The organism is Brevundimonas sp. (genome assembly GCF_050729455.1).
Classification (GTDB): domain Bacteria; phylum Pseudomonadota; class Alphaproteobacteria; order Caulobacterales; family Caulobacteraceae; genus Brevundimonas.
Window position 1 is genome coordinate 1 of sequence record NZ_JBOHLI010000025.1, and the last position, 41660, is coordinate 41660.

The following is a 41660-nucleotide window of genomic DNA, read 5'->3' on the forward strand; positions in this document are numbered from 1 at the left end:
GGCCTGGCCGAACCTGACTTCGTGCTGATCGCGGAGGCCGCCGGCTATGTCGCCCTGCCCGAGGGCCTGGCCGAGCACGCCGGCGTCGCCGTGCCGCTGCTCGCGTCGGCCGCGCCGGCGCACCCGCTGCTGGAAGCCGCGGCCAGCGGGGAAATCATCCTGGCCGTCGGCCATGCGGTCAATCCGTTCGTGGCCCATGCGGACGCCGCCGGAGCGCTGCTTCTGAACCACGAGGGCGAAATCCATCTCGTCGAACGGGAGGCGGCGACCCTGACGCGCGAAGCCAGCATCGACCCCTTCCGGCGCCTGTTCCGCATCGACTGGACCCCCAGCGATGCGACCCGGCTCGCCACGGCGGAGACCGGCGCCCCCCTGTGGGACGCCGCGCTGGATCGCGGCGCCCTGTTCAGCGCCGCCCAGTGCCTGGGCCTGGCCCAGCGCTCGATCCACCTCGCAGTCGACTACGCCAGGGAGCGCCAGCAGTTCGGCAAGCCGATCGGCGGCTACCAGGCGGTCAAGCACCTGATCGCCACCGCCCAGGTCGCCGTCGAGTTCGCCCGCCCCGTCGTCCACGCCGCCGCCGCCGACCTGCATCGCGGCTCGCTCCAGTCGCAGGCGCGCGTCTCACACGCCAAGATCGTGGCGGCCGAGGCCGCCGACCTGGCGGCCCGGACCTCCATCCAGGTGCATGGCGCCATGGGCTACAGCTGGGAGGTCGACGTCCACCTCTTCCTCAAGCGCGCCCTCGCCCTGACCTACGCCTGGGGGGCGCCCGCCCTGCACCGCGCTCGCGTCGAGGCGCGCGTCTTCGGCCGGCCCGTCGGGGCCGACCAGACCTTTTCCCACGAGGCCGCGTGATGCCCCAAGCCTATCTCGTCGACGCCGTCCGCTCGCCCACGGGACGCAAGAAGGGCGCCCTGGCCGCCCTGCACCCGGCCGATCTCGGCGCCCATCCGATCAAGGCGCTCATGGCGCGGACCGGCATCGACCCCCGCGCCGTCGACGACGTCGTCTGGGGGTGCACCGACACCATCGGCGGCCAGGCCGGCGACATCGCCCGCACGGCCTGGCTCGTGGCGGGCCTGCCCGAGGAAGTGCCGGGCGTGACCGTCGATCGCCAGTGCGGGAGCTCCCAGCAGGCGGTCCATTTCGCGGCCCAGGGCGTGATGAGCGGCACCCAGGACCTCGTGGTGGCCGGCGGCAGTCAGGCCATGAACCGGATCCCGATCTCAGCGGCCATGTTCGCCGGCGCGCAGTACGGCTTCGACAGCCCCTTCCTGGGCTCGCCTGGCTGGGACGCGCGCTACGGCGCCGAGGAGGTCAACCAGATCCGTTCGGCCGAGATGATCGCCGAGAAATGGAGCCTCGGCCGGCGCGACATGGAGGCCTTCGCCCTGGCGTCGCACCAGAAGGCCCAGCAGGCGACCGAACAGGGCTGGTTCGCCAATGAGATCGCGCCCCTGGAGGGGCTTTCCCACGACGAGACCATCCGGCCGACGACTTCGATGGAAGGCCTGGCCGCCCTCAATCCCGTGCGGGAGGGCGGACGGATCACCGCGGGCGTCGCCAGCCAGAACTGCGACGCCGCCGCCGCCCTCCTCGTCGCCTCCGAAGCGGCCCTGAAGACCCACGGCCTGACCCCGCGCGCCCGCATCCACCACCTGTCGGTGCGCGCCGCCAATCCGGTCTGGATGCTCACTGGCCCGATCCCCGCCACCCGCTACGCGCTCGAGAAGTCCGGGATGTCGATCGACGACATCGACCTGTTCGAGTGCAACGAAGCCTTCGCCAGCGTGCCCCTCGCCTGGATGCAGGAGCTCGGCGTGCCCGCCGAGAAGGTCAATGTTCACGGCGGCGGCATCGCCCTGGGCCATCCGATCGGGGCGACGGGCGCGCGCCTGATGACGACCCTGCTGAACGCCCTCGAGCGCACCGGCGGGCGCTACGGCCTGCAGACCATGTGCGAGGGCGGCGGCCAGGCCAACGTCACCATCATCGAGCGCCTCTGACCATGCCGACCTACGCCTTCGAGGGTCTGGTCCCGGTCGTCGATCCGACCAGCTACGTCCACCCGCTCGCCTCCCTGATCGGCGACGTGATCCTGGGACCGGGCTGCTACATCGGACCCGGCGCCTCGCTGCGCGGCGACTTCGGACGCATCGTCGTCGAGGGCGACAGCAGCATCCAGGACAGTTGCACCGTCCATGCCTCGGCGGACCGCGACACCGTGATCCGCCGCGGCGCGACCATCGGCCATGGCGCGATCGTCCACGGCTGCGTCATCGGCCGCAACACCCTGCTCGGCATGAACGCCGTGGCGCTGGACAACGCCGTGATCGGCGACGAGTGCCTGATCGCCGCCCTGTCCCTGGTCAAGTCGGATATGCAGGTTCCCGACCGCAGTCTGGTCGCTGGCAATCCGGCCCGGGTGATCCGGACGTTCGCATCTCACGAGGTGACCTGGAAGAACGACGGAGCCGGCGAATACCAGAGGCTGGCACGCGAAAGCCTGGCCGGCCTCGTCGAATGCACGGCCCTGACCGAAGCCGAACCGGACCGCCCGCGCGTGACGTCCAGAGCGATCGGCGTCCGCCTGGTCGGACCGGCGGCGGCCGAACGTCAGAGGCGGATCGCGGAGCGCGAGACCGCCCATCCCCATGGAGATACGAAATGACCGGATTGTGTGAAGGACGGGTCGTCATCGTCACCGGCGCGGGGGGCGGCCTCGGCCGCGCCTATGCGCTCGAGCTGGCGGCCCAGGGCGCTCGGGTGGTCGTCAATGACCTGGGTGTGGGGACCCACGGCGAATCCGGCCTGAGCCAGGGCGCCGCCGACAAGGTCGTGGAGGAGATCCGCGCGGCCGGCGGCCAGGCGGTGGCCAATACCGACGATGTCGCGGACTGGGAGGCCGGAGCGCGGATCGTTCAGACCGCGATCGACGCCTTCGGCGACCTGCACGCGGTGGTCAACAACGCCGGTTTCGTGCGCGACCGGATGTTCGTCTCCTGCACCCCGGAAGAATGGGACGCGGTTCTCCGGGTCCACCTGCGCGGCCACTTCTGCACCAGCCGGCACGCGACGGACTACTGGCGTGCGCAGCAGAAGGCAGGGAAGACGATCAACGCCCGCATCATCAACACCACGTCCGGGGCCGGCCTGCAGGGCAGCATCGGCCAGAGCGCCTATTCGGCGGCGAAGGGCGGCATCGCCAGCCTGACCCTGGTCCAGGCCGCCGAACTCGGACGCTACGGGATCACGGCCAACGCCCTGGCCCCCAACGCCCGAACCCGCATGACCGCGACCGCCTTCGACATGACCGCCGACGACGGCGCCTTCGACGTCTACGCCCCCGAGAACATGGCCCCCCTGGTCGCCTGGCTGTGCAGCGCCGATTCCGCCGACGTCACCGGCCAGGTGTTCGAATTGAAGGGCGGCAAGGTCTTCCTGTCCGAAGGCTGGAGCGACAGCCCGGCCCAGGACAAGGGCGCCCGCTGGGAGGCGGACGAGCTGGGCGCCGTCGTGCGCGGCCTGGTGGCCATGCGCGCGCCGGCCAAACCCGTCTATGGCGCAAGCTGAGGCGAGGCCCGTGCATTTCGCCCTCACCGAAGACCAGCGCGCCATCCGCGACGCGGCCCAGGACTTCCTGTCCGGCGCGACGGGCGCCGAAGCCCGGACCGCAGCGCTCGAAAGCGCAGCCGGCTGGGACTCGTCCCTGTGGCGGGCGCTCGGGGCCGAACTCGGCTTCGCCGGCCTGATGACGCCCGAAGCCTACGGCGGCTCGGGCCTCGGCGCGGTCGAGATGTCGCTCGTCCTCGAAGAGGTCGGCAAGGCGCTGCCGGTCGTCCCCCTGTTCGAATCCGCCGTGGTCTCCGTCACGACGATCCTGGCCGCCGGCGACGAGGATCAGAAGGCGGCCCTGCTGCCCGGCCTGGCCTCCGGCGAGACGATCGCCACGCCCGTCTGGGCGCGCGAGGGCGAAACCGCTCCGGTTCTGACGCTCACGCCGGCGCCGACGCTTTCCGGTCTGGTCCGTTATGCGCCCTTCGCCCAGGCCGCGGATCTTCTGCTTGTGGCGTGCGAAGGCGCCGAGGGCGTCAGCCTGATCGCCCTGCCCGCCGACGCGCCGGGCGTGCGCGTCGAACGTCACGCCAGCCTTGACCCCACCCGCCCCCTGGCGACCGTGCATCTCGAGACCGTCGCGATCCGCCCGGAGTGGATTCTGGGCGTCCCGGGCGGGGCGGCGGCCGCCTTGCAGAAGAGCTGGACCGTGGCCGCCGGCCTCCTGGCCGCAGAACTGACCGGGGTCGCCGCCCACAGCCTCGCCTCCACGGTCGAGTATGTGCAGCAAAGGGTGCAGTTCGGGCGTCCGATCGGCTCCTTCCAGGCGGTCAAGCACACCCTGGCCGACATGATGGTCCAGGTGGAGGCCGCGCGTTCGGCCAGCCTCTACGCGGCGGCGGCCCTCGACCTGGGCGGAGACGAGGCGGTCGAGGCGGCTTCGGTCGCCAAGGCCTGGTGCGGCGACGCCGCCAACCACTGCGCCGGCGAGGCGATCCAGCTTCACGGCGGCATAGGCTTCACCTGGGAGCACCCCGCCCACCTGTATTTCAAACGCGCGCGCTCCAGCTCGGCCTGGCTCGGAAACGCCGCCCTCCATCGCGAGCTCGTCGCGGTCCGCATGGGCCTCGACGCGACAACCCCGGACCCCGCATGACCCTCTCCGCTCCCGCCTGTCCGCCCGCGCGCGGCCTCCTGAAAGACAAGACCGTCGTGGTGACCGCCGCCGCCGGCACGGGGATCGGCTATTCGGCCGCCCTTCGCGCCGCCGAAGAAGGGGCGCGCCTGCTGATCAGCGACTTCCACGAACGTCGCCTGGAAGAAGCGGCGGACCGCATCGCCGAGGCGACGGGATCGCGGCCGCAGACCGTGATCTGCGACGTGACGCGCCAGGCCGATGTCGACGCCCTGCGCGACGCCGCCCTGGCCGGCCTCGGAGCCGTCGACGTCCTGATCAACAACGCCGGTCTGGGTGGCGAAGTCCCCGTCGTGGACATGACGGACGACCAGTGGTCGCGCGTGCTCGACGTGACCCTGACCAGCGTCATGCGGATGACCCGCGCCTTCCTGCCCGGGATGTACGCCCGGGGCGGCGGGGCGATCGTCAACAACGCCTCCGTCCTCGGCTGGCGCGCCCAGAAGGGCCAGGCCCACTACGCCGCCGCCAAGGCCGGGGTGATGGCCTTCACCCGCTGCTCCGCCCTGGAGGCCGCCGAGCACGGCGTGCGGATCAACGCCGTGGCCCCCTCGATCGCCATGCACCCCTTCCTGGCCAAGGTGACGACGCAGGAACAGCTCGACCGGCTGGCCGCCCAGGAGGCGTTCGGCCGCCCCGCCGAGGTGTGGGAAGTGGCCAATGTGATGATCTTCCTGGCTTCGGACCTCGCTTCCTACATGACCGGCGAAGTGCTGTCGGTCTCCAGCCAGAGGGCCTGACCATGCCCGTCGTCTTCGAAACTCCCCGCGAGATGCTCGGCCAGGAGGGGCGCGCCCTCGGCGTCAGCGACTGGCTTCTCATCGACCAGTCCATGATCGACGCCTTCGCCGCCCTGACGGGGGACGACCAGTGGATCCACGTCGATCCGGAGCGCGCCGCCCGGGGGCCGTTCGGCAAGACGATCGCCCACGGTTATTTCACCCTGTCGCTGGTCAACGGCTTCCTGCCGCAACTGGTCGAGGTTCGCGGCTTCTCCGCCGGGGTCAACGTCGGCTCCGACTACCTGCGGTTCGTCGCGCCGGCGCCGGTCGATTCACGGGTCCGCGCCACGGGAGAGATCCGCAAGGTCGAGGTGGTTAAGGGCGACGCCGTCCAGGCGACCTACCGGATCACCGTCGAGATCGAAGGCGGCGAACGACCCGCCGTCGTCGTCGACGCCGTCGCCCGGTACTTCCCGTGACCAGCGCCCCTTCGCACGCCGTCATGACGGCCGCCGTGGAGGCCTATGTCTCGGCCTTCGACGCCGGCGACGCGGCGGCGGCGGCGGCCCTCTACGCGCCCGGCGCCGTGATCGAGGATCCGGTGGGTTCGCCGGTCGTCACGGGCGAGGGCGTTCTGGCGCTCTACGCCAACGCCATGACGCGCGGACTGAAGCTCGAGCTGACCGGGCCGATCCGCACCGCCGGCGACAGCGCCGCCTTTCCCTTCCGCATCCACTACCCGCCGACGGCCGAGCGCCGGTGCATCGACGTGATCGACACCTTCCGGTTCGACGCCCAGGGCCGCGTCATCGAGATGCGGGCCTTCTGGGGACCGGACAACATCCAATTTTCCAGAGAAAACCAGACTCATGCGTGAAGCCGTCATCGTCTCCACCGCCCGCACGGGCATCGGCAGGGCCTATCGCGGGGCGTTCAACGACACGGAAGCGCCCGTGCTGTCGGCCCATGTCGTCGACGCCGCCCTGGAGCGCGCCGGCATTGATCCCGCCCGGGTGGACGACCTCTACCTGGGTTGCGGCAACCACTGGGGCACGCAGAGCTACAACCTCGGCCGTCTGACGGTCCATGCGTCACGCCTGCCGGACAGCACCGCGGGGTTCACGCTGGATCGTAAATGCAGCTCGGGGCTCAACGCCATCGCCCTGGCCGCGCGCGCCGTCATCTGCAACGAGATCGACGTGGCCGTGGCTGGCGGGGTGGAGAGCATCTCCCTGACCCTCAACAAGCACGCGCCGACCTATCGCAACCGGTCGCAGGCGGTTCGGGCGGCCGACCCGACGGCCTATATGCAGATGATCGAGACCGCCGAGATCGTCGCCGAACGCTACGGCGTGACCCGGGAGGCCCAGGACGCCTTCGCCCTGCTCAGCCAGCAACGGGCCGCGGCGGCCCAGGCCGCCGGACGGTTCGCCGACGAAATCGCCCCCATCACCGTCGACAAGGCGCTGTTCGAGAAGGACGGCAGCGAGGCCGGACGTGAAACCGTGACCCTTGATCGCGACGAGGGCGTCCGGGCCGACACCACGCTTGAGGGCCTGGGCAAGCTCAAGCCGGTGTGGAAGGACGGCCTGGAGATCAAGGAAGGGCGCCACGTGACAGCCGGCAACGCCAGTCAGTTGTCGGACGGCGCCTCGGCCTGCGTTGTCATGGACCGCGCCGCCGCCGAACGCGAAGGCCTGCCGATCCTCGGTCTCTACCGCGGCTTCCAGGTCGCCGGGTGCCGCGCCGACGAAATGGGCGTCGGTCCGATCTACGCCATTCCCAAGCTGCTGGAGCGCCAGGGCCTGTCGGTGGACGACATCGACCTGTGGGAGCTGAACGAGGCCTTCGCATCGCAAGCCCTCTACTGCCGCGACGTGATCGGCATCGATCCCGAGAAGCTGAACGTGAACGGCGGCGGCATCGCCCTGGGACATCCGTTCGGCATGACCGGCGCACGCCAGGTCGGCCACGCCCTGATCGAAGGAAAACGTCGCGGCGCCAGGCGGGTGGTGGTGTCGATGTGCGTGGCGGGCGGCATGGGCGCCGCCGGCCTGTTCGAGATCGCCTGAGGCCGCCATGGACCTGAGTTTCGCGCCTGAACTCGAAACCTTCCGCGCCGAGGCGGCGGACTGGCTGGAGACGCAGCTCTCCGGTCCTTTCCGCCACCTGAGAGGGCTCAACAACCACGTCGACCTCATCGAGGAACGGCGCGCCTGGGAGGCCGCCCTCGGCGAGGCGGGCTGGAGCGCGATCGGCTGGCCGAGCGCCCATGGCGGACGCAGCGCCAGCGTGGCGGAACAGGTGGTGTTCGCCGAGGAGTACGCCCGCGCCCATGCACCCTCGCGGATCGGCCATCTGGGCGTCGAACTGCTCGGCCCCACCCTGCTGGCCCTGGGATCCGAAGATCAGAAGGCCCGCTTCCTTCCCGACATCCTGGCCGGACGCACCCTCTGGTGCCAGGGCTATTCCGAGCCGGGCGCCGGGTCCGACCTGGCCAACATCCGGACCCGCGCGACGCGGGACGGCGACGTCTATCGCATCGACGGACAGAAGATCTGGACGTCGATGGGCGCCATCGCCGACTGGTGTTTCGTGGTCGCCCGCAGCGAGGAAGGATCGCGCGGTCCGAAAGGCCTGGTCTTCCTCATGGTTCCGATGCGCCAGCCCGGCGTCACGGTGCGGCCCATCCGCCAGATGACCGGCGAGAGCGAGTTCAGCGAGGTCTTCTTCGACGGCGCGATCGCCCGGGTCGAAGACCGGATCGGCGCCGACGGCGAGGGCTGGTCGGTCGCCATGGCCCTGCTGGGCTACGAGCGCGGCGTCTCCACCCTGGCCCAGCAGATGCATTTCCGCACCGAGCTGGACGAGATCGTCGCCGTCGCCCGCCGGAACGGCAAGGCGACCGATCCCCTGATCCGCCAACGGCTGGCTCAGGCGCACATCGGGCTGAAGATCATGCGCTACAACGCCCTGCGCATGCTGGCCAACGCCGACAGCGGCGCCCTGTCGCCCGAGGCCTATACCTACAAGCTGTACTGGTCGATGTGGCACCGGGACCTGGGCGAACTGGCCATGGACGTGATCGGGCCGGAGGCAGAGATCGCGGACGCGGAAGGGCGGTTCGCGCCCCTGCCCAATATGTTCCTGATGTCGCGCGCCGACACGATCTACGCCGGCGCCAACCAGATCCAGCGCAACATCATCGCGGAGCGGGCCCTGGGCCTGCCGCGCGAACCTCGAGGCCAGTGATGTCGAGTCTGCCCGCCGATCCCTATCCCCTGCCCGCCACCGTGCCGCACGCGGCCCAGGCCGCCGCCGCTCGCTGGGGCGACGTCCCGGGCCTGATCGAGAACGGCCGGACCTGGACGTTCGCCGAACTCTGGGCCGACGCCCGCGCGGCGGCGTCCGCCTTCCTGGCGCGCGGCGTCAAAACCGGCGACGTCGTGGCGATCTGGGCGCCCAACCAGAGGGAGTGGATCCTGGCGGCCCTCGGCCTCCAGATCGCCGGCGCCGCCCTCGTCCCCCTCAACACGCGCCTCAAGGGCAAGGAGGCGGGCGACATCCTGCGCCGGTCTCACGCGCGGCTGGTCTTCACCGTGTCCGATTTTCTAGGGGTCGACTACCGCGCGCTCCTGGCCGGGGAGGCCCTGCCGGACCTGGAGGCCGTGCTCCTGCTTGATCCCGTTTCGTGGGACGCCTTCGTGGCCTCGGGCGCGGGGAGCGAAGACCCAGCGGTCGATCGCGCCCTGGCGGCGATAGGGCCCGACACCCGCAGCGACATCCTCTTCACCTCGGGCACGACGGGGTCGCCGAAAGGGGTGATCAGCACCCACTATCAGGTCGTCCGCCTGTTCCGCGACTGGGGCCGGGTCGTCGATTGTCGGGAAGGCGACCGGTTCATCATCGCCAACCCCTTCTTCCATGTGTTCGGCTACAAGGCCGGCTGGGTCGCGACCCTCACCTGCGGCGCGACCATCGTCCCCATGCCGGTGTTCGACGTCGTGCGCCTGGCGGAGATCATCGAGCGCGACCGCATCAGCTTCATTCCCGGTCCGCCGACCATCTACCAGATGCTGCTCGCCGAGCAGGCGCGCTCGCCGCGGGACCTGTCGTCCTTGCGGGTGGCGGTCACGGGGTCGGCGCCGGTGCCGCCGGCCCTGATCCTGAGAATGCGCGACGAGCTCGGCATCGAACGGGTCGTCAACGGCTACGGCATGACCGAGTTCGGAGCGATCAGCATGACGCCGGCCGATGCGACGATCGAACAGATATCGCACACCATCGGCAAGCCCCTGCCGGGCGTCGAGGTCCAGTGCGTCGACGCCGACGGCAAGGTCGTCGGGGCTGGCGAGACCGGCGAGTTCTGGTCTCGTGGCTATGGCGCCATGAAGGGGTATCTCGACGATCCCGCCGCGACCGCGGAAACCATCGACGCGGCGGGCTGGCTGCATACCGGCGACATCGGGTCGATCGACGCCGACGGCTATCTGCGGATCACCGACCGCAAGAAGGATATGTATATTTCGGGCGGCTTTAACTGCTACCCGGCCGAAATCGAGAAACTGCTCAACGACCACCCCCAGATCGAGGCCGCGGCCGTCATCGGCGTGCCCGATGAGCGCATGGGCGAGGTCGGCCGGGCGTTCGTCATCCTGCGTCCCGGCGAGAGCGCGGCGTCGGCTGACATCGTCGCCTGGGCCCGCACGCACATGGCGAACTACAAGGCCCCGCGCTCCGTCGTCATCGTCGACGCCTTCCCCCGGAACGCCGCCGGCAAGGTGCTTCGCGCCGAGCTGAAGGCGCTATGACCGCGCTGCGGATCACGGACCTGGCGGCCCTGGCCGGGACGACCGTACGCGCCTTGCGCTATTATGAAGACCTGGGCCTGCTTGAGCCGCAGCGCAGCGCGACCCGGGCCCGATACTATCCGCCGGACACGGCGGCGATCGCGCGCCAGATCGTCGATATGCGGCGCCTCGGCATTCCGGTCGCGGCGATCGCCGAAGCCCTGGACGGACTGAAAACGGATCGCCCGAGCCTTCTGGAGAATCTCCTTCTGAGGCGGCGAGAGGAGATGGAAGCCGAAAAGGCCATAATGACTGGCCTGCTGGAACAGGCTCGTCAGGCCACGGCGACGCGGCGGTCAAGCACGGTCGCTCCGGGCGGGGCGCGATGACGCCGCAGGGGCGCGGACCCGCCGCTGAGAGAGGATTCGCCATGGAAAGCGTCTGGACCCGTCGATCCCCCGACCTTTCGCGGAACATCGAGGGCGCCACGGCCGTCATCACCGGCGCGGGCAGCGGCCTGGGCCGGGCGCTCGCCGTCGAGGCGGCTTCCAGGGGTATGCGGCTGGTGCTGATCGACGCCTCGACCGAGGGCCTGCGTCAGACCGTGGACCAACTGCCGCAAGAGGCCGTCCTCGGATCGGAGGTCGTCGACGTTCGCTCGCCCGAGGGCCTGAGGAGCATCGCGGCCGGCCTCGCCTCCCCTCCCCTTCTGGTCTTCGCCAACGCCGGCGTCCTGTCGCGCGCCTCGCTGATGGATCAGGAGGCCGACGACATCCGACGCATCCTCGAGATCAACGTCATGGGCGCGGTGCACACCATCCAGGCCTTCGCCCCGGCCATGCTCGCAGCGGACAGACCGTCCCGGATCATCATCACCGGGTCCCAGGGCTCGTTCGTTTCCTTCCCGGGGCTCGGCGCCTATGGCGCCAGCAAGCACGCGGTGCTCGCCATCGCCGAGACCCTCGCCGAGGAGTGGGCGGGCGCCCCGGTCTCGGTGGCGGTGCTGGCCCCCGGCGGCGTCGCCACCGCCATCCTCGGCGCCGAGCCGTCCATGATCGCCGACCGCCTCATGCCGCCGACGACCGCCGCCCGCCTGGCCTTCGAGGGCGCCCTGGACGGGCGCTTCCTGATTTCAACCCACGCCGACCTCGCCGCCCTGGCGGCGCAAAGGGCGTCTAACGTCGCTCGGGCGCTGGCCTGACCGCCAGGCCTGGCGCCCAGCCCGGGTCTCACGGCCGCACGCGCCGGCCCAGGAAAATCACGCCTCAAACACCGCCGCTATCTTCTTCTCCGACGAGCGCTGCGGCACACTCGTCGTCTCAGGACAGGAGAGGCTGATGTTCAGATTGTTTGGCGCGGCGGTCCTTTTCGTCGCGGCGCTGACCAGCGGCGACGTCTTCGCGCAAGGACGGCCCGAGAGCAGCTCGGTCGAACTGGCGCGCGCGGCGGACAGCCTGGCGCCGGGGCAATGGGTGTGGGCCCCTGAAATCGCTCCGGCCGGTCCCCTGCTGGTCTATGTGAACCTGTCCGACCAGATCGCCACCGTCTATCGCAACGGCGTTCGCATCGGCGTCTCGACGGTGTCTTCAGGCAAACCGGGCCATGAGACGCCGACCGGCGTCTTCACCACTCTTCAGAAGGACGCCGATCACCGGTCCAGCCTCTATAACAACGCACCCATGTTCTACATGGAGCGGCTGACCGGGGACGGGGTGGCGTTGCACGCCGGCGGTCTGCCGGGCTATCCCGAGAGCCACGGCTGCGTGCACCTGCCGCTGGCGTTCGCCCGCCTCCTCTATGGCGAGACCTCGCTCGGCGCCACCGTGGTGGTCGCCGGCGACGCCGCCACCCATGTGGGCGCGCCCCCGGGCGGCGTGGCGACGCCGTTCAGCGCCGACAGGTCTCCGCAGGCGGCCGCTCAACTCGATGCTCAGCCATGGCGCTGGACGCCTGAACTGTCGCCTGTCGGGCCCATGACCATCGTCCTGTCGACGACCGATCAGGTCGCGGTCGTCCTGCGCAACGGCGTGGAGATCGGGCGCAGCCCCATCAGGCTGGCCGATGATGCCCCGGCCGTCCGGGTGCTCACCCTGGTCCAGGACGCCGCCAACGGCGACCGCTGGATTTACGCCGCCCTTCCCGGGAATGACCGACGAGCCGGACAGGCGCTGGAGCCGGCGGCCCTGGACCGTCTGCACGCCCCCCTGCCGTTCTACACGGCCGTTCGTTCAGCCCTGCGTTCGGGCGACACCATCCTGATCACGCCCTCGCCGGTCGGCGAACACACGACCGGGCGTCGCATGACCATCCTGAACACGGAGCCCGGACAGTGAACGGGTCATGCGGAACGCCTCGTCGCTCTAGAAGACCACGGGCACCCGCAGCACGAACCTCATGTCCGGCGCGTCCTCGGTGACGCCGAACTCGAAATTGCCGTTCAGAGAGAAGCGGTCCGTGATGCGATAGGACATACCGAAGGTGAGGGCGCCGACCTGAAGGTCGTCGGACTTCTCGGTGATGTCGTTCAGTTCGGTCGTCGTCGGCCGGATATAGTTGTGCTTGTAGCCCAGCGAATAGGAGAAGCGCTGGTTGAGCGCGAAGGCGAAACCGATGCCCAGGCCGATGGAGTCGCCGGGATCGACGCGTCCGATCTGGATGTCGCCTTCCGTCTTGTCGATGTCCTTGGGCAGATGGGCGAAATAGCTCAGGTTCGCGAAGATGACCGCCGGGTCGCTGGGATACAGCATGCTGAGGCTGGGCTCGATCCCCCAGAAGCCGGACCCCGTCGCCAGCCGGGTGGCCACGCCGAACTCGTCGCGCGGAATCTCGAACGGCCCCTCGCCGGTGTCGCTCTTGACGCGCAGGCCGGCCACGAAGACGGGGCGGCCCTTCTCGCCGCCGTTGATCTGATAGCGGACGCCCGCCTCGACATCGCCAAGACCGTCGCCCTTGAGGTTGATGGTGCGGGTCACGGCCTCGTCGCGTTGCTGCACCGTGGTGATGGTGTCGTTGCGCTTGAGATAGGGAATGCGCGCGTCCACCTCGATCCGGTCGGTGACGCCGTAGCGACCGGCGATCGTTGCGCCGAAGGTGTCGCGGTCCGCCTCGCTGGCCTCGATGACGCCGATCTGGAGACCTGGCACGATCTCGACGCCACGGAACACCAGTCGGTTGGCGGACGAGCGCGTATATTCCGTGGAGAGGTCGATCGTCGCCCGACCCGCCGGGCTGAGCACGGCCACTTCCTCGGGAACCGCCGCCAACTGCAGACGCCGCTCGTTCAGGGTCGGCGGCGGCGGAGCCTGGATGGGCGAGCGCACGTCGGGGTTCTGCCCCGCGCGCCAGGCCTCCAGGCCGGCGTCCCCCAGAACCGTCGTCCCGGACAGGGCGACCGGTCCCGCCGGACCTTGCGCCAGAGCCGCCGATTCAGTGAAGTGAGGGTCGACACGCCAACGCTCGTCAATCCGGCGCGACTGCGCCTCGAGCAGTTCCGCCTGGCGCGCCAGCAGGGCCTCCTGCTCGTTCAGGCGGCGGCTCTGTTCCATCACCAGCGCCTCAAGCCGCGCCAGTCGCGCCGCCGGGTCCTCGTCCTGGGCCCGCGCCATCCCCTCGGAGGCGCAGACGAAGACGATCGCCAGCGAAGACGCACTCAACAAATGAATGGCTTTTCGAAAATACACGCCAGCCTCCCTTGCCAACATTCGGCAACCAAACACGCATCCCTCCCATGCGCATTGCTTATTGATAATGAATCAGACCTAGAATCGCATAGAAATCGTCATTCCATCATTTCACGGACAGGATAACGAGGCTGGTAATCACATATGAATCTCAGGCGAGCGACGTCCAGCAGATCGACCCAGCCGCGCTTCATCTCGATCAAGCGTTCGCGCTTCATATGCTGAAGGGTGCGGTTGAGATGGACGATGCTCAGCCCCAGGGCGTCGGACAGAACCTCCTGCGTCAGCGGCATGGGGAAGCGCTCGCCGTCGCACAGGCCGGCGATCCGGCATCGCTGTCGCCACTCCAACAGAAAATGAGCCGTGCGCTCGTGCGCGGACTGACGCCCCAGCCGCACCACATGGTCGAGCAGGCAGGCTTCCTCATAGCGGCGCACGGCGGCCAGCGCGTTCTGAAGCCCCGCGTGACGCCCGTCCTGAATCGCCAGGATTTCACGCAACATCAGGGCGTCCACGCACTCTATCCGCGTCACGGCAACCGTCGACACCTCGTCCAGAGGTCGAGCCTTGAGGCCGATACCGATCGTGTCCCCGGCCATCAGGAAGCCGAAGATCTGACGCCTCCCGTCCGGCAGAGATTGCTGGCGGCAGGCCCAGCCGCTGACGATAAGGCGCGCGGGCGCCGGCTCGCCTTCACGCGCGAACTCGGCCCCGGCCGGTATGGACTCGCGATAGAGGCAGAGCTTGCGGATCAGAGACCGTTCGTCCTCCGTCAGGGTCGTGATGGCGCTCAACACCTTCAGGGCCGCGACATCGGCCGGGGGGCGGAGCGGTCGGCGCAGCGTGGCGCGCGCCGAAGGCGCCGCACGCGGAACGTGACGCGCGGCTTCAGGATAACCCGCGTGGGGAACGCCCATATGCATTATCACCCCTCCCCGGGCCCAAACGCATTTGTTTAACGAAAGGTGAAACGACCCGAAGTCTATCCAGTTCCAGATCGGCCCGCCTCAAGGGAACATGGTTCGAAGATCAGCGCCCGACGCCCTGGACGCTGCCCCAGTCAAGATCTCCAGAGATCTGGGAGCCCAGCCGACTGAGCGAGAAGTCCCGCTGCATGGCGTCGAAATTCGGCAAGGTGAGCATCACCTGCATATCCTGGTGGATGTCGCGGTTATTGGCGGCGTTCAGCACCATATTCTGCAGCTGACCGTTCATGACGTTATGGATCAGAGCCGTCGATCCGTTCGCATCCGTCAGGACCAGACCGCTGGAGCCCGGCGGCAAGCCTGTCAAATCCAGCCCGCCCGCCTGAGCGGCGGCGGCGCCGTCCGCGAGGGAGGCCCATCCGGGCAGGGCGCCTGTGACCTGGGTGGTCACGGGACCGGAAGGCGTCCAGGTCAGGCGCGTCTCCAGGGCCAAGGCGCCGCCGACATAGGTGCGCACGATCGCGCCGAAGTCGAAAACCACCCCGCCGGCGGTGAGAAACCCGCCGCGCATATCCGCCAACTCCTCGTCGGTGAGGGGAATGGGCGCATCGAACGTCGATGCGGACTGGCTGAGCGCCGGCTGCGCCAACAGCAGCGCAGCGGCGCAAATACTCAGACTGAATACTCGGACACGAAACATCTTCATCACCGCAGATAGGGATCTAGCGAGAAGGTCGTCGTGATCTGGTAGAGCGGCGGCAGTTCGCGCGTCAGCTCGGCCAGAGAGCCCGTCGGCAAGGCGCGATCCATCGGCGCCTTGGCGAACGGCCGCCACTCCTCGGCTGTGTTGAAACGGTCGGCGGAATCGCGGATCAGGAAGGCGATCCCGTTCCACATCGACTCAAATTCGGCGCGGCCGTAGGCCTTCAGCCCCAGGGCGGGATCGCCGATCAGCACGCGGTCGTCGGCCATGCCCTTCACCACCACGAAATGCCGATAGCCCTGCTGGTTGACGACGACGATGGCGGGCGCGCCCGCCTCCTCCAGCGCCGACAGGCTCATGCGGAAGCCGTCCGCCTGGAAGCCATGGGTTTCGAGGTAGCGTTTCATGTCCAGCAGAGAGAAGCCGACGCGCTCGATGGCCTCGCGGTTTCCGTTCTCGTACATGGACACGAACACCTCGCGCTCGGCGACGTCGCGGCCGTAGGAATAGCGTAGAAGCGTCGCCAGGGCGGCCGAACCGCAGCTGTAGTCGTATTCCTGGCGCACCACCGTCCTGAAGGGAATGTCGCGGTAGCTGACGACCTGTAGCGAATATGTGCCGCCGCCCTGGCTGAACGTGACCTGAGCCGCCGCCGGCGCCCCGCACGCCATAGCCAGCAGGGCGACCGCCCCCACGCCCAGAGAGACTCCTGGGGACCGGCTAGTCATTGCGGCGTCACAAGGATGATGCTGAGCGACCCTTGCAGATTGTTGTTGTGGCCGCTGTTGACCACGAAATTGCCGATGCCTGCGAAGCCGGCGAACGCGCCTTCGGTGAGCGCGATATTGCCCGACCCCACGCTGTCGGCCTTGATGGTGTTGCCGGAATTGACTGCGGACAGATTCTGGTTGGAGCCGGCATAGATGTAGATGCCCTGACGGCCGCTCTCCTCTTCCAACTCCTCCAGGCTGAGCGCCTTCGGTTCGTCCTCGACCCTGGCAGGAACCTGCCCGATCGCCGCGGCCACGAGCGGCGCGCCCGGGACGGACGTCGGAGCTTCCGGTGCGACCTGGGCCGCAGCGACTGTGGCGATCATGACGATCGGCGCGCCGACGACGACGCCTCTCAGATAGCGAAACATCGCACTCACCCTCCTCTAAAGCCGGAAAGAAGACCGGCCAGACGATCGTCTGGCCGGTTCAGTCTTTTCAGCTTCAGCCGCCGTTGCCGAAGGTGACGTTGGCGTTGGCGCTGATCGCCGTCGCCGCCTGGTTGGTGGCCGCGAAGCCGGTGTTGTAGGTCGCGGTCTGGATGCCGGCGAAGCCGGCGAAGGCGCCGCCCGAGTTGCTGATGTCGCCGGTCTTCAACTCGCCAGCCTTGTGATGGCTGCCGCCAACATCGAACTCGAAGCCGCTCACGCTCGCTTCGAGGTTCTGAAGCGACAGGGCGACCTTGATGTCGGTCGTCGAATGATCGGAATTGTCGTTGTTGGAATCATTCGTCGAAGAATCGCTGTTGTAGGAATCGTCAATATCAGTGTTGAACGAGTCGTCGTATTCGCGCTCATCATTGAATGAATCGTCGTAATCACGATTGTCGTTGAACGAGTCGTCGTAGTCGCGGTTGTCGTTGTTCGAATCGTTCGTCGAATTGTCGTTGAAAGAATCCGTGACATCGACATCGAGGTCGGTCGAATTGTCGTTATTCGAGTCGTTCGTCGAATTGTCGTTGAGCGAGTCGGACACATCGACATCGAGATCGGTCGAATTGTCGTTGTTCGAGTCGTTCGTCGAATTGTCGTTGAGCGAGTCGTCCAGATCGACGTCGATGTCAGTCGAGTTGTCGTTGAACGAATCGTCGATGTCAGGACCGCCGATGGCGAAGGCGGCGGTCGCCGGCAGACCCAGAGCCAGAGCCGCCGTCAGAGCGACGGCCGACGTCATAAATTTACTGGTCACGATGAACCCTCCGATAGCTGGTTAAAGGAAGGCCCCTCGGCCTCCGATACCAACAATCGCAGCGATGCGGTCGCGTTCCCCCTGCTCCATTCAGCCCAAAAGCGTTCGAAACTGGCCAGAAGCAGGCGAAAACCTACTCGAACTGATCATTTGTTCTTTTTAACACCGCCCGCCGCCCCCAGCAGGAAGGAATTGAGAGCGGAATTCTTAGGATAAAACCTTCGTTTTTAAGTCGAATAACACGATCGTTACCCCAAAAATCCAGTATTCGATACAATCAATCATAGAACCTTGGCGGTAAATTTCTCTTCGGCGCCGCGTCTTCGCGACTCCTCATGCATCTTCATGAAGAGACGCGCGTTGGGCTTTTGGTGATCGCCCCGCTGGGGGGCTCTGAACCAAGCGACGCCGCTCGGCGTCAGTCAGTCTGGAGGGGAGTTTTCCAGGTGAACGCCATCGATCTTTTCTCAGGCCAGAATATCTGGCTGACGCTCTTCGCCGTCGCACAGATTCTGTACGCCCTGACCTTCCTGGTGGACCTCTACCTGTTCACCCGCCCGGTGAACCTGGTCAGCTCGGAGACCGCGCCGCCCGACGACGAGACGCCGCCGATCCTGCTTTTCTATCCCGTTCTGCACGAGCTGGAAGAAACGATGCGCACGACCTTCACGGCGCTGTCCCGGCTGGACTATCCCAAGGATCGTCGGCGCGTCGTCGCCATTCCCAACGCCGACGACCATGCGACCATCGCCAGTCTGGAGCGCCTGCGGGCCGAGTTCGACTTCCTGAGCATCATGGAGGTTCCGCCGACCAGCCATCCCTCGTGGGACATCGTTTGGAAGGCCTGGGACCAGAACCCTCATGCCTATTGGTGGCACAAGGGCCCGCGCGCGCTTGACCGCAACCTGCCGCCCAAGAAGACGCGCCAGTTGATCTACGCCCTCTATCATGCGCTCGAGGATGCGCCGCACGGCGAAGATTTCCTGATCGACTACATCGACGCCGACAGCTGCCCCCCGCCCGACCATTTCCGCGCCGGGGCGGCCGGGATGCTGACCCACGACGTCATCCAGGCGGAGAACGTCGCCGGCAATCTCAACACCAGCCTGGCGGCCAGCTGGCACGCCTTCGACCATATGGCCTGGGACGGACGCAAGTACCGCCACCTGACCGCCGACGGCAAACATCCCTACTGGATCCTGGGCAAGGGCGTCTTCTTCCGCGCCTCGGACCTGCAGACGCTCGGCGGCTTCCATCCCTGGCTGGCGATCGAGGACCCTGAGGTGGGAATGCGTTTCTGGGCCGCCGGCAAGCGGCTGGGCGTGGTCCAGGCGCCGCTGATCGAAGAAGTGCCGATCACCTTCGGCCGGGGGATCACCCAGCGCAAACGCTGGGTCTGCGGCTTCTTCCAGAGCCTGGGTCGCCCGCTGGGCGAACTGGGCCTGTCGCCCATCCAGAAGCTGAAGGCCTGGACGAATTTCCTGCCGTGCGCCTCGCTCTGGGTCAATGCGATCGGCTTCCCCACCGGGGTCTGGGCGCTGACGCTGGGCTACCACAACGACGCGATTCCGCCCTGGCTGTTCTGGCTGTCGCTGATCAACGTCACCGTCTTCGCGGTCACGCTGATCGGCCTCTACGTCAGCACCTGGAAGCGGACCGCCCTGGTGCTGAACCGCACCTCGGACCGGCTGGCTTATATGCTGAAGGTCAACCCGCTGTTCCTCATGACCTGGTGGGTCGTCTGGCTGGTCCCGCTATGGCTCGGCTTCTGGATGTATATGCGCGACGGCGGCCTGATCTGGGAACGGACCGAGAAGATCAACGCCAACGAGGCCCTGATCCGATCGGAGGGACGTGAACAGGCCCCGGCGATCAGCGGGTCGTAAGCGTCGTCGGAGCCTTGGCGCCGGACATGGCCTGCTGGATCGCCCAGTAGACCGGCTTCGGTTCCAGGGCGCCGTCGTAGGGCAGACCTCGGTTCATCCCGGCCGGATTGGCCGACGGGCGGACAGGCTGTTTCTGCAACCAGGAATGGCGGTCGCTCAGCCCCCAGGTGGTCAGACCCGTCACCGACTTCTGTTCCAGGGCGATGTCGAGATAGGCCTGGACGTGATCAGCGACCCGCTGGTCCCGCTCGGCCACGTCGCCCCGCAGAGTCTCTTCCTTCACGTCCAGTTCGGTGATGGCGATGGTCAGGCCCAGATCGGCGATGCGGGTGAAAAAGGGCGCCAGGATTTCACGCTTCAGCGGCCCCTTGCTCAGATCGAGATGAGCCTGGACGCCGACCCCGTCCAGCGGCGCCCCGCTGGACTTCAATTGCTCGAGAAGCCTCAGGAAGGCCGCGCGACGCTCATGTTCGACCGGATTGTCATAGTCGAAGCCGTAGTCGTTGATGACCAGGCGCGCGTTCGGGGCATGGGCCCGCGCCTCGTGCAGGGCGCGCTCGATATAGGTCGGCCCATAGGCCTTCTTGAACACGGTGGCGCGCAGGTTGTCGCGGGCCTGGGTGTCGATGGGTTCGTTGACCACGTCCCATTCGCTGACGGCGGCGCCGTAGCGGCTCAGCACCGTCTCGAAATAGTCGGCGACGATCTTCCAGTCGCCCGGGTTCCGTTCCAGCCGCGCCCGCGCCCAGGCCGGGGTGCTCTGGTCCCACAGCAGGGTATGGCCGCGCACCGCCAGCCCATGGCGGCGGGCGAAGGCGACCAGGCCGTCGGCCAGCCCCGTGCGCCAGTCCCCTGGCCCCGGCTGAAGCGCGTCCCATTTCATGTCGATCTCGGGCGTCAGCGAGGCGCAGTCGCGCAGCACCGCCTCCGCCAGCCGGGGATCGGCCTCGATCTGGTCGATCCGAACCGCCGCGCCCAGATAGGGGCCGAGCGCCCGTCGACTTTTCGCAGCGTCCATCCCGGTTCTCGCTTCGGTCAGACCCGGAACGCCCATGAGGACAGGCGCGGCGAACACGCCGCCGAGAAAGCCTCGGCGTGTCGAAAGAAGACGCATCGATCCGGTCCGTCGGTGATGTTGAAGACAGCCTGCCCGACCAAACTTAATGAGCAGTGCACGCCCCCCAGGGTCAGCATGGCTGAAATCAGAGCGCTCTGTTCATTTCATGTCAAATGATAGGGCGGAACTGTGGCTTCTGGTGGAACGTTCGGGACGGTCGCCGTCTGCTGGCGACCGAACCCCCTTGAGGGAGGAATATCGTCGATGTCAGTTGCATTGCGTCTCAGCCAGCCGAAGCTCGCGTTCGCCGCAGTCCTGTTCGGCTGCAGCCTGTTCGGGCCGGCGCTGGCCCAGGACAAGCCCGCCATCTTTGGCGGCGGCTTCGTCGCCGACGACCATTTCGGCTATTTCGGCGCCCTGGTTCCCTTGCCGGGCGCGCGTCCCGATCAAGGCTGGGCCGTTCGGCCGATCGCCTCGGCCGGCGCCTATGACTATCGGCGCGGCGCCGCCGAATTTGACGCCGACTACGTCAATCTGGAGCTTTCGCTGGTGCACCGCCGCTCGGGTGAATGGGGCTACCTGAACCTGGGCGCGGGCGTGCGCTATTCAAACACCGACCTGTCGCTGGACGACCCGCTGAACCCCAGGGAGGGCGAGCAGTGGGATGGCCTGGTCTCGATCGACGGCGCTAGGCACCTGGGCGATTGGCGCGCGGGCGGCTACGCCTCCTACGCCTTCGACATCCAGGACTACTATATCCGCGGCGAGGTCACCCGCGCCCTTCGGCCGGGAGGCCTTCGCCTGGGCGTCGAGACGATCATCGAGGGCGACCCCACCTACGACCGGCAGTCATTGGGAGCCATGGTGGCGTTCGAACCCATGACGGGGACCGAGGTGCGCCTCTCGGTCGGCGGCCGCATGGGCGATCGCGACACCGAACCCTATGTGGCGATTGGCGCCAGCCGCAGCTTCTAGGGCCTGAGTTCGCCCCGCCGAACAGACCGCCGCCCCCGGGCTACCCCGGGGGCGGCGAGTCGATGCGCGGGGCCCGGCGGGGCGCGTCCCCTCAGATGGTCAGGCCGACGCCTGAAGTCGCCCGGGACGGCCGCGAGCGGGCCTGCTCGTCGAACCAGTCGATGGTCGCGTTCAGCCCCTGCCTCAGCGGCGTGGTCGGTCGCCAGTCCAGAACGGCGGCGGCCTTGGAGATGTCGGGGCGGCGCCGCTTGGGATCATCGGTCGGCAGCGGCTGATAGACGACCTCGGACGACGACCCTGTCAGCTCCAGCACGACATCGACCAGGTCGCGAACGGTCAGTTCCGTCGGATTGCCCAGATTGATCGGCCCGGGCTGCGGGCCGTCATGCTCCATCAGCGCCATCAGCCCGCCGACCAGATCGTCGACATAGCAGAAAGAGCGGGTCTGGCTGCCGTCGCCGAAGACCGTGATGTCGGCCTGCGACAGGGCCTGGCTGACGAGGTTGGACACCACCCGGCCGTCTTCGGCCGACAGGCGCGGCCCATAGGTGTTGAAGATGCGCGCCACGCGCACCTCGCCGCGGCCCGCGCGGTCGAAATCGAAGCTCAGCGTCTCGGCGCAACGCTTGCCCTCGTCGTAGCAGGCGCGCGGCCCCGTCGAGTTGACATGGCCCCAATAGGTCTCGGGCTGCGGGTGGACGTGCGGATCGCCATAGATCTCGCTGGTCGAACTCAGCAGGAAGCGCGCGCCCTTGGCCTGGGCCAGATCCAGCAGGTGCTTGGTGCCCATGACGCTGGTCAGCAGCGTGTGCTCGGGATCGGCCTGATAGAGCGGCGGCGACGCCGCGCAGGCCAGATTATAGATGCGGTCGAACCGCCGACGCGTCACCACGCCCGGCATGGAATTGACCACGTCGGCCCGGACGAACTCGAAGCGGGGATGGCCCAGGGCCCGCTCCAGATTGTCCATGCTTCCGGTCAACAGATTGTCGAGGCACATCACCCGCGCCCCCTCGGCCAGCAGGCGGTCGCACAGATGGGAGCCGAGGAATCCGGCGCCGCCGGCGACGAGTATGGTCTGGTTACGGATTCTGGACGTCATCGGCCCCTCGTACGTTCCGCGATACTCGGCGATCCTGCCGCCCATCATGTCGTCAATGGCCGGGGTCACAGCACCAGCCCCCGCATCTCGAGTTCCTGGCGCGCCTCGATCACGCGATCCTCGGCCTCCTGGCGCGCCACCCATTCGGCGAGTTCGGCCAAGCCGTCCGAGAAGTCCTGACGCGGGGCATAGCCCAACACGGTCCGCGCCTTGGTCAGATCGGGGATATTGTGGCGAATGTCGCCGGCGCGGGCCTGCTGGGTGATCAGCGGCTCCAGATCGGCCCGGCCCATCGACGCGGCCTGAAGACGCGCCACCTGCTCCACCGACCGATCCTCGCCGGAACCGATGTTGAAGGTCTCGCCGTTCGCCGCCGGTTCCTCCAGCGCCAGCAGGAAGGCCCGGGCCACATCCGAGACATGGACGAAGTCGCGCCGCTGACGCCCGTCCTCGAAGACCATGGGCGGGTGGCCGTTGGCGATGCGCGAGGCGAAGATGGCCAGGACCCCGGTATAGGGGTTCGAAAGCGCCTGCCCCGGCCCGTAGATGTTCCACAAACGCAAGGCCACGCCCTCCATCCCGTACTGGGCGGTCAGGGTCAGGGTCAGCAGCTCCTGGACGTATTTGTTGATCGCATAGACGCTCTTCAGCGTCGGGGTCTTGGTCTCGGGCGTCGGCGCGGGGATCAGAGCCCGGCCTTGCGCGTCCTGCGGGTCCCAGGAGCCGTCGGCGTTGCGGCGCCCGCGCACCACGTCCTGCCTCAGTTCGCCGTCGACGGTGCGATACAGCCCCTCGCCGTAGATGCTCATGGACGAGGCGACGACAACCCGCCGCACCGGCCGGTCGATCAGTTGCTGGAACAGGACGGCGGTGCCGTAGTCGTTGACCGAGGTGTAGCGGTCCACCGCATACATGCTCTGGCCGACCCCGACCTCGGCGGCCAGGTGGATGACCTTGTCGACGCCCGCCACGGCGCGGCGCACCATGGTCTCGTCGCGAATGTCCCCGACCAGAAGCTCGACCTCCGGGTCCAGGTCGGCGGGCCGAACGCCCGTCGGGTGAACCTGTTCGATCAGGCTGTCCAATGCCCTGACCCTATGCCCCTGCTCCAGCAGGGCCTTGGCGACGTGGCGGCCCACGAACCCTGCGCCGCCGGTGATGAGAATGGTGTCTCCCATGGCCATTCCCCGCCTCAGACGCCGAAGAACAGTGTTGAGACGTCGCCCTTGCTCGATGTCGCACCGGAAAGCTCAAGCTTTTTTCCAGTCTTCAAGCAAGAAACCTTCGGGCCGACTCTACAGTCGAGCCGATATTGTCGATCGCACATCACATCCCACTCCCAGCCCAAACTTCGATTCGGCAACGCCGGCTCGGTTCGAACAGTTCCGGGACAGTTAATGCGCCATTAATAAATCCAGCATCGAGAAATCAAAAGATAAGACAACGACGGTTTCTCTGCCCAATTAACAACCGACGCGCGAAATCGAACGACAGCTTGACGTTTCGAACCCGCAGACGCGCCCAGTCGCCCTGCCCCACGCCTCGGCCCTCGTCGCCCGCCGCGCGGCCCCTGCGCCGTTTTCATGGCGTTCCAGCGCTGCGGATGCTAAGCGCGCCGGACCATGACGACGCCCCCTATCGAACGCATCCGCAATTTCTCGGTGGTCGCCCACATCGACCACGGCAAGTCCACGCTGTCGGACCGGCTGATTCAGCACACCGGCGGCCTGACCGCGCGCGAAATGTCGGCGCAAGTCCTTGATAACATGGACATTGAGAAGGAGCGCGGCATCACCATCAAGGCGCAGACCGTGCGCCTGCACTACAAGGCCCAGGACGGGCTGGACTATGTGCTGAACCTGATGGACACGCCGGGGCACGTCGACTTCGCCTATGAGGTGTCGCGCTCGCTGGCCGCGTGCGAGGGCTCGCTGCTGGTAGTGGACGCCTCGCAGGGCGTCGAGGCCCAGACCCTGGCCAACGTCTATCAGGCCATCGACAACAACCATGAGATCGTGCCCGTCCTCAACAAGATCGACCTGCCGGCCGCCGAGCCGGAGCGGGTGCGGGCCCAGATCGAAGACGTCATCGGCATCGACGCATCGGACGCCGTCATGGCCAGCGCCAAGTCGGGCATCGGCATCGAGGACGTGCTGGAGGCCATCGTCACCCGTCTGCCGGCGCCCAAGGGCGACATCAACGCCCCGCTGAAGGCCATGCTGGTCGACGCCTGGTACGACCCTTATCTCGGCGTGGTGCTGCTGGTGCGCGTCTTCGACGGCGTGCTGAAAGCCGGCCAGCGGGTGCAGATGATGCAGTCGGGCTCGACCCATCTGGTCGACCGCGTCGGCGTCTTCCTGCCCAAGAACACCCCCGTGGACCAGCTTGGCCCGGGCGAGGTCGGCTTCATCACCGCCCAGATCAAGGAAGTGGCCCACGCCGCCGTCGGCGACACCATCACCGATGAAAAGAAGCCGACCGCCGAACCGCTGAAGGGCTTCAAGGAAGTCCAGTCGGTGGTCTTCTGCGGCCTGTTCCCGGTCGACGCCGCCGACTTCGAGGACCTGCGCGCCGCCATCGGCAAGCTGCGCCTGAACGACGCCAGCTTCACCTTCGAGATGGAATCCAGCGCCGCCCTGGGCTTCGGCTTCCGCTGCGGCTTCCTGGGCCTGCTGCACCTGGAGATCATCCAGGAGCGCCTGAGCCGCGAGTTCAACCTGGACCTGATCGCGACAGCCCCCTCGGTCGTCTACAAGATCCAGAAGCGCGACGGGACCGAGATCGACCTGCACAACCCGGCCGACCTGCCCGACGTGATGCAGATCGAAAGCATCGCCGAACCGTGGATCAAGGCCACCATCCTGACCCCCGACGAATACCTGGGCGGCGTCATCAAGCTGTGTCAGGATCGCCGCGGCACCCAGATCGAGCTGTCCTACGTCGGCAGCCGCGCGCTCGTGGTCTATGAGCTGCCGCTGAACGAGGTGGTCTTCGACTTCTACGACCGCCTGAAGTCGATCTCGAAGGGCTACGCCTCGTTCGACTACGAGCTAACGGACTACAAGGTCGGCGATCTGGTCAAGATGAGCATCCTGGTCAACGCCGAGCCGGTCGACGCCCTCAGCATGCTGGTCCACCGCGGCCGCGCCGAGACGCGCGGACGCGGCATGGTCGAGAAGATGAAGGAGCTGATCCCGCCCCACATGTTCGTCATCCCCATCCAGGCGGCCATCGGCGGCAAGATCATCGCCCGCGAAACCGTCCGCGCCCTGCGCAAGGACGTGACGAGCAAGTGCTACGGCGGCGACGCCACCCGCAAGAAGAAGCTGCTGGAGAAGCAGAAGGCCGGCAAGAAGCGCATGCGCCAGTTCGGCAAGGTCGAGATCCCGCAGGAGGCGTTTATCGCTGCCCTGAAGATGGACGAGGATTGATCCTCGGCACGCGCCTTCAAAATCAGAAAGGGCGGAAGGCGATGCTTTCCGCCCTTTTTCATGTCTGCAGCCCGCACACTGGCGTTGTCACCACGTCGTGCGACCCGGATGAAAACTCAGATCTTCTAGCGCTTGCGGAAGCGCGCCGCGTCGGCGGCCAGACCCGCGCCCCAGTCGGTCGTCGGGTGGTCGGGCTCAGCCACGAAGGGCAGTTCGCCGGCGAGGCCGCGCACGGCGAGCGCCAGCGGCAGGGCGTAGTGGGGCAGAAGCCGCAGGGGCTTGCGGCGCTTGTCGGTCACGTCCCAGCCCAGCGCCTCGAAGGCCTCGGCCAGGTCGGCGCCGGACAGGCGGTGAATGTCGTCCCAGTATGCGGGAAGCGCGACGGCCTCGGCTTCGTCGCCGGTCAGGCCGAACAGGGCGCTGGTCAGGGCGTCGATCTCCGGGAACTCGTCACGGGCGTCGGGATCGGCGTAGCGCGGCTTCATCAGCGCCTTCAGTTCCAGATCATCGACGCCGGGCAGGTCGATCAGGCGGCGCAGGGGGGCTTGGGTCATGGCGTCCCTTAGCACGAAGGCCGCCGGCTGAGCGCGCTCTGAAGCGCTGCCATTCAGATAACACTGTTGCCACAACGAGAGATCGAGGGCAGGGTAGGTCCTTGCTCTAATGATGGGGAGAGACCGTCATGCTGCTGATCGCCGTCGCCGCCCTGACCCTGCTCGGTGCGCCCGCCGTCCAGACCGGAGAGAAGCCGGCCGCGCGGCCGCGCGTCGCCTCCAGCACGCCGTCCCGCGCGATTTCGGCCCGCGCCCCGTCCCTGCCGGACGGTCCGACGCGCGAGGTGTGCAGCCGCGAACGGGCCTTGGACAGCAACATCATGCGCCGCGTCTGCCGCCAGGTTCCCGTCAACAGCAGCGAACGCGAACGCATGGCCAGCGACATGTTGAAGGATATGCAGCGTCTGGGCATCGCGGAACGCCCCGTTCCGCGCTCACCCGGCGGCCGATCGGTCAACTAGGATCGGACCCCATGCTGGTTGCGACCCTGATGATGCTCGCCCTGTCCCAGTCGCCCGAGGCCACCGAGGTCGCGCCGGTGCGCCCCGTGCCCGCGCCCCGCTCGCCGGCCAGGGTGATCACGGCGCGGGCCCCGTCCCTGCCGGACGGTCCGACGCGCGTGGTGTGCGGCCTTGAGCGGGCGATGGACACCAATATCCAGCGCCGCGTCTGTCGGCGCGTGCCGGTGAACAGCAGCGAGCGCGAACGCATGGCCAGCGACATGATGAAGGATATGCAGCGCCTGGGGCGCATCGAAGGCGACTGATCGATCCAACTACAGCACGAGGAACTGATATGCTGACTGCCGCCCTACTCGCCCTGGCCCTGTCCGGCCCCGTCGCCGCGCCGCTGCACGTTCAGTCGGCTTCTTCCATGCCCGTCGGCGGGGTGGTGCGCGACCGCTCGGCCGGCGCGCCCGGCGAGGCGACCCGCGAGGTCTGCCATCGCGGCAAGCCGACCGGTTCGAACGTGACGCAGGATCTCTGCCGTCAGGTTCCCGTGGCGCGCGCGACGGAGCGGTCGGCCGACGCCAAATTTTGAACCCATGAAAGTGATATAGCTTTCAACTTCAAATACTTGCCTTGATCAAGCCTATCCCGAGTTCTCTTTCCCCAGAAGAAACTAGTCTCCAATGTCCATGATCCTTCTTGCCTCGCTCGCCGCCTTCGCCCTCGATCCGGCCCCGGGGCAGCCCTCCGCCCAGCCGGCAAGGCCCGCCGCCCCCGGCATGATCATCGCCGCGACCCCGGCTGTTCCGCCCGGCGCGCCGATGCGCGAAGTCTGCCGCCGGGAGCGTACGGCGGGCTCCAATCTGTCGCAGCGCGTCTGCCGCATGGTCCCGGTGAACAGCTCCGCCCGCGACCGCTCGGCGGGCGATCGTCTGCGCGAATCCCAGGGCGCGAGGATGCCTGAGGGCATCTAGCCCGCGGGCTTTTCGCGCCCCGAGGCCGGACGCCCCCTTTCCCCGCGCGCGGGGTGGTCTATGTGTGGGGCATGGCCGCCGCAGAGACCCCCGCCGAGACCTTCAAGCGCGCGCTGGCGCACGCCGCGCGAGCGCTGGCTGAGCAGGCCGAGCTGGAGGTGACCTTCGGCTCGGACGGGCCGCGGCTGTCCAACGGCGTCCTGACCCTGCCCCATCCGCCGCGCGATCCGGGCGCGCCCGAGAGCGCGGCCCTGCGCGGTCAGGCCGACCGCCTGGCGCTGCGGCTGGCCAATCACGACGAGGGGCTGAACGCCCGGCTGCGCCCGGTGGACCAGACGGCGGCCGAGGTCTTCGACGCCGTCGAGCAGGCAAGGGTCGAGGCGGTCGGGGCGCGCGAACTGAAGGGCGTACGGCGCAATCTGGACGCGGCCCTGCTGACCCGGCTGGAGAAGTCGGGCGCGCTGCGGGCCGAGGCCGAACGGGTGCCGGTGGCCGAGGCGGCCGCCCTTCTGGTGCGCGAGCGGCTGACGGGCGAGCCCGCGCCGGACGGGGCCAAGACCATGCTGGATCTGGTCCGGTCCAATCTGGAGCTGAAGGCGGGCGCGGAACTGGACGCCCTGGCCGCCGTGGCCGACGACCAGACGGCCTTTGCGGCGAGGCTGAAGGACGTGCTGCGCGCGCTGGACCTCGATCCCGGCGACGGTCAGGCCGAGGACGCCAATGACGAGGAAGGCCAGGACGAGCCCGACCAGTCACAGCAGGACACGCCCGACGAACAGGAACAGGAAGAAGAGGACGGCGGCGAAGGCGGCCAGTCGCTGGAGGGCACGGCCGACGACCAGTCCGCCGAGGACGAGCGCCAGACCCGCCCCGACGGCGCCCCGGCCGAGCCCGACGGCGAGGCCTCGGACGACGGCCCCGAACTGAACGAAGGCGCCCTGCCCAACCGTCAGGACAGCCTGGACGACGGCCGCGCCGTCGACGCCTATCGCGTCTTCACCTCCGCCTACGACGAGACCATCGGCGCCGAAGAGCTGTGCGATCCGATGGAGCTGGACCGGCTGCGGTCCTTGCTGGACGCCCAGCTGGCGACCCTGTCGAGCGTGGTGTCGCGCCTGGCCAACAAGTTGCAGCGCCGCCTGATGGCGCAGCAGAGCCGCAGCTGGGCCTTTGATCTGGAAGAAGGCGTGCTGGACACCGCGCGCCTGACCCGCGTCATCACCGATCCGACCAGCCCCCTGTCGTTCAAGATGGAGAGCGAGAGCCCGTTCCGGGACACGGTCGTGACCCTGCTGATCGACAACTCCGGCTCGATGCGCGGGCGGCCGATCATGGTGGCGGCGGTCTGCGCCGACATTCTGGCGCGGACACTGGAGCGGTGCGGGGTCAAGGTCGAGATCCTGGGCTTCACCACCCGCGCCTGGAAGGGCGGGCAGAGCCGCGAGGCCTGGATCAGCGCCGGCAAGCCCGCCAACCCGGGCCGCCTGAACGACCTGCGCCACATCATCTACAAATCGGCGGATGCTCCGTGGCGCCGGGCCAAGAAGAACCTGGGCCTGATGATGCGCGAGGGCCTGCTGAAGGAAAACATCGACGGCGAGGCCCTGACCTGGGCGCACGAGCGGCTGCTGGGGCGCACCGAGTCGCGCCAGATCCTGATGGTGATTTCGGACGGCTCGCCGGTTGACGACTCGACGCAATCCGCCAACGCCGCCCTCTATCTGGACAAGCACCTGCGGCAGGTCATCGAGCAGATCGAGACCCGCTCACCGGTGGAACTGATCGCCATCGGCATCGGCCACGACGTGACCCGCTGGTATCGCCGCGCCGTGACCATCGTCGACGTCGAGCAGCTGGCCGGGGTCATGACCGAGAAGCTGGCCGAACTGTTCGAGGCCAAGCCCAAGGCGGTGACCAAAACCCCGAGGAAGCGCGCGGCGTGAACCGACGGATCTATGTCGCGGCCCTGGCGGCGCTGACGCTGGCCGCCTGCGCCAGCGCGGTGGTGACGTCGCGTCCGTGGACGCCGACGATCGAGACGGTCGGCTGGAGCGCGGTCGAGGCCTCGACCCGCGCGGTCGGTCTGGGCTGGCCGGGCCGGGCGGTTCTGGCCCGGGGCGTGCGCTACGCCGGGGGCGTGACCGTTCTGGCGGGAACCGACTCGCCGCTGCACAGCCTGTCGGACCTGAAGCTGACCGGCGACGGCGGCTTCATCGCCGTGTCCGACGTCGGCGATCTGGCGCGCGGGACGCTGGCGCTGGACCGGCGCGGGCGGCTGATCGGGCTGGAGGGCCTGCGGGTGCGCCGTCTGACCCTGATGGACGGAACGCCGATCAGCCAGAAGGCCGAGGGCGACGCCGAGGGGCTGGCCGTCACCGCAGGCGGCGACCTGTTGGTCAGCTTCGAGCGCGACCACCGCATCTGGAACTACGGCCCCTTGGCCGCGCTGCAGACGCCGCAAGCCGTGCGGCGGCCCGACGTCCCCTTCCCCGAGAACGACGGGATGGAGGGGCTGGCGGCGTCCGGCGACGGCTGGCGGGCGGCGGGCGAATCCGGCGGGGTCTGGGACTGTTCGGCCGCGCGCTGCGCCGTGGTGAGCGCGCCGCCCGAGACGCCGCTGGCCGAAAGCGACTATCGCATCACCGGCATGGACCGCGACCCGGCGGGCGGCTGGTTCGTGGTGCAGCGGTCCTATCGCGCCCCGGTCGACGTGCGGGCGCGGGTGCGGCGCATGGCGACGGACGGGACGTTGGGGCCGGTGCTGGTCGAACTGAAGCTGCCGGGCACGACGGATAATTTCGAGGGCATCGCGGCCGAGCGGCGCGGCGACCGGACGCGGCTCTACATCCTGTCCGACGACAATTTCAACGCCGTGCAGCGGACCATGATGCTGGCGTTCGACGTCCGCTAGAGCGGCGCGTCAGATCCGTTCGCTGATCTTGATGGCCGCCTTGCAGCCGACCTTGATGACGCTCGAGAGCAAGCGGTAGGCCGGGGCCTCGCGGCTGCCGTGCGCGACGGCGTGATCGTGGTGAGCCAGTTCCTCTTCACGGAACTTGGTCAGTTCGGCGGCCAGTTCGGGGTCGCGTTCGCGGACCTCCTCGATCTGGTCGGCGTAGTGCTGCTCGATGACGCTCTCGACCGCCTCGGTGCAGGCGTGGGCGGCCTTCTCACTGATCAGGGCGGTGCCCGCGCCGAGCGCCGTGGCGGCCAGCTTCCACAGCGGGATCATGGCCGTCGGGCGCACCCGGTGTTCGGTCAGCAGGGCCTCGAACCGCGCCAGGTGGACGGCCTCGTGGCCCTCCATCTCGGTCAGGTCGGCGGCGATGGCGGCCTTGCCCTTGCGGCCTTCCAGCACGGCGCGCTGGGCGCGGTAGATGTGGACGGCGGCGAACTCGCCCGCGTGGTCGACGCGCAGGATTTCGGCCATGCGGGCGCGGGTCTGGCCCACGCCGGGACGCGGCAGGGGAATGCGGCGGGCGGCGGCGACGGTGTCGGATGCCTCGGTCATGATCGCCTCTTTACCCTCTGGGCGCGCGCGCGTCCTTGGGACGTTTCGCCGCCAGCAGGCTGAAGACGGCCAGCGCCAGCGAGATGAAGAAGTTCCAGCCGGCCATCGAAATCCCGAACAGGCTCCACGACACGGCGTCGCAGCCGACGATGGGCTTGATCTCGGCGGTGCCGGCGGCCAGGGCGTTCAACCCCTCCAGGCTGAAGTCGGCCGGATTGCCCGCCATGCAGGTCGCCGGAAGCGCCCACCATTTCAACTCGCCGCCCGCGTGGAAGCCGGCGGTGATCGCCCCGGTGAAGAAGACGGCGGCCAGCAGGAAGGAGGCGATACGCGGCGTGCCGCGGCTGGCGCGGCTCAGCACGGCCCAGAAGGTGGCCGCCCCGGCGATGGCGACGGCGGCCCAGTAGACCTCGCGCTGCTTGAGGCAGAGGTTGCACGGGTCCATGCCCCCGAACCGCTCGAAAGCGTGGGCGGCGGCCAGCATGGCCAGCGACGCCGCCAGCGCAAAGGCGGTCCACCAGCGGGTCAGGAGGAGGTAAAGGCGCGACATGGTGCCTTTCTTAGACGCAGCCGGGCCCGGCGTCGATCAGTGTCCGATCAGCCTGACCGCAAAGAAGGCGCCGACCAGCAGAACCAGGAAAAGCACGGTGAACAGCGCCAGCCTTTTCTCGATGACGGCCAGCATCGGCTCGCCCCAGCGTTTCAGCACGAAGGCCACCAGGAAGAAGCGGGCGCCGCGCGTGACGACGCACAGGGCGATGAACAGCGCCAGATTGAACTGGAAAATGCCCGAGGCGATGGTGATCAGCTTGAACGGGATGGGGGTCAGGCCCTTGATCAGAATGACCCAGGCGCCGTGCTGCTGGAACAGGGCCTTGGAGGCCTCGAACGCATCCGCCTTGCCCAGCAGGGACAGAATCCACATCCCGACAGGCTCGAGGAAATAGCCGATGGCGTAGCCCAGCAGGCCGCCCAGCACCGAGGCGATCGTGCAGACCGTGGCGTAGAAGTAGGCGCGCTCGGGCCTGGCCAGCACCATGGGGGCCAGCATGACGTCCGGCGGAATGGGGAAGAAGGAGCTTTCCGCGAAGGAGACCACGGCCAGCGACCGGGTCGCGTGACGATGGCGGGCCAGAGAGAAGACCCAGTCATAGAGCTTGCGAAGCATACAGGCGTCCCGGTTGAGCCGACGGCTCTAGCAGGCCGAAACGCCGCGCGCACCCGCTGATCGGCGGCTGCGACACCGCAACGTGTGCCGTTTCAGACCAGCCCCGCCTTGCGCCCGACGGGGGGCGCCCATTAGGTTCCGCCCCAATCGGCGGCCCAAGCCTGAAGAATGGGCCGCCCCAAAAGACAGTCAGAGGAGACGCGTCATGAATGACGCCGCCAAACTCGATCAGGAAAACCCGCTGGGCGTGGACGGTTTCGAATTCGTCGAATTCACCGGACCCGAGCCGGAATCCATGATCGCCCGGCTGGAGCTGATGGGCTTCACCCGGACCCATGTGAACCCGACCACCGACGCGGTGCGCCTGAAACAGGGCGACATCACCATGCTGGTCAACCGCACGCCCAAGGGCCAGGCGGCGGACTTCGCCCGTGACCACGGCCCCTCGGCCAACGGCATGGCCTTCCGCGTCGCCGACGCCAGGGCCGCCTATGAGGGCGCGCTGGAACGCGGCGCCCGCAAGGCCGAGGGCGTGCACGGCGGGGCGCTGGGCGCCGACTATCCCTACATCCTGCAAGGCATCGGCGGTTCGCTGCTCTATGTCATCGACCAGTACGGCGAGCACGGCTCGCTCTATGACGCCTGGGACGAGATCGAGGGCTGGGAAGAGGCCGAGCGCAAGAACTCCATGGGCCTCGAGGTGCTGGACCACCTGACCCACAACGTGCGTCGCGGCGAGATGCGCACCTGGTCGGGCTTCTATGGCCAGGTCTTCAACTTCGAAGAGCAGAAGTATTTCGACATCAAGGGCAAGGCGACCGGCCTGTTCTCGCAGGCCATGATCGCGCCCGACCGCGCCATCCGCATCCCGCTGAACGAGAGCCAGGACGACAACTCGCAGATCGAAGAGTTCCTGCGTCGCTACAACGGCGAGGGCATCCAGCACATCGCCCTGACGACGGCCAATATCTACGAGACGGTCGAGGCCATGAAGGCGCGCGGCGTGGCCTTCCAGGACACGATCGAGACCTATTTCGAACTGATCGACAAGCGTCTGCCGCACCACGGCGAGGACGTTGAACGGATGCGCAAGAACCGCATCCTGATCGACGGTTCGGACGAGGAAGGCCTGCTGCTGCAGATATTCACCCAGGACACCTTCGGCCCGATCTTCTTCGAGATCATCCAGCGCAAGGGCAACGAAGGCTTCGGCAACGGCAACTTCCAGGCCCTGTTCGACTCGATCGAGCTGGACCAGATCCGTCGCGGCGTCATCAAGGTCGACGCCTGAATGAAGGTCCGGCCGCCGCACTGGCTGCCCTGGCTCGGCCCGCTTCTGGCGGCCGGGGCCGGGGCGCTGGCCGGGGAATACTGGCTGGGGGGAGGCTTCTGGGTGGTGCTGCTGGCGGCGCTGGTCTGCGGCTTCGCCCCCATCCTGGGCTACCGCGTCTGGAAGCGACTGCACCACCGGCGCTGAGGGGCGCCGTCAACCGGGGAACCGCCGATGAAATCCGTCCTGACCGCCGCAGCCGCCCTGACCCTGCTGGCGTCGCCCGCGTTCGCGCAAGAGGCCCCGCAATGGTCGCTGGCCATCCACGGCGGCGCCGGCGTCATCGAGCGCGCCGGCCTGAGCCCGGAACGCGACGCCGCCTATCGCGCGGGGCTTCAGGCGGCGCTGGACGCCGGCTCGGCGGTGCTGGCCAACGGCGGCTCGGCTCTGGACGCGGTTCAGGCGGCGGTCGAAACCATGGAGGACAATCCCCTGTTCAACGCCGGGCGCGGGGCGGTCTTCACCGCCGCCGGCAAGAATGAGCTGGACGCCGCCGTGATGAACGGCGTCGACCGCAGCGCCGGGGCCGTGGCCGGCCTGACCCGCACCCGCCACCCGATCGCGGCGGCCCGCGCGGTGATGGAGCGATCGCCCCACGTCATGCTGATCGGCGAGGGCGCCGAGAGCTTCGCCGCCTCAGTCGGTCTGGAACAGGTCGAGCCGGGCTTCTTCTTCACCGAGAGCCGCTGGCAGGCCCTGTTGAAGGCCCTGCGCGACAAGGGCCTGCCCCTGCCGCCGCGCCCGGCGGGCGCCCCGCCGGAACCGGCGACCCTGGCCCGGCCGGTTCCCCTGGCCTCCCTCAACGAAGCCCCGCTGGACGAGCGCAAGTTCGGCACGGTCGGCGCCGTGGCCCTGGACAGCCAGGGGCGACTGGCGGCGGCGACCTCGACCGGCGGCATGACCGCCAAGCAATGGGGCCGGGTCGGCGACGTGCCGGTGATCGGCGCGGGCACCTACGCCTCCAACGCCGACGGCTGCGCCGTCTCGGCCACCGGCTCGGGCGAGTACTTCATCCGCGCCACCGTGGCGCGCGACATCTGCCACCGCACGGCCGAGGGCATGGGCGTCCAGGCCGCGGCCGACGCCGAGATCGCGGACGTCGGCTCGATCGGCGGCGACGGCGGCGTCATCGTCATGGGCAAGGACGGCGCGGTCGCCTTCTCGATGAACACCTCGGGGATGTATCGCGGCGAGGCCGGGTCGGGCCGCGCCTCGCGCGTCGCCATCTACGCCGACGAGGAAGCCCCACGATGACCGGCAAGGTCGTCGATCTGGAGCAGAAGTTCGGCGGCTTTTCCGACCACTGGCGGCCGCGCGTCGCCGCGCAGCTGAACGGGCAGGACGTGCGACTGGTCAAGGTCCAGGGGGTCTTCCCCTGGCACAGCCACGCGGACGCCGAGGAGATGTTCCTGGTCTGGAAAGGCCGGTTCCGGGTCGAGTTCCGCGACCGCGTGGAAACGCTGGAGCCCGGCCAGTTCATCGTCGTGCCGCGCGGCGTCGAGCATCGCACCGCCGCCGACGAGGAAGCCGAGGTGATGATCTTCGAGCCGTCCGAGGTGATCAACACCGGCGACGCCCCGACCTCCGACTTCACCGCGCCGACGGGGCAAACCATATGACGACACGCGACCACCCGGGCGTCATCGCCCCGCCGCCGCTGATCTATCTCGGCTTCCTGCTGGCCGGGTTCGTGATCGGGCGGCTGGTCAGCGAGCCGTCGCTGGGCCTCGACGTCGATCTGCGGCGCGGCCTGGCCTTCGTCCTGGTGATCGGCGGCCTGCTGCTGGACGGGATCGCGGCGGGGACCTTCCGCCGTCTGGGCACCCCGCCCGAGCCGTGGAAGCCGACCACGGCCCTGGCGACGGGCGGCCTCTATCATTACAGCCGCAACCCCATCTATGTCGGCTTCGCCATCACCTACGCCGGGTTCGCCGTGGCCATGGACAGTCCGGTCGCCCTGGCCCTGCTGGTTCCCTGTCTGATCGTGGTCGACCGCTTCGTCATCGCCCGCGAGGAGCGCTATCTGACGGCGAAATTCGGCGCCGAATACGAAGCCTACAAAGGAAAGGTCCGCCGATGGCTGTGACCCCCAACATCCCCGCCCCGCACGCCGACGAACTGTCGGAAATGGCCATCGAGGAGCTGGACGCCGCCTGCGGCCTTTTGTGGGTCGAGATGAAGGCGATCACGCCGTGGGGCGACACCTATGAGGGCATGGCCCCGTCCGGCCGGGCGGTCGAGATCGAGCGCCGCTACCTGTGGGCGCATGAGCCCGCCGGCGCCATCACCGTCGAGGTCGAGGTGCGCGACCCGGCCCTTCGTACCGGGGCCGAAGCCCGCGCTGTCATCTCGCCCCCGAATAGTTGATCGAACGGCGTCCGCGCCGGTCATGTCTCCGCTTCCCAATCCTCTCGCCCAAGACTAGCTTCGCCCTATGAAACTCGCCTCGCTCAAGCACGGCCTTGACGGCCGCCTCGTCGTCGTCTCCAACGACCTGAACTGGTTCACGGACGCCTTCCTGATCGCCCCCACGCTGCAGGCGGCGCTGGATGACTGGGACCACTGCGAGCCCCTGCTGCGGGCCCTGGCCGAAAGCCTTGAGCACGAAGCCGTGCCGCGCGGCCGCTTCCACGAGCGCGACGCCGCCGCTCCCCTGCCCCGCGCCTATCAGTGGGCTGACGGCTCGGCCTATGTGAACCACGTCGAACTGGTGCGCAAAGCCCGCAACGCCGAGATGCCGGCGACCTTCTGGACCGACCCGCTGATGTATCAGGGCGGCTCCGACCACTTCATGGGTCCGCGCGACGCCATCCCGCTGAAGGACGAGGCCTGGGGCTGCGACCTGGAGGCCGAGATCGTGGTCGTGACCGGCGACGTGCCCCTGGGCGCCAGCCGCGACGAGGCCCTGGCCTCGATCCGTCTGGTCGGCCTGGTCAACGACGTCAGCCTTCGCAACCTGATCCCCGGCGAACTGGCCAAGGGCTTCGGCTTCGTCCAGTCCAAGCCGGCCAGCGCCCTGTCGCCGGTCTTCGTCACGCCCGACGTGCTGGGCGACCGCTGGAAGGACGGCAAGCTGTCGGGCGCCCTGTCGGTGCAGCTGAACGGCAAGGACTTCGGTCAGGCCGACGCGGGCGTGGACATGACCTTCGACTTCGGCGTGCTGATCGCCCACCTGGCCAAGACCCGCGCCCTGATCGCCGGGTCGATCATCGGCTCGGGCACGGTGTCGAACAAGGACGCTGACGGCGGCCCGGGCAAGCCGGTGGCCGACGGCGGTCTGGGCTATTCCTGCATCGCCGAGGTCCGCACCGTCGAGACCATCCTGACCGGCGAGGCCAAGACCCCCTTCCTCAAGCACGGCGACACCGTCCGCATCGAGATGCTGGACGACAAGCACCACACCATCTTCGGCGCCATCGAACAGACGGTGCAACCGGCCTGATCCGTCAGGCGGGCGCCGCCCCGGCGGCGCCCGCCCAAGGACGACAAAGGCGAGCCCGAGGCCTGATCTTCGCCTTCGTGCAGGGTCACGGCCAAGCCTGTGGAGCGTTTCCGCGCCTGCTGGCCGATATCGTCGATCATCGTGTAGAGGCTGCGGCATGAAGACCGCGCTCGTTCTGGCGACCTCGCTCGCCATCGCTCCGCCCGCCCTGGCTCAGGACGCAGCCGACGACTGGGCGCTCACGGTCAAGCCCGAGGACAGGCTGACGCTCGCCCATACCGAGTTCGACAACGGCTTGCTGCTCGCCGCGCGATGCCAGGCGGACACGTTTCAGGTCCTGATCGGCGGCCTGCCCGAGGCCCCGGCGGCACGCGACCTGATGAGCGCGCGGCGCGTGCTCGGCGTCGGCTTCGGCGACAAGCCGGTCTCGGACGAGGGGTTCATGATCGGCGATAACCGCCATGTCGCCTTCGCCGAGCTGCCTGCCCCACTGGCGCGGAGTATGCGCGAGGGCGGTCGAATGCAGGTCGTCGTCGCCGGGGGCGCCGAGAACGGGGGCAACCTGCGTTACGTCGTCGACCTGCCCCCGTCCAACGCGGCGATCGATCAAACCCTGAGCGCTTGCGGACGCCCCCTGGTCGACCCTCGCGACGAGGAATTAAAGGCGCTGGGAGACGATGGCCTGCCGGTCGATATCGCCTGGCGGAGAATGCCGGAAACCGACTATCCCGAAGGCCGCACCTTCACCGCCGGCTTCGCCGTTGCGACCTGCCTGGCGCGCCCGGACGGGCGCGTGTCGGACTGCGTCGTGGAAACCGAGTTTCCGGCCAACGGCGGTTTCGGCGCCGCCGTGCTGAAGGCCGCGCAATCAGGCCGGCTGGAAAACCGCGACGGCGGCCCCGTGCCGCTGACCCGAATCGTCTATCGCACCAACTTCCGCATGGGCGACAGCATGGGAACAACGGGGGCCAGAATTCGCGGTGGTCGCAGCGAATAAGCTCGCTCCCGGCGCTGCAGTTCAGAGATTGACCCGGCGGTTTCCGCCGCTAGATTGCGCGGCCTCCCAGACCTGTGCGGGTGTGGTGGAATTGGTAGACGCGCTGGATTCAAAATCCTGTTCCGAGAGGAGTGCCGGTTCGAGCCCGGCCACCCGCACCACGTCTGGATGAGCGCCTGTCGGCGCCTTCCTCCTCTTGCCTCCTGACATCGCCATCGCCCGGAACGCAGCCCTGGCCGTTCTGGCGCATTCCGCTTGGCGAGGAGGATTTCGCGCGCCCTGCACACGATGAAACAAAGAATGAGTTCGATCCGGCTTGATTAAGCGGACACGAGTGTCCACTTGGCGATCTTCATGACCCGTCCTTTGAGAAAAGACGCCGCTGAACGCCGCGAGGCGCTGCTGAAAGCCGCCGCCGAAGCCTTCGCGCGCGACGGGCTGGACACGCCGCTGCACGTTATCGCCGAGCGCGCGGGCGTGGGGCGGGCGACCCTCTATCGCAACTTCGCCGACCGGTCGGAACTGGCCGTGGCGGTCTTCGTCGGTCAGATCGACGACCTGGGCCGCCGCACCAAGGAACGACTGGATGACCCCGAGGTCTTCCTCTGGTTCCTGGGCCAGATGGTCGAGCTGATGATCCAGAGCGCGGGCCTGTCGACCGCCATCCGCGACCTGCGCGACGAGGCCCTGGCCCCGATCCGCGCAGGACTGAAACAGGCCGGCGGCGAGGCCCTGGCCGTGTCGCAGAAGGCCGGGCGGGTGCGGCCCGATCTGGCGGTCGAGGACATTCGCGTCATCGCCCTGATGCTGGGGGCGCCGTCACGCACGGCCGCCGCCGGGGATCGCGACGCCCTGAGCCGCCGGACGCTGGAGCTGGTGCTGGACGCTGTGCGGCCGCAAGGGGGGCGGCCCCGATGAGCCGCCGCAACTGGCGCCTGCCGTGGGACGAGTATCTGGCTACGCTGAAGCCGCACGAGCGGCCGGTCCTGCCCGGATCGCCCGCCACGCCGGACCATTCGACGCCGATGCGCTGGGCCTATGCCGCCGTCGGGGTTCTGGTGGCCCTGACCGGCAGTCTGGGCAATGCGGCGGTGACGGCCAATATTCCCCAACTGGCCGGATCGCTGGGCGTGACCACGACCGAGGCGGCGTGGCTGCCGGTCGTCTTCGTCATGACCAACGCCTGCATGAACCTGCTGCTGGTCAAGTTCCGGATGCAGTACGGGCTGCGGCTGTTCACAGAGATCGTGCTGATGGTCTTTCTGGCGACTGCGGCGGCGCACCTGTTTCTCGAGGACTTCGGCTCGACCCCGGTGGTGCGCGGCATCGCCGGGATTGCGGCGGCCGGGATGTCGACCCTGGGCATCCTCTACATCATCCAGGCCTTCCCGGCGCAGCACCGTCTCAAGGGCATCATCATCGGCGTCGGCCTGTCCAGTCTGGCCATTCCCCTGGCGCGGCTGGGGGTCGGGCACCTGCTGGATCATGACCTGTGGCGAGCGGTCTATATGTTCGACTTGGGGCTGGTGCTGATCGCCCTGCCCGCCGTCTTCGCCCTGAAGATGCCGCCGTCGCAGCGGGTCAAGACCTTCGAGAAGCTGGACTTCGTCACCTTCGCCCTGTTCGCGCCGGGGGTGGCCCTGCTGACCGCCGTGCTGGGGCTGGGCCGGATCGTCTGGTGGACCGAGGCGGCGTGGATCGGCTGGGCCCTGATCGGCGCCCTGATCCTGCTGACCGCCGCCGTCGTCATCGAATACAATCGCACCAATCCCTTGATCGACCTGAAGTGGCTGGCCGGGCGCGATCTGGTGCGGCTGATCCTGGCCATCGTCCTCGTGCGGATCGTTCTGTCGGAACAGACGACGGGGGCGGTCGGCTTCCTGCAGCAGATGGGTCTGGGCAATGACCAGATGCGCGGTCTGTTCTGGGTCATGCTGTTCGCCACGGCGGCGGGAACGGCCGTCAGCGCCCTGACGCTGAACCCGACCAAGCTGTGGAAGCCCATCTCGATCGCGCTCGGCCTGATCGCCGTCGGCGCCTTCATGGACAGTCATGCGACGGTGCTGACGCGGCCGGCGAACCTCTATTTCAGTCAGGCGCTGCTGGCCTTCGCCGCCGCCTTCTTCATCGGCCCGACCATGATCATCGGCTTCGGCAAGGTGTTGCAGGGCGGGGGCAAGAACATGGTCAGCTTCATCGTCGTCTTCTCCATCGGCCAGAACATCGGCGGCCTGATGGGCTCGGCCCTGGTCGGCACGGTCCAGACGATCCGCGAGAAGTATCATTCCAACCAGCTGGCCGAGCACATCGACCTGGGCGATCCCGAGGTGGTGCTGCGGCTGCAGCAGCTGGGCGGGGCCTACGCCCACACGATCGGCGACGCGGCCCAGAGACAGGGCGCGGCCCTTCGCCTGTTGCAGCAGCAGGTCAGCCAGCAGGCCCAGGTCCTGGCCTACGACGACGTCTTCCTGCTGATCTTCGGCGCCGCCGCCGTGGGCGCCGTCTGGGTCGCCCTCAACCATTTCCGCCCCCGTATCGAGGCGCGCCGCGCCGCCCACCGCCAGGCGGCGCAAGCCGCCGCCGCAGCCGCCGCTGTCGACTGACCCGGACCCGACCATGACCGACGCCGTCCCTCCTCCCGCCGCCCCTGCCGCCGCCCCGGCTGCTCCCGCTGCACCGCCGCCCGCCGTCGCCCCGCAACCGTCCAGCGGACGTCGGGTCATGTGGAGCGTGGTGATGGTCCTGATCGCGCTCGTCGGGGTCGGTCTGATCCTGCACGCCTGGCGGCTGCCGCCCTTCGACGGCGGGCCGCAGACGACCGACAACGCCTATGTGCGCGGTCAGGTGACCATCATCAGCCCGCAGGTCAGCGGCTATGTCACTTCCGTCGAGGCGCAGGACTTCCAGACCGTGCGGCAGGGCCAGTTGCTGGCGACCATCGACGACCGCATCTATCGTCAGCGGCTGGGTCAGGCGCAGGCGGCGTTGCACTCGGCCGAGGCGGCCCTGGCCAACTCGGCCCAGAGCCAGGCCTCCGCGCGCGGCTCGGTCGCCCAGACCCGCGCCTCCATCGCCGGGGCCGAGTCCGTCGCAGCCAAGGCCCGCGCCGACGCCCGACGCGTCCGCACCCTGTTCGCCGGCGGCTGGGTCGCCCAGGCCCAGGTGGACGCGGCCCAGAACGCCCTGCGCGCCGCCGAGGCCCAGCTGGCCGCCGCCCGCGCCGCCGAGGGCGTGGCCCAGACCGGCGTCACC

At 68.3% G+C, this 41660-nt stretch carries 47 protein-coding genes and 1 tRNA gene; 35 read left to right on the forward strand and 13 right to left on the reverse strand.

The window, feature by feature from the left end; all coding sequences use genetic code 11:
* From ACREEF_RS08095 to ACREEF_RS08160, 14 genes are all read left to right on the forward strand, one after another.
* A partial coding sequence (locus tag ACREEF_RS08095) for an acyl-CoA dehydrogenase family protein (RefSeq protein ID WP_431565086.1) occupies positions 1–858 on the forward strand: 858 nt, incomplete at its 5' end.
* Entirely contained in the window at positions 858–2009 is a 1152-nt protein-coding gene (locus tag ACREEF_RS08100; RefSeq protein ID WP_431565087.1) for an acetyl-CoA C-acetyltransferase, read from the forward strand. The genes ACREEF_RS08095 and ACREEF_RS08100, both read left to right, overlap by 1 nt.
* A 2-nt stretch (positions 2010–2011) precedes the next feature.
* Positions 2012–2674, forward strand: coding sequence for a hypothetical protein (locus ACREEF_RS08105; RefSeq protein ID WP_431565088.1), 663 nt, complete (start codon positions 2012–2014; stop codon positions 2672–2674).
* Positions 2671–3576: an SDR family oxidoreductase gene (locus ACREEF_RS08110; RefSeq protein ID WP_431565089.1), complete on the forward strand. Its 906-nt coding sequence runs from the start codon at positions 2671–2673 to the stop codon at positions 3574–3576. Before ACREEF_RS08105 ends, ACREEF_RS08110 begins: the two co-directional genes overlap by 4 nt.
* Positions 3577–3586: 10 nt before the next feature.
* On the forward strand, positions 3587–4714 hold the full coding sequence (locus tag ACREEF_RS08115) for an acyl-CoA dehydrogenase family protein (protein WP_431565090.1): 1128 nt from the start codon (positions 3587–3589) through the stop codon (positions 4712–4714).
* Positions 4711–5493 carry an SDR family oxidoreductase gene (locus tag ACREEF_RS08120; RefSeq protein WP_431565091.1) on the forward strand — a complete coding sequence of 261 codons (783 nt, stop codon included), beginning with the start codon at positions 4711–4713 and terminating at the stop codon, positions 5491–5493. The genes ACREEF_RS08115 and ACREEF_RS08120 overlap by 4 nt, the downstream gene beginning before the upstream one ends.
* 2 nt (positions 5494–5495) lie before the next feature.
* Positions 5496–5954 carry a MaoC family dehydratase gene (locus ACREEF_RS08125; protein ID WP_431565092.1) on the forward strand — a complete coding sequence of 153 codons (459 nt, stop codon included), beginning with the start codon at positions 5496–5498 and terminating at the stop codon, positions 5952–5954.
* On the forward strand, positions 5951–6352 hold the full coding sequence (locus ACREEF_RS08130; protein WP_431565093.1) for a nuclear transport factor 2 family protein: 402 nt from the start codon (positions 5951–5953) through the stop codon (positions 6350–6352). The genes ACREEF_RS08125 and ACREEF_RS08130 overlap by 4 nt, the downstream gene beginning before the upstream one ends.
* Positions 6345–7547 (forward strand): acetyl-CoA C-acyltransferase, encoded by a 1203-nt coding sequence (locus ACREEF_RS08135; protein WP_431565094.1) that lies wholly within the window; start codon positions 6345–6347, stop codon positions 7545–7547. Before ACREEF_RS08130 ends, ACREEF_RS08135 begins: the two co-directional genes overlap by 8 nt.
* A 7-nt stretch (positions 7548–7554) precedes the next feature.
* A complete protein-coding gene (locus tag ACREEF_RS08140) occupies positions 7555–8727 on the forward strand; it encodes an acyl-CoA dehydrogenase family protein (RefSeq protein ID WP_431565095.1) in 1173 nt (390 codons plus the stop codon).
* Complete coding sequence (locus tag ACREEF_RS08145) at positions 8727–10286, forward strand: FadD3 family acyl-CoA ligase (protein ID WP_431565096.1); 1560 nt, start codon at positions 8727–8729, stop codon at positions 10284–10286. Before ACREEF_RS08140 ends, ACREEF_RS08145 begins: the two co-directional genes overlap by 1 nt.
* Positions 10283–10654 carry a MerR family transcriptional regulator gene (locus ACREEF_RS08150; protein ID WP_431565097.1) on the forward strand — a complete coding sequence of 124 codons (372 nt, stop codon included), beginning with the start codon at positions 10283–10285 and terminating at the stop codon, positions 10652–10654. The genes ACREEF_RS08145 and ACREEF_RS08150 overlap by 4 nt, the downstream gene beginning before the upstream one ends.
* A 41-nt stretch (positions 10655–10695) precedes the next feature.
* Positions 10696–11466, forward strand: coding sequence for an SDR family NAD(P)-dependent oxidoreductase (locus tag ACREEF_RS08155; RefSeq protein WP_431565098.1), 771 nt, complete (start codon positions 10696–10698; stop codon positions 11464–11466).
* A gap of 136 nt (positions 11467–11602) precedes the next feature.
* Positions 11603–12598 carry a L,D-transpeptidase gene (locus tag ACREEF_RS08160; protein WP_431565099.1) on the forward strand — a complete coding sequence of 332 codons (996 nt, stop codon included), beginning with the start codon at positions 11603–11605 and terminating at the stop codon, positions 12596–12598.
* Positions 12599–12625: 27 nt separating this feature from the next.
* Here ACREEF_RS08160 and ACREEF_RS08165 read toward each other — a convergent pair whose 3' ends face one another.
* From ACREEF_RS08165 to ACREEF_RS08190, 6 genes are all read right to left on the reverse strand, one after another.
* Entirely contained in the window at positions 12626–13921 is a 1296-nt protein-coding gene (locus ACREEF_RS08165; RefSeq protein WP_431565100.1) for a transporter, read from the reverse strand.
* Between the two features lie 122 nt (positions 13922–14043).
* Entirely contained in the window at positions 14044–14862 is an 819-nt protein-coding gene (locus ACREEF_RS08170) for a Crp/Fnr family transcriptional regulator (protein WP_431565101.1), read from the reverse strand.
* Positions 14863–14974: 112 nt separating this feature from the next.
* A complete protein-coding gene (locus ACREEF_RS08175; protein WP_431565102.1) occupies positions 14975–15577 on the reverse strand; it encodes a hypothetical protein in 603 nt (200 codons plus the stop codon).
* Positions 15577–16269 (reverse strand): C39 family peptidase, encoded by a 693-nt coding sequence (locus tag ACREEF_RS08180; protein WP_431565103.1) that lies wholly within the window; start codon positions 16267–16269, stop codon positions 15577–15579. Before ACREEF_RS08180 ends, ACREEF_RS08175 begins: the two co-directional genes overlap by 1 nt.
* A 29-nt stretch (positions 16270–16298) precedes the next feature.
* On the reverse strand, positions 16299–16715 hold the full coding sequence (locus ACREEF_RS08185) for a hypothetical protein (protein WP_431565104.1): 417 nt from the start codon (positions 16713–16715) through the stop codon (positions 16299–16301).
* A 73-nt stretch (positions 16716–16788) separates the two neighbouring features.
* Entirely contained in the window at positions 16789–17532 is a 744-nt protein-coding gene (locus tag ACREEF_RS08190; RefSeq protein WP_431565105.1) for a hypothetical protein, read from the reverse strand.
* 446 nt (positions 17533–17978) lie between these two features.
* Between ACREEF_RS08190 and ACREEF_RS08195 the strand changes: the two genes are divergently transcribed.
* The gene (locus tag ACREEF_RS08195) at positions 17979–19418 is read left to right on the forward strand and encodes a glycosyltransferase family 2 protein (protein ID WP_431565106.1); all 1440 of its coding nucleotides are present in this window, start codon (positions 17979–17981) and stop codon (positions 19416–19418) included.
* Here ACREEF_RS08195 and ACREEF_RS08200 read toward each other — a convergent pair.
* A complete protein-coding gene (locus tag ACREEF_RS08200; RefSeq protein WP_431565131.1) occupies positions 19405–20472 on the reverse strand; it encodes an endo-1,4-beta-xylanase in 1068 nt (355 codons plus the stop codon). The genes ACREEF_RS08195 and ACREEF_RS08200 overlap by 14 nt on opposite strands.
* A 267-nt stretch (positions 20473–20739) precedes the next feature.
* Between ACREEF_RS08200 and bcsS the strand changes: the two genes are divergently transcribed.
* On the forward strand, positions 20740–21450 hold the full coding sequence (gene bcsS / locus ACREEF_RS08205; RefSeq protein WP_431565107.1) for a cellulose biosynthesis protein BcsS: 711 nt from the start codon (positions 20740–20742) through the stop codon (positions 21448–21450).
* 91 nt (positions 21451–21541) lie between these two features.
* On the opposite strand, the gene ACREEF_RS08210 is transcribed toward bcsS, so the two are convergent.
* Positions 21542–22540, reverse strand: coding sequence for a UDP-glucuronic acid decarboxylase family protein (locus ACREEF_RS08210; RefSeq protein ID WP_431565132.1), 999 nt, complete (start codon positions 22538–22540; stop codon positions 21542–21544).
* Positions 22541–22617: 77 nt separating this feature from the next.
* Positions 22618–23730: an NAD-dependent epimerase/dehydratase family protein gene (locus ACREEF_RS08215; protein ID WP_431565108.1), complete on the reverse strand. Its 1113-nt coding sequence runs from the start codon at positions 23728–23730 to the stop codon at positions 22618–22620.
* 444 nt (positions 23731–24174) lie between these two features.
* Here ACREEF_RS08215 and lepA point away from each other — a divergent pair, with 444 nt between their 5' ends.
* Complete coding sequence (gene lepA / locus ACREEF_RS08220; protein WP_431565109.1) at positions 24175–25983, forward strand: translation elongation factor 4; 1809 nt, start codon at positions 24175–24177, stop codon at positions 25981–25983.
* Between the two features lie 125 nt (positions 25984–26108).
* Here the strand turns inward: lepA and ACREEF_RS08225 are convergent, their stop codons facing one another.
* Entirely contained in the window at positions 26109–26537 is a 429-nt protein-coding gene (locus ACREEF_RS08225; RefSeq protein ID WP_431565110.1) for a hypothetical protein, read from the reverse strand.
* 128 nt (positions 26538–26665) lie between these two features.
* On the opposite strand from ACREEF_RS08225, the gene ACREEF_RS08230 reads away from it, so the two are divergent.
* The 6 genes from ACREEF_RS08230 (at position 26666) to ACREEF_RS08255 (ending at position 30871) form a co-directional block, all read left to right on the forward strand.
* Positions 26666–26998 (forward strand): hypothetical protein, encoded by a 333-nt coding sequence (locus ACREEF_RS08230; protein ID WP_431565111.1) that lies wholly within the window; start codon positions 26666–26668, stop codon positions 26996–26998.
* A gap of 11 nt (positions 26999–27009) precedes the next feature.
* Entirely contained in the window at positions 27010–27303 is a 294-nt protein-coding gene (locus ACREEF_RS08235) for a hypothetical protein (protein WP_431565112.1), read from the forward strand.
* 29 nt (positions 27304–27332) lie between these two features.
* The gene (locus ACREEF_RS08240) at positions 27333–27578 is read left to right on the forward strand and encodes a hypothetical protein (protein ID WP_431565113.1); all 246 of its coding nucleotides are present in this window, start codon (positions 27333–27335) and stop codon (positions 27576–27578) included.
* A 91-nt stretch (positions 27579–27669) separates the two neighbouring features.
* Positions 27670–27960 carry a hypothetical protein gene (locus ACREEF_RS08245; RefSeq protein ID WP_431565114.1) on the forward strand — a complete coding sequence of 97 codons (291 nt, stop codon included), beginning with the start codon at positions 27670–27672 and terminating at the stop codon, positions 27958–27960.
* Positions 27961–28031: 71 nt separating this feature from the next.
* Positions 28032–29903, forward strand: a complete 1872-nt coding sequence (gene cobT / locus ACREEF_RS08250) for a cobaltochelatase subunit CobT (protein WP_431565115.1) — start codon at positions 28032–28034, stop codon at positions 29901–29903.
* Positions 29900–30871 (forward strand): esterase-like activity of phytase family protein, encoded by a 972-nt coding sequence (locus ACREEF_RS08255; RefSeq protein ID WP_431565116.1) that lies wholly within the window; start codon positions 29900–29902, stop codon positions 30869–30871. The genes cobT and ACREEF_RS08255 overlap by 4 nt, the downstream gene beginning before the upstream one ends.
* A 9-nt stretch (positions 30872–30880) precedes the next feature.
* On the opposite strand, the gene ACREEF_RS08260 is transcribed toward ACREEF_RS08255, so the two are convergent.
* From ACREEF_RS08260 to ACREEF_RS08270, 3 genes are read right to left on the reverse strand one after another with little or no spacing between them, the layout of a single operon-like run.
* The gene (locus ACREEF_RS08260) at positions 30881–31471 is read right to left on the reverse strand and encodes a demethoxyubiquinone hydroxylase family protein (protein WP_431565117.1); all 591 of its coding nucleotides are present in this window, start codon (positions 31469–31471) and stop codon (positions 30881–30883) included.
* A gap of 10 nt (positions 31472–31481) precedes the next feature.
* Positions 31482–32021, reverse strand: coding sequence for a disulfide bond formation protein B (locus tag ACREEF_RS08265; protein WP_431565118.1), 540 nt, complete (start codon positions 32019–32021; stop codon positions 31482–31484).
* A gap of 36 nt (positions 32022–32057) precedes the next feature.
* A complete protein-coding gene (locus tag ACREEF_RS08270) occupies positions 32058–32639 on the reverse strand; it encodes a YqaA family protein (RefSeq protein ID WP_431565119.1) in 582 nt (193 codons plus the stop codon).
* A 205-nt stretch (positions 32640–32844) separates the two neighbouring features.
* Here ACREEF_RS08270 and hppD point away from each other — a divergent pair, with 205 nt between their 5' ends.
* From hppD to ACREEF_RS08330, 12 genes are all read left to right on the forward strand, one after another.
* A complete protein-coding gene (gene hppD / locus ACREEF_RS08275; RefSeq protein WP_431565120.1) occupies positions 32845–33930 on the forward strand; it encodes a 4-hydroxyphenylpyruvate dioxygenase in 1086 nt (361 codons plus the stop codon).
* Complete coding sequence (locus ACREEF_RS08280; RefSeq protein ID WP_431565121.1) at positions 33931–34116, forward strand: hypothetical protein; 186 nt, start codon at positions 33931–33933, stop codon at positions 34114–34116.
* 27 nt (positions 34117–34143) lie between these two features.
* On the forward strand, positions 34144–35223 hold the full coding sequence (locus ACREEF_RS08285) for an isoaspartyl peptidase/L-asparaginase family protein (protein WP_431565122.1): 1080 nt from the start codon (positions 34144–34146) through the stop codon (positions 35221–35223).
* Positions 35220–35588, forward strand: coding sequence for a cupin domain-containing protein (locus ACREEF_RS08290; RefSeq protein ID WP_431565123.1), 369 nt, complete (start codon positions 35220–35222; stop codon positions 35586–35588). The genes ACREEF_RS08285 and ACREEF_RS08290 overlap by 4 nt, the downstream gene beginning before the upstream one ends.
* Positions 35585–36055, forward strand: a complete 471-nt coding sequence (locus tag ACREEF_RS08295) for a methyltransferase family protein (protein WP_431565124.1) — start codon at positions 35585–35587, stop codon at positions 36053–36055. Before ACREEF_RS08290 ends, ACREEF_RS08295 begins: the two co-directional genes overlap by 4 nt.
* Complete coding sequence (locus ACREEF_RS08300) at positions 36046–36336, forward strand: hypothetical protein (RefSeq protein WP_431565125.1); 291 nt, start codon at positions 36046–36048, stop codon at positions 36334–36336. The genes ACREEF_RS08295 and ACREEF_RS08300 overlap by 10 nt, the downstream gene beginning before the upstream one ends.
* A gap of 67 nt (positions 36337–36403) precedes the next feature.
* Complete coding sequence (locus tag ACREEF_RS08305; protein ID WP_431565126.1) at positions 36404–37411, forward strand: fumarylacetoacetate hydrolase family protein; 1008 nt, start codon at positions 36404–36406, stop codon at positions 37409–37411.
* 157 nt (positions 37412–37568) lie between these two features.
* A complete protein-coding gene (locus ACREEF_RS08310) occupies positions 37569–38408 on the forward strand; it encodes a hypothetical protein (RefSeq protein WP_431565127.1) in 840 nt (279 codons plus the stop codon).
* A 76-nt stretch (positions 38409–38484) separates the two neighbouring features.
* Positions 38485–38569 (forward strand) — tRNA-Leu (locus ACREEF_RS08315).
* Between the two features lie 193 nt (positions 38570–38762).
* Positions 38763–39326 (forward strand): TetR/AcrR family transcriptional regulator, encoded by a 564-nt coding sequence (locus ACREEF_RS08320; protein WP_431565128.1) that lies wholly within the window; start codon positions 38763–38765, stop codon positions 39324–39326.
* Entirely contained in the window at positions 39323–41011 is a 1689-nt protein-coding gene (locus ACREEF_RS08325) for an MFS transporter (RefSeq protein ID WP_431565129.1), read from the forward strand. The genes ACREEF_RS08320 and ACREEF_RS08325 overlap by 4 nt, the downstream gene beginning before the upstream one ends.
* Before the next feature lie 13 nt (positions 41012–41024).
* On the forward strand, positions 41025–41660 hold a 636-nt coding region (locus ACREEF_RS08330), incomplete at its 3' end, for an HlyD family secretion protein (RefSeq protein ID WP_431565130.1).

Bases quoted from the DNA above. Each gene is read 5' to 3' on its own strand.
- ACREEF_RS08325 (WP_431565129.1), top strand. From the start codon at position 39,323: ATGAGCCGCCGCAACTGGCGCCTGCCGTGGGACGAGTATCTGGCTACG.
- ACREEF_RS08320 (WP_431565128.1), top strand. From the start codon at position 38,763: ATGACCCGTCCTTTGAGAAAAGACGCCGCTGAACGCCGCGAGGCGCTG.
- ACREEF_RS08185 (WP_431565104.1), bottom strand. From the start codon at position 16,715: ATGTTTCGCTATCTGAGAGGCGTCGTCGTCGGCGCGCCGATCGTCATG.
- ACREEF_RS08270 (WP_431565119.1), bottom strand. From the start codon at position 32,639: ATGCTTCGCAAGCTCTATGACTGGGTCTTCTCTCTGGCCCGCCATCGT.
- ACREEF_RS08160 (WP_431565099.1), top strand. From the start codon at position 11,603: ATGTTCAGATTGTTTGGCGCGGCGGTCCTTTTCGTCGCGGCGCTGACC.
- lepA (WP_431565109.1), top strand. From the start codon at position 24,175: ATGACGACGCCCCCTATCGAACGCATCCGCAATTTCTCGGTGGTCGCC.
- ACREEF_RS08100 (WP_431565087.1), top strand. From the start codon at position 858: ATGCCCCAAGCCTATCTCGTCGACGCCGTCCGCTCGCCCACGGGACGC.
- ACREEF_RS08285 (WP_431565122.1), top strand. From the start codon at position 34,144: ATGAAATCCGTCCTGACCGCCGCAGCCGCCCTGACCCTGCTGGCGTCG.
- ACREEF_RS08150 (WP_431565097.1), top strand. From the start codon at position 10,283: ATGACCGCGCTGCGGATCACGGACCTGGCGGCCCTGGCCGGGACGACC.
- ACREEF_RS08170 (WP_431565101.1), bottom strand. From the start codon at position 14,862: ATGGGCGTTCCCCACGCGGGTTATCCTGAAGCCGCGCGTCACGTTCCG.
- ACREEF_RS08280 (WP_431565121.1), top strand. From the start codon at position 33,931: ATGAAGGTCCGGCCGCCGCACTGGCTGCCCTGGCTCGGCCCGCTTCTG.
- ACREEF_RS08135 (WP_431565094.1), top strand. From the start codon at position 6,345: ATGCGTGAAGCCGTCATCGTCTCCACCGCCCGCACGGGCATCGGCAGG.
- ACREEF_RS08265 (WP_431565118.1), bottom strand. From the start codon at position 32,021: ATGTCGCGCCTTTACCTCCTCCTGACCCGCTGGTGGACCGCCTTTGCG.
- ACREEF_RS08240 (WP_431565113.1), top strand. From the start codon at position 27,333: ATGCTGACTGCCGCCCTACTCGCCCTGGCCCTGTCCGGCCCCGTCGCC.
- ACREEF_RS08310 (WP_431565127.1), top strand. From the start codon at position 37,569: ATGAAGACCGCGCTCGTTCTGGCGACCTCGCTCGCCATCGCTCCGCCC.
- ACREEF_RS08305 (WP_431565126.1), top strand. From the start codon at position 36,404: ATGAAACTCGCCTCGCTCAAGCACGGCCTTGACGGCCGCCTCGTCGTC.
- ACREEF_RS08140 (WP_431565095.1), top strand. From the start codon at position 7,555: ATGGACCTGAGTTTCGCGCCTGAACTCGAAACCTTCCGCGCCGAGGCG.
- ACREEF_RS08225 (WP_431565110.1), bottom strand. From the start codon at position 26,537: ATGACCCAAGCCCCCCTGCGCCGCCTGATCGACCTGCCCGGCGTCGAT.
- ACREEF_RS08290 (WP_431565123.1), top strand. From the start codon at position 35,220: ATGACCGGCAAGGTCGTCGATCTGGAGCAGAAGTTCGGCGGCTTTTCC.
- ACREEF_RS08215 (WP_431565108.1), bottom strand. From the start codon at position 23,730: ATGGGAGACACCATTCTCATCACCGGCGGCGCAGGGTTCGTGGGCCGC.
- ACREEF_RS08145 (WP_431565096.1), top strand. From the start codon at position 8,727: ATGTCGAGTCTGCCCGCCGATCCCTATCCCCTGCCCGCCACCGTGCCG.
- cobT (WP_431565115.1), top strand. From the start codon at position 28,032: ATGGCCGCCGCAGAGACCCCCGCCGAGACCTTCAAGCGCGCGCTGGCG.
- ACREEF_RS08105 (WP_431565088.1), top strand. From the start codon at position 2,012: ATGCCGACCTACGCCTTCGAGGGTCTGGTCCCGGTCGTCGATCCGACC.
- ACREEF_RS08110 (WP_431565089.1), top strand. From the start codon at position 2,671: ATGACCGGATTGTGTGAAGGACGGGTCGTCATCGTCACCGGCGCGGGG.
- ACREEF_RS08260 (WP_431565117.1), bottom strand. From the start codon at position 31,471: ATGACCGAGGCATCCGACACCGTCGCCGCCGCCCGCCGCATTCCCCTG.
- ACREEF_RS08295 (WP_431565124.1), top strand. From the start codon at position 35,585: ATGACGACACGCGACCACCCGGGCGTCATCGCCCCGCCGCCGCTGATC.
- hppD (WP_431565120.1), top strand. From the start codon at position 32,845: ATGAATGACGCCGCCAAACTCGATCAGGAAAACCCGCTGGGCGTGGAC.
- ACREEF_RS08235 (WP_431565112.1), top strand. From the start codon at position 27,010: ATGCTGGTTGCGACCCTGATGATGCTCGCCCTGTCCCAGTCGCCCGAG.
- ACREEF_RS08155 (WP_431565098.1), top strand. From the start codon at position 10,696: ATGGAAAGCGTCTGGACCCGTCGATCCCCCGACCTTTCGCGGAACATC.
- ACREEF_RS08245 (WP_431565114.1), top strand. From the start codon at position 27,670: ATGTCCATGATCCTTCTTGCCTCGCTCGCCGCCTTCGCCCTCGATCCG.
- ACREEF_RS08200 (WP_431565131.1), bottom strand. From the start codon at position 20,472: ATGGGCGTTCCGGGTCTGACCGAAGCGAGAACCGGGATGGACGCTGCG.
- ACREEF_RS08125 (WP_431565092.1), top strand. From the start codon at position 5,496: ATGCCCGTCGTCTTCGAAACTCCCCGCGAGATGCTCGGCCAGGAGGGG.
- ACREEF_RS08175 (WP_431565102.1), bottom strand. From the start codon at position 15,577: ATGAAGATGTTTCGTGTCCGAGTATTCAGTCTGAGTATTTGCGCCGCT.
- ACREEF_RS08300 (WP_431565125.1), top strand. From the start codon at position 36,046: ATGGCTGTGACCCCCAACATCCCCGCCCCGCACGCCGACGAACTGTCG.
- ACREEF_RS08230 (WP_431565111.1), top strand. From the start codon at position 26,666: ATGCTGCTGATCGCCGTCGCCGCCCTGACCCTGCTCGGTGCGCCCGCC.
- bcsS (WP_431565107.1), top strand. From the start codon at position 20,740: ATGTCAGTTGCATTGCGTCTCAGCCAGCCGAAGCTCGCGTTCGCCGCA.
- ACREEF_RS08120 (WP_431565091.1), top strand. From the start codon at position 4,711: ATGACCCTCTCCGCTCCCGCCTGTCCGCCCGCGCGCGGCCTCCTGAAA.